57 protein-coding genes, 1 tRNA gene and 1 pseudogene (2 of these 59 cut by a window edge) are annotated in these 54,997 nt (G+C 72.3%); 26 read left to right on the top strand and 33 right to left on the bottom strand.

Features of this window, described 5'->3' with window-relative positions:
• The 3 genes from ACIOJE_RS16925 to ACIOJE_RS16915 all read right to left on the bottom strand — a co-directional run.
• Positions 1-578, bottom strand: the 5' portion of a protein-coding gene (locus ACIOJE_RS16925; protein WP_400776939.1) for an ABC transporter ATP-binding protein. 268 nt of this gene lie to the left of the window's left edge; 578 of the gene's 846 nt are visible here — the first part of the coding sequence; its start codon is at positions 576-578; its stop codon lies beyond the left edge, outside the window.
• Positions 575-1,351, bottom strand: coding sequence for an ABC transporter ATP-binding protein (locus tag ACIOJE_RS16920; RefSeq protein ID WP_400776937.1), 777 nt, complete (start codon positions 1,349-1,351; stop codon positions 575-577). The genes ACIOJE_RS16925 and ACIOJE_RS16920 overlap by 4 nt, the downstream gene beginning before the upstream one ends.
• Positions 1,352-1,485: 134 nt before the next feature.
• Positions 1,486-2,760 (bottom strand): substrate-binding domain-containing protein, encoded by a 1,275-nt coding sequence (locus ACIOJE_RS16915; protein WP_400776936.1) that lies wholly within the window; start codon positions 2,758-2,760, stop codon positions 1,486-1,488.
• Positions 2,761-3,080: 320 nt separating this feature from the next.
• On the opposite strand from ACIOJE_RS16915, the gene ACIOJE_RS16910 reads away from it, so the two are divergent.
• The 4 genes from ACIOJE_RS16910 (at position 3,081) to ACIOJE_RS16895 (ending at position 9,441) form a co-directional block, all read left to right on the top strand.
• Complete coding sequence (locus ACIOJE_RS16910; protein WP_280679920.1) at positions 3,081-3,842, top strand: CoA transferase subunit A; 762 nt, start codon at positions 3,081-3,083, stop codon at positions 3,840-3,842.
• A 4-nt stretch (positions 3,843-3,846) separates the two neighbouring features.
• Positions 3,847-4,608 (top strand): 3-oxoacid CoA-transferase subunit B, encoded by a 762-nt coding sequence (locus ACIOJE_RS16905; protein ID WP_400776934.1) that lies wholly within the window; start codon positions 3,847-3,849, stop codon positions 4,606-4,608.
• A 580-nt stretch (positions 4,609-5,188) separates the two neighbouring features.
• Positions 5,189-7,354: a glycosyltransferase family 2 protein gene (locus tag ACIOJE_RS16900; protein ID WP_400776932.1), complete on the top strand. Its 2,166-nt coding sequence runs from the start codon at positions 5,189-5,191 to the stop codon at positions 7,352-7,354.
• A gap of 155 nt (positions 7,355-7,509) precedes the next feature.
• On the top strand, positions 7,510-9,441 hold the full coding sequence (locus tag ACIOJE_RS16895; protein ID WP_400776930.1) for a galactose oxidase-like domain-containing protein: 1,932 nt from the start codon (positions 7,510-7,512) through the stop codon (positions 9,439-9,441).
• 57 nt (positions 9,442-9,498) lie between these two features.
• Here ACIOJE_RS16895 and ACIOJE_RS16890 read toward each other — a convergent pair whose 3' ends face one another.
• The 4 genes from ACIOJE_RS16890 to ACIOJE_RS16875 form a co-directional block, all read right to left on the bottom strand.
• Positions 9,499-10,572, bottom strand: coding sequence for a glycoside hydrolase family 6 protein (locus ACIOJE_RS16890; protein ID WP_400776929.1), 1,074 nt, complete (start codon positions 10,570-10,572; stop codon positions 9,499-9,501).
• 256 nt (positions 10,573-10,828) lie between these two features.
• A complete protein-coding gene (locus ACIOJE_RS16885; protein ID WP_280679929.1) occupies positions 10,829-11,557 on the bottom strand; it encodes a uracil-DNA glycosylase in 729 nt (242 codons plus the stop codon).
• 78 nt (positions 11,558-11,635) lie between these two features.
• Positions 11,636-12,877 (bottom strand): low temperature requirement protein A, encoded by a 1,242-nt coding sequence (locus ACIOJE_RS16880; RefSeq protein WP_280679931.1) that lies wholly within the window; start codon positions 12,875-12,877, stop codon positions 11,636-11,638.
• A gap of 100 nt (positions 12,878-12,977) precedes the next feature.
• On the bottom strand, positions 12,978-13,757 hold the full coding sequence (locus tag ACIOJE_RS16875) for an HAD-IIA family hydrolase (RefSeq protein WP_280679933.1): 780 nt from the start codon (positions 13,755-13,757) through the stop codon (positions 12,978-12,980).
• 205 nt (positions 13,758-13,962) lie between these two features.
• Here ACIOJE_RS16875 and ACIOJE_RS16870 point away from each other — a divergent pair, with 205 nt between their 5' ends.
• On the top strand, positions 13,963-15,036 hold the full coding sequence (locus ACIOJE_RS16870) for a Gfo/Idh/MocA family oxidoreductase (RefSeq protein WP_400776927.1): 1,074 nt from the start codon (positions 13,963-13,965) through the stop codon (positions 15,034-15,036).
• A 79-nt stretch (positions 15,037-15,115) separates the two neighbouring features.
• On the opposite strand, the gene ACIOJE_RS16865 is transcribed toward ACIOJE_RS16870, so the two are convergent.
• The gene (locus ACIOJE_RS16865) at positions 15,116-15,538 is read right to left on the bottom strand and encodes a type II toxin-antitoxin system VapC family toxin (protein WP_400776925.1); all 423 of its coding nucleotides are present in this window, start codon (positions 15,536-15,538) and stop codon (positions 15,116-15,118) included.
• A complete protein-coding gene (locus ACIOJE_RS16860) occupies positions 15,531-15,815 on the bottom strand; it encodes a type II toxin-antitoxin system prevent-host-death family antitoxin (RefSeq protein WP_280679938.1) in 285 nt (94 codons plus the stop codon). The genes ACIOJE_RS16865 and ACIOJE_RS16860 overlap by 8 nt, the downstream gene beginning before the upstream one ends.
• A 252-nt stretch (positions 15,816-16,067) precedes the next feature.
• On the opposite strand from ACIOJE_RS16860, the gene ACIOJE_RS16855 reads away from it, so the two are divergent.
• The 4 genes from ACIOJE_RS16855 (at position 16,068) to ACIOJE_RS16840 (ending at position 18,339) form a co-directional block, all read left to right on the top strand.
• Positions 16,068-16,541, top strand: a complete 474-nt coding sequence (locus ACIOJE_RS16855) for a hypothetical protein (protein WP_400776923.1) — start codon at positions 16,068-16,070, stop codon at positions 16,539-16,541.
• Between the two features lie 3 nt (positions 16,542-16,544).
• On the top strand, positions 16,545-17,234 hold the full coding sequence (locus ACIOJE_RS16850; RefSeq protein WP_400776921.1) for a hypothetical protein: 690 nt from the start codon (positions 16,545-16,547) through the stop codon (positions 17,232-17,234).
• A 37-nt stretch (positions 17,235-17,271) separates the two neighbouring features.
• The gene (locus tag ACIOJE_RS16845) at positions 17,272-17,565 is read left to right on the top strand and encodes a DUF6412 domain-containing protein (RefSeq protein WP_280679943.1); all 294 of its coding nucleotides are present in this window, start codon (positions 17,272-17,274) and stop codon (positions 17,563-17,565) included.
• Between the two features lie 81 nt (positions 17,566-17,646).
• Positions 17,647-18,339 carry a YidC/Oxa1 family membrane protein insertase gene (locus tag ACIOJE_RS16840; RefSeq protein ID WP_400776920.1) on the top strand — a complete coding sequence of 231 codons (693 nt, stop codon included), beginning with the start codon at positions 17,647-17,649 and terminating at the stop codon, positions 18,337-18,339.
• A 40-nt stretch (positions 18,340-18,379) separates the two neighbouring features.
• On the opposite strand, the gene ACIOJE_RS16835 is transcribed toward ACIOJE_RS16840, so the two are convergent.
• Positions 18,380-19,090, bottom strand: coding sequence for an HAD family hydrolase (locus tag ACIOJE_RS16835; RefSeq protein WP_400776919.1), 711 nt, complete (start codon positions 19,088-19,090; stop codon positions 18,380-18,382).
• 3 nt (positions 19,091-19,093) lie between these two features.
• A complete protein-coding gene (locus ACIOJE_RS16830) occupies positions 19,094-19,720 on the bottom strand; it encodes an NUDIX hydrolase (RefSeq protein ID WP_400776918.1) in 627 nt (208 codons plus the stop codon).
• A gap of 248 nt (positions 19,721-19,968) precedes the next feature.
• Here ACIOJE_RS16830 and ACIOJE_RS16825 point away from each other — a divergent pair, with 248 nt between their 5' ends.
• On the top strand, positions 19,969-20,736 hold the full coding sequence (locus tag ACIOJE_RS16825; protein WP_400776917.1) for a CDP-alcohol phosphatidyltransferase family protein: 768 nt from the start codon (positions 19,969-19,971) through the stop codon (positions 20,734-20,736).
• Between the two features lie 76 nt (positions 20,737-20,812).
• Here the strand turns inward: ACIOJE_RS16825 and ACIOJE_RS16820 are convergent, their stop codons facing one another.
• Entirely contained in the window at positions 20,813-21,172 is a 360-nt protein-coding gene (locus tag ACIOJE_RS16820) for a helix-turn-helix transcriptional regulator (RefSeq protein ID WP_280679951.1), read from the bottom strand.
• 110 nt (positions 21,173-21,282) lie between these two features.
• Here ACIOJE_RS16820 and ACIOJE_RS16815 point away from each other — a divergent pair, with 110 nt between their 5' ends.
• From ACIOJE_RS16815 to ACIOJE_RS16800, 4 genes are all read left to right on the top strand, one after another.
• On the top strand, positions 21,283-22,269 hold the full coding sequence (locus ACIOJE_RS16815; protein ID WP_400776916.1) for a zinc-binding alcohol dehydrogenase family protein: 987 nt from the start codon (positions 21,283-21,285) through the stop codon (positions 22,267-22,269).
• Between the two features lie 206 nt (positions 22,270-22,475).
• Complete coding sequence (locus ACIOJE_RS16810; RefSeq protein WP_280679955.1) at positions 22,476-23,129, top strand: DUF6461 domain-containing protein; 654 nt, start codon at positions 22,476-22,478, stop codon at positions 23,127-23,129.
• A 263-nt stretch (positions 23,130-23,392) separates the two neighbouring features.
• Positions 23,393-24,226 (top strand): NmrA family NAD(P)-binding protein, encoded by an 834-nt coding sequence (locus ACIOJE_RS16805; protein ID WP_400776914.1) that lies wholly within the window; start codon positions 23,393-23,395, stop codon positions 24,224-24,226.
• 210 nt (positions 24,227-24,436) lie between these two features.
• The gene (locus ACIOJE_RS16800) at positions 24,437-24,871 is read left to right on the top strand and encodes an ester cyclase (protein ID WP_280679959.1); all 435 of its coding nucleotides are present in this window, start codon (positions 24,437-24,439) and stop codon (positions 24,869-24,871) included.
• Between the two features lie 30 nt (positions 24,872-24,901).
• Here ACIOJE_RS16800 and ACIOJE_RS16795 read toward each other — a convergent pair.
• From ACIOJE_RS16795 to ACIOJE_RS16785, 3 genes and pseudogenes are all read right to left on the bottom strand, one after another.
• Positions 24,902-25,093: pseudogene (locus ACIOJE_RS16795) on the bottom strand (response regulator transcription factor); the annotation flags it as partial.
• Positions 25,094-25,351 carry a hypothetical protein gene (locus ACIOJE_RS16790; RefSeq protein WP_280679961.1) on the bottom strand — a complete coding sequence of 86 codons (258 nt, stop codon included), beginning with the start codon at positions 25,349-25,351 and terminating at the stop codon, positions 25,094-25,096.
• On the bottom strand, positions 25,348-25,728 hold the full coding sequence (locus ACIOJE_RS16785; RefSeq protein ID WP_280679963.1) for an ATP-binding protein: 381 nt from the start codon (positions 25,726-25,728) through the stop codon (positions 25,348-25,350). Before ACIOJE_RS16785 ends, ACIOJE_RS16790 begins: the two co-directional genes overlap by 4 nt.
• 197 nt (positions 25,729-25,925) lie before the next feature.
• On the opposite strand from ACIOJE_RS16785, the gene ACIOJE_RS16780 reads away from it, so the two are divergent.
• Together ACIOJE_RS16780 and ACIOJE_RS16775 are read left to right on the top strand one after the other, a co-directional pair.
• Positions 25,926-26,777 carry a helix-turn-helix domain-containing protein gene (locus tag ACIOJE_RS16780; protein WP_400776912.1) on the top strand — a complete coding sequence of 284 codons (852 nt, stop codon included), beginning with the start codon at positions 25,926-25,928 and terminating at the stop codon, positions 26,775-26,777.
• Between the two features lie 3 nt (positions 26,778-26,780).
• On the top strand, positions 26,781-26,966 hold the full coding sequence (locus ACIOJE_RS16775) for a DUF397 domain-containing protein (protein WP_400776910.1): 186 nt from the start codon (positions 26,781-26,783) through the stop codon (positions 26,964-26,966).
• Between the two features lie 53 nt (positions 26,967-27,019).
• On the opposite strand, the gene ACIOJE_RS16770 is transcribed toward ACIOJE_RS16775, so the two are convergent.
• Entirely contained in the window at positions 27,020-28,528 is a 1,509-nt protein-coding gene (locus tag ACIOJE_RS16770) for a serine hydrolase domain-containing protein (RefSeq protein ID WP_400776908.1), read from the bottom strand.
• Between the two features lie 388 nt (positions 28,529-28,916).
• Between ACIOJE_RS16770 and ACIOJE_RS16765 the strand changes: the two genes are divergently transcribed.
• The 6 genes from ACIOJE_RS16765 (at position 28,917) to ACIOJE_RS16740 (ending at position 33,728) form a co-directional block, all read left to right on the top strand.
• On the top strand, positions 28,917-29,420 hold the full coding sequence (locus ACIOJE_RS16765) for an RNA polymerase sigma factor (RefSeq protein ID WP_280680180.1): 504 nt from the start codon (positions 28,917-28,919) through the stop codon (positions 29,418-29,420).
• Positions 29,417-30,241 carry a zf-HC2 domain-containing protein gene (locus ACIOJE_RS16760; RefSeq protein WP_280679971.1) on the top strand — a complete coding sequence of 275 codons (825 nt, stop codon included), beginning with the start codon at positions 29,417-29,419 and terminating at the stop codon, positions 30,239-30,241. Before ACIOJE_RS16765 ends, ACIOJE_RS16760 begins: the two co-directional genes overlap by 4 nt.
• A 56-nt stretch (positions 30,242-30,297) precedes the next feature.
• Positions 30,298-31,107: an ABC transporter ATP-binding protein gene (locus ACIOJE_RS16755; protein WP_280679973.1), complete on the top strand. Its 810-nt coding sequence runs from the start codon at positions 30,298-30,300 to the stop codon at positions 31,105-31,107.
• On the top strand, positions 31,104-32,486 hold the full coding sequence (locus tag ACIOJE_RS16750) for a hypothetical protein (RefSeq protein WP_400776907.1): 1,383 nt from the start codon (positions 31,104-31,106) through the stop codon (positions 32,484-32,486). The genes ACIOJE_RS16755 and ACIOJE_RS16750 overlap by 4 nt, the downstream gene beginning before the upstream one ends.
• Positions 32,483-33,058, top strand: a complete 576-nt coding sequence (locus tag ACIOJE_RS16745; RefSeq protein WP_280679977.1) for a hypothetical protein — start codon at positions 32,483-32,485, stop codon at positions 33,056-33,058. The genes ACIOJE_RS16750 and ACIOJE_RS16745 overlap by 4 nt, the downstream gene beginning before the upstream one ends.
• A 271-nt stretch (positions 33,059-33,329) precedes the next feature.
• Entirely contained in the window at positions 33,330-33,728 is a 399-nt protein-coding gene (locus ACIOJE_RS16740) for a hypothetical protein (protein WP_400776905.1), read from the top strand.
• Positions 33,729-33,829: 101 nt separating this feature from the next.
• On the opposite strand, the gene ACIOJE_RS16735 is transcribed toward ACIOJE_RS16740, so the two are convergent.
• The 10 genes from ACIOJE_RS16735 to ACIOJE_RS16690 all read right to left on the bottom strand — a co-directional run bounded on the left by ACIOJE_RS16735 (position 33,830) and on the right by ACIOJE_RS16690 (position 43,851).
• Entirely contained in the window at positions 33,830-34,597 is a 768-nt protein-coding gene (locus tag ACIOJE_RS16735; protein WP_280679981.1) for an ABC transporter permease, read from the bottom strand.
• Positions 34,594-35,520 (bottom strand): ATP-binding cassette domain-containing protein, encoded by a 927-nt coding sequence (locus ACIOJE_RS16730; RefSeq protein WP_400776903.1) that lies wholly within the window; start codon positions 35,518-35,520, stop codon positions 34,594-34,596. The genes ACIOJE_RS16735 and ACIOJE_RS16730 overlap by 4 nt, the downstream gene beginning before the upstream one ends.
• The gene (locus tag ACIOJE_RS16725; protein ID WP_280679985.1) at positions 35,520-36,359 is read right to left on the bottom strand and encodes a DUF4097 family beta strand repeat-containing protein; all 840 of its coding nucleotides are present in this window, start codon (positions 36,357-36,359) and stop codon (positions 35,520-35,522) included. The genes ACIOJE_RS16730 and ACIOJE_RS16725 overlap by 1 nt, the downstream gene beginning before the upstream one ends.
• 93 nt (positions 36,360-36,452) lie before the next feature.
• Positions 36,453-37,013: a toxin-antitoxin system HicB family antitoxin gene (locus ACIOJE_RS16720; protein ID WP_400776901.1), complete on the bottom strand. Its 561-nt coding sequence runs from the start codon at positions 37,011-37,013 to the stop codon at positions 36,453-36,455.
• 137 nt (positions 37,014-37,150) lie between these two features.
• Positions 37,151-38,218 (bottom strand): adenosine deaminase, encoded by a 1,068-nt coding sequence (locus tag ACIOJE_RS16715; RefSeq protein ID WP_280679989.1) that lies wholly within the window; start codon positions 38,216-38,218, stop codon positions 37,151-37,153.
• Positions 38,219-38,283: 65 nt separating this feature from the next.
• Positions 38,284-39,579, bottom strand: a complete 1,296-nt coding sequence (locus ACIOJE_RS16710) for a DUF445 domain-containing protein (RefSeq protein WP_400776899.1) — start codon at positions 39,577-39,579, stop codon at positions 38,284-38,286.
• Positions 39,580-39,759: 180 nt separating this feature from the next.
• A complete protein-coding gene (locus ACIOJE_RS16705; protein WP_400776898.1) occupies positions 39,760-40,995 on the bottom strand; it encodes a glycosyltransferase family 2 protein in 1,236 nt (411 codons plus the stop codon).
• A 162-nt stretch (positions 40,996-41,157) separates the two neighbouring features.
• Entirely contained in the window at positions 41,158-42,117 is a 960-nt protein-coding gene (locus tag ACIOJE_RS16700) for an ATP-binding cassette domain-containing protein (protein WP_280679995.1), read from the bottom strand.
• 26 nt (positions 42,118-42,143) lie between these two features.
• Positions 42,144-42,908, bottom strand: a complete 765-nt coding sequence (locus tag ACIOJE_RS16695) for an ABC transporter permease (protein ID WP_400777030.1) — start codon at positions 42,906-42,908, stop codon at positions 42,144-42,146.
• Positions 42,909-42,963: 55 nt separating this feature from the next.
• A complete protein-coding gene (locus tag ACIOJE_RS16690) occupies positions 42,964-43,851 on the bottom strand; it encodes an ABC-2 family transporter protein (protein ID WP_280679997.1) in 888 nt (295 codons plus the stop codon).
• A gap of 246 nt (positions 43,852-44,097) precedes the next feature.
• Here ACIOJE_RS16690 and ACIOJE_RS16685 point away from each other — a divergent pair, with 246 nt between their 5' ends.
• Positions 44,098-46,476 carry a transglycosylase domain-containing protein gene (locus tag ACIOJE_RS16685; protein WP_400776895.1) on the top strand — a complete coding sequence of 793 codons (2,379 nt, stop codon included), beginning with the start codon at positions 44,098-44,100 and terminating at the stop codon, positions 46,474-46,476.
• Positions 46,477-46,493: 17 nt separating this feature from the next.
• On the opposite strand, the gene ACIOJE_RS16680 is transcribed toward ACIOJE_RS16685, so the two are convergent.
• From ACIOJE_RS16680 to ACIOJE_RS16670, 3 genes are all read right to left on the bottom strand, one after another.
• On the bottom strand, positions 46,494-47,672 hold the full coding sequence (locus tag ACIOJE_RS16680) for a winged helix DNA-binding domain-containing protein (RefSeq protein WP_400776893.1): 1,179 nt from the start codon (positions 47,670-47,672) through the stop codon (positions 46,494-46,496).
• Between the two features lie 65 nt (positions 47,673-47,737).
• Positions 47,738-48,040: a co-chaperone GroES gene (locus ACIOJE_RS16675; protein WP_049655715.1), complete on the bottom strand. Its 303-nt coding sequence runs from the start codon at positions 48,038-48,040 to the stop codon at positions 47,738-47,740.
• A 216-nt stretch (positions 48,041-48,256) separates the two neighbouring features.
• A complete protein-coding gene (locus ACIOJE_RS16670; RefSeq protein ID WP_280680002.1) occupies positions 48,257-48,598 on the bottom strand; it encodes a DUF3618 domain-containing protein in 342 nt (113 codons plus the stop codon).
• 150 nt (positions 48,599-48,748) lie between these two features.
• Here ACIOJE_RS16670 and bcp point away from each other — a divergent pair, with 150 nt between their 5' ends.
• Positions 48,749-49,225 carry a thioredoxin-dependent thiol peroxidase gene (gene bcp / locus ACIOJE_RS16665; protein ID WP_400776892.1) on the top strand — a complete coding sequence of 159 codons (477 nt, stop codon included), beginning with the start codon at positions 48,749-48,751 and terminating at the stop codon, positions 49,223-49,225.
• Between the two features lie 92 nt (positions 49,226-49,317).
• Here the strand turns inward: bcp and ACIOJE_RS16660 are convergent, their stop codons facing one another.
• Positions 49,318-51,795 carry a chitinase C-terminal domain-containing protein gene (locus ACIOJE_RS16660; RefSeq protein WP_400776890.1) on the bottom strand — a complete coding sequence of 826 codons (2,478 nt, stop codon included), beginning with the start codon at positions 51,793-51,795 and terminating at the stop codon, positions 49,318-49,320.
• A 266-nt stretch (positions 51,796-52,061) separates the two neighbouring features.
• On the opposite strand from ACIOJE_RS16660, the gene ACIOJE_RS16655 reads away from it, so the two are divergent.
• Both ACIOJE_RS16655 and ACIOJE_RS16650 read left to right on the top strand, forming a co-directional pair.
• Positions 52,062-52,922: an HNH endonuclease gene (locus ACIOJE_RS16655; protein WP_400776888.1), complete on the top strand. Its 861-nt coding sequence runs from the start codon at positions 52,062-52,064 to the stop codon at positions 52,920-52,922.
• Between the two features lie 64 nt (positions 52,923-52,986).
• A tRNA-Leu gene (locus ACIOJE_RS16650) sits at positions 52,987-53,061 on the top strand.
• A gap of 66 nt (positions 53,062-53,127) precedes the next feature.
• Here the strand turns inward: ACIOJE_RS16650 and rdgB are convergent.
• The 3 genes from rdgB to rph form a co-directional block, all read right to left on the bottom strand.
• On the bottom strand, positions 53,128-53,733 hold the full coding sequence (gene rdgB / locus ACIOJE_RS16645) for an RdgB/HAM1 family non-canonical purine NTP pyrophosphatase (protein ID WP_400674371.1): 606 nt from the start codon (positions 53,731-53,733) through the stop codon (positions 53,128-53,130).
• 31 nt (positions 53,734-53,764) lie between these two features.
• Positions 53,765-54,154, bottom strand: coding sequence for a hypothetical protein (locus tag ACIOJE_RS16640; protein WP_280680010.1), 390 nt, complete (start codon positions 54,152-54,154; stop codon positions 53,765-53,767).
• Positions 54,155-54,314: 160 nt separating this feature from the next.
• Positions 54,315-54,997 carry the 3' portion of a ribonuclease PH gene (gene rph, locus ACIOJE_RS16635; protein WP_280680012.1) on the bottom strand. It continues 43 nt past the right edge of the window, so only the last 683 of its 726 coding nucleotides appear in the window; the start codon falls outside the window, past its right edge; the stop codon is at positions 54,315-54,317.

Below are 54,997 nucleotides of genomic sequence, written 5' to 3'. Positions count from 1 at the left end.
TCGGCGACGATCTTCGGTGCCAGGCCCTTGGTGGGCTCGTCGGCGATGATCAACCGGTTGCGGTTGAGCAGCGTCCGTCCGATCGCCACCATCTGCTGCTGGCCGCCGGAGAGCGTCCCGGCCAGCTGCCCGGCCCGCTGCTTGAGTTCGGGGAAGAGCTCGTGGACGAGCGGATAGTTCGGCTCGTCCGCCCCGGCCTCGCCCCGGGCGCCGCGCTCGGCGAGGCGGAGGTTCTCGGCGACCGTCAGGCCGGCGAAGATCCCCCGGTCCTCGGGCGCATAGCCGATGCCGTGACGAACCACCAGATGCGTGGGAAGGGAGGAGAGTTCGACACCGGAGAAACGGACGCTTCCGGTGCGCGGCACCAGGCCCATCACGGCCTTGACGGCGGTGGTCTTACCGGCGCCGTTGCGGCCGAGGAGTGCGGTCACCCCGGCAGGGGCCACATCGAGGTCAACACCGTGCAGGATGTGCAGCCCGTCGATGACCACCCGCAGATCACGGACGGAGAGGAGGGGGTCGGCAGGAGACGTGGGCGTGGCAGAGGAGGAAGGCGAGGAGAACGGAGAGGAGATCACAGCGCCTCACCCAGGTAGGCCTGTTGCACGGTCGGGTTGGCCATCACGGCCTCGGGGGTGTCCAGCGCGAGCAGCGTGCCGTGGTGCATCACCGCGAGTCGGTCGGCCAGGCCGAGCAGAACGTCCATGTGGTGCTCGACCATCAGGACGGTCCGGCCGAGGTCACGGTGCACGGACCGGATCAGCGCGGTGAGGGCGGGGACCTCCTCCGCACTCACCCCGGCCATCGGCTCGTCCAGCAGGATCAGCCGCGGATCGGAGACGAGGAGGACGGCCAGTTCCAGCTTGCGCTTCTCGCCGTGCGAGAGCGCGCCCGCCAAGGTGTCCGCGCGGTGGGTGAGTTCGGTGCGGTGGAGGGTCTCGGCCAGTTGCTCCTGGTATCGGTCGGCGCGGCGCCAGAGCCGGTACGAGGCACGCGGCCCCGCCGCCGCCTGGGCGGCCAGGCGGACGTGGTCGGCGACCGTCATCCCCGGCCAGAGAGAGGAGGTCTGGAAGGTACGCCCAAGCCCCCGGCGCGCCCTGGCGTGCACGGCCTCGGCGGTGATGTCCACGCCGTCGAGCTGAAGGCTGCCGTGACTCGCCGGATAGATGCCGGATATCAGGTTGAAGAGGGAGGTCTTCCCGGCACCGTTGGGCCCGATGAAGGCGACGAACTCGCCCTCGCCGACCGAGAAGGAGACGTCCTCGACGATCGGCACACCGCGGACGGACCAGCCGAGTCCGTCCAACCGCAGCACCGGGGCGGCCCGGCCGCCGCCCACGGTGGGCGACACCGACGCGGACGGGCGGGGGCCGGACGAGGCAACAGACGAGGCAGCGGACGATTCAGTGGACGAGGGGCCGCGCGGGGAACCGGACGAGGAGCCGAGCGGGGAAGGAGTGGAGGCAGTGGGAGCGGGCATCGGGATCAGCCCGCCATCGGGGTGACCGGGGGCGCCACCTCGTCTGCCGTCAGGGCCTTCTCCACCGAGGGCTTGGCGGCGCCCCCGGTGCCGGTCAGCCGGGCCTGGAACATCGGCTGGAGGAGGGCGTGGTCCTCGGCGCGCACCGTGGTGCGTCCCTTCACCCCGTCGAAGCTCCAGCCCTCCAGCGCCTTGACCAGGGCCGAAGTGTCGTCGGCGGAGCCGTGGTTGGCCTCGACGGCGTGCACGATCAGCTGGGCGGCGGTGAAGCCGTCGGGCGTGAAGATGTCGGTCTTCCCGCCGGCGGCGGTGACGGCCTCGTCCATGGCCTTCTCCACCGGGGTGCCGGCGGCGCCGCCGAAGTAGTGGTTCAGAAAGGAGATCTTCTCGGCCGCCGGGCCGAACAGCGGGTAGGAGGCGGCCAGGTCCAGCCCGGTGACGACCTTGGTGTCGGCGAACACGTCCTGCTGGTTGAGCGCCGTCCACAGGGCCGAGGCGGTGTCACCGGCCCAGGCGACGAACAGCAGGTCGGGCTTGGCGGTCTTGGCCTGGGTGGCGAACGGGGTGAGGTCGGTGGCGCTGGGCGGGGCGAGCACCTGGTCGACCGTCGCGCCCTGGGCGCCGAGCACGGCCTTGACGGCGGCCACGTTGGCCTGCCCGAAGGCGTTGTCCTGAGCGAGCACGGTGACCTTCTTGCCCTTGGCGTCACCGATGAACGAGGCCGCGGTGCGGATGTCCTGGTAGGACTGGCGGCCGGAACGGAAGGTGTACTTGTTCAAGCCGGTGACCTTGTCGGCGGCGGCCGGGCCGCTGATGAAGAGCACCTTGTTCTGGGCGGCGATCGGGCCGACCTGGAGGGCGACACCCGAGGCGGTGGAGCCGGCCAGGACCTTGTAGCCCTTGCCGATCAGGTCCTTGGCGGCGGACACCGCCTTGGCCGGGTCGCCCGCGTCGTCCTGCTCCTCGAACTCGATCTTGTGGCCGTCGACCGCGCCGGTGCCCTTGGTCGCGTAGCTCAGACCCGCCTTGAACCCCTCCAGGTACTGCTTGCCGTAGGCCGCCAGCGGCCCGGTCTTGGAGTACACCAGGCCGACCTTGACCGGGCTCTTCGCACCACCGCCGCCCGCCGAGGCCGTCCCGGCGGTACCGGCCTTGGCGCAGCCTGCGGCGAGCAGGACGCACGCCGCGACGGCGGCGAGCTTCCGGGCCGGGCCGCCGGTCAGGGCCTCGCCCGGGCGGGCGCCGGAGGCGGTCCGAGTGGGGGCTGTCGAGCTGCGCATGGTGACCGACTCCTGGGGGTGCGGCGGGTGGATGCCGGAACCGTAGGTGTGCGGTGGGACTGGCGACATGTGCCCGAGCGACGCATCAGCCCGCCCTGATGTGGCCCCAGCCGACATACCACCCGGTCGGCGCCGCTCCCCGGGCACCCGGGTGTGGTCTGCCGACACGGGCCGGCATCCGTGCATGGCGGCGGCCGCCATGGCTACGGCGGCCCGCACCCGGTGACGGTGGAGGGGCGCGGCAGCCGTCCGGCGGCGGCTGCCGCGCCCGCCCGGATCGTGCGCCCTCTCCCGTATCCCACTCCTCACGAGGTGATCCCTTGGACAAGGTCCTGGACTCCCCCGCCGACGCGGTCGCGGACATCCCCGACCACGCGGTGCTGGCTGTCGGAGGCTTCGGCCTCTGCGGCATCCCGAGCACGCTGATCGGCGCCCTGGCGGACACCGGCACCACCGGCCTGCGCGTGGTGTCGAACAACTGCGGGGTGGACGACTGGGGGCTCGGCCTGCTGCTGCGGGCGGGCCGGATCGCCCGGATGACGTCCTCGTACGTCGGCGAGAACAAGGAGTTCGCCCGGCAGTACCTCTCCGGCGAGTTGGAGGTGGAGCTGACCCCGCAGGGCACGCTGGCCGAGCGGCTGCGGGCCGGCGGCGCGGGCATCCCCGCGTTCTACACCCCGGCCGGGGTCGGCACCCAGGTCGAGGAGGGCGGGCTGCCCTGGCGCTACGCGGCGGACGGCTCGGTGGCACTGGCCTCGCCGGCCAAGGAGGTCCGGGAGTTCGGCGGCCGCCGGTACCTGCTGGAGGAGGCGATCACGGCGGACTTCGCGCTGGTCCGGGCCGAGGTGGCGGACCGGCACGGGAACTGCGTGTTCCACGCCGCCGCCCGTAACTTCAACCCGCTCTGCGCGACGGCGGGCCGGATCACCCTGGTCGAGGCGGACCGGATCGTCGAACCGGGCGAGCTCGCCCCGGACGCCGTGCACCTGCCCGGGGTGTACGTGGACCGGGTGGTGGCCGCCGATCCCGCGGACCGCCGCATCGAGCGCCGGACCGTCCGGCCCGCACTCCAGGAGGCCTGAGCCGATGTCCAGCCCGACCAGCACCACGCCCCGGACCAGCACTACACCCCGGACCAGCACCACGCCCCGGACCCGCATCGCGACCCCGAACAGCACCCCCGCCCCCGGGGGTGTCCGCCACCCACAGCCCGGCCTCGACCCGCGCAACGCCCTGGCCGCCCGAGCGGCCCGTGAACTGCGCGACGGGCAGTACGTGAACCTGGGCATCGGCCTGCCCACGCTGATCCCCAATCACCTGCCGCCGGGGGTCGAGGTGGTCCTGCACTCGGAGAACGGCATCCTGGGCGTGGGCCCCTACCCGGTCGAGGGCGCGGAGCACGCCGATCTGATCAACGCCGGGAAGGAGACGGTGACGGTCGCCCCCGGCGCCTCGTACTTCGACTCCGCCTTCTCCTTCGGCATGATCCGGGCCGGCCGGATCGACGTCTCGGTGCTCGGCGCGATGCAGGTGTCGGCCGCCGGCGACCTCGCCAACTGGATGATCCCCGGCAAGATGGTCAAGGGCATGGGCGGCGCGATGGACCTCGTGCACGGGGCCCGCCGACTGATCGTGGTCATGGAGCACACCGCCCGGGACGGTTCCCCGAAGATCGTCGAGGAGCTCTCGCTTCCCGCTACCGGTCGGGGAGTCGTGAACCGGATCGTGACCGACCTGGCCGTGGTCGACGTGACGCCGGAGGGGTTGCGCGTGGTGGAGACGGCCCCGGGCGTGGCGTTCTCGGACGTCCAGGCCGCCACGGGCGCAGCCCTCCTCCCTCCGCGCTGACCGGGATCAGCCCAGACGGACCGAACTAGACAGGACCAGTCAGGACCGGACCGAACGCGCCGGGCCGGCTCCGCTTGAACGGCCGGACCACCAGCCGGGGTGGTCCGGCCGTTCCGGCGTTCCCTCGAATTCGCCGCATTAGCACCACCGCGACCCGGATTGGCTTGGAACCGTAGGATCTTCATGCTTGCGCGGTGATCATTTCCCAGATCGGTTGCGATCACGGTTGCCCTCCGGGAGAGTTGGGGACGCCGTGGTTCCCGCGTGCCCGGAGGGGAAGCCGGGAAGCACACCTTGATCCGCATTCGAAGTCCCATGTCAACACGCAATGGATTCCGCTCGCAGACGCATGACGCGAATGACGGACCGGAAGACCGCCTGGAGAGACGGCGGTCCACCGGGCGGTGTTCCACCGGAACGGCTTTCGAGGCACGGCGAAGCAAGGCTCCGGGGGGAACGGACCGGCCCCGCCGGACGCGGCCGGCCGGGCGCGCCACGGGACGGCGGGTCGCATACCCCCGGTCTGAACACGCACCAATGGGCCCACCGGCACGGTCGGCCCCGGCGGGGGGAGCAGACGATGACCATGCCGTTCGCGCGACGGAAGGACGCCGCGACGGCCCGCGGACGAGGCGCCGGACGGCGGCTCGACGACGACCTGGCCACCGTTCCGGTGCCCGAAGCCCCGTACGACTACGGCCACTTCAGTCGGCTCGCCGGTCCGGCCCGGGACCCGGACGAGGACGACGACCTCGGCGGCGGCGTCTACCGGCCCGAGCCCACCCACCCCGGCACCCCTCCGACGCAGTGGCCCGCACCGCAGGCCGAGCACTGGCCCGCACCGCAGCCCGCGCGACCTCCGACCGGCACCCCGACCGGCACCCCGACCGGCACTCCGGCCCCCGCCCCCTACCGCGTCCAGTACCGCAGCCTGTTACGCCGCGAGCCGCACCGGATCCGCGCCGCGCTGCTGCTGGTGGCCGCCCCGCTGGTGGAGGCGGTGCTGCTGGTCTGGCTGCTGCTGCCGGAGCACTGGCCGGAGCGCCCCGGCGAGACGCAGACCCTGGTGTTGCTGGGCGACAAGGTGATGATCGGGATCATCGCCGTGGTCGAGGTGTTCCGGCTGGTCAACGTCGTGTCCAACGCCCACGCCACGCTCGTCGCCCGCGATCCGATACCGGTGACACCGGAGTCCGGCACCCGGGTCGCGTTCCTCACCACCTGCGTGCCGGGCAAGGAGCCGCCGGAGATGGTGCGGTCCACGCTGGTCGCGGCACGCGGCGTCCGGCACGAAGGCCCGTACGACGTCTGGCTGTTGGACGAGGGAAACGATCCTGCAATGCAGGCGCTCTGCACCGAACTGGGCGTCCGCCACTTCAGCCGGTTCGGCCGCCCGCACTGGAACCGGCCCAAGGGACGGTTCCGCGCCAGGACCAAGCACGGCAACTACAACGCCTGGCTGCAGGCGCACGGGGACGACTACGACTTCTGGGTCTCGGTCGACACCGACCACGCCCCGCTGCCGGACTTCTGCGAGCGGATGCTGGGCTACTTCCGCGACCCGGACGTGGCATTCGTGGTCGGCCCCCAGGTGTACGGGAACTACCGGAGCTCGGGTTCCGCCGTCACCAAATTCTCCGAGAGCCAGCAGTACCTCTTCCACGCGCTCATCCAGCGCGCCGGAAACCGTTACGGCGCGCCCATGTTCGTCGGCACCAACAACGCCGTCAGAATTCGTGCGCTCCAGTCGATCGGCGGGTTGTACGACTCCATCACGGAGGATATGGCGACCGGTCTGGAGTTCCACCGGAGCCGAAACCCCGAAACCGGTGAACGCTGGAAGTCCGTGTACACCCCGGACGTGCTCGCGGTCGGCGAGGGCCCGTCCTCCTGGACCGACTTCTTCTCCCAGCAACTGCGCTGGAGCCGCGGCACCTACGAGACCCTGCTCACCCAGTACTGGCGGGTGCTCTGGCAGCTGTCGCCCGGCCGGCTGCTCAACTACTCGCTGATGGTGGGCTTCTACCCGATGGCGGCGATCACCTGGCTGCTCGGCGGCCTCTCCAGCGTGCTCTATCTGGGGTTCGGCGCCTCGGGCGTCCACGTGTCCTCCGAGATCTGGATGATGCTGTACAGCGACGCCGCCGCGCTCCAACTGCTGCTCTACACCTGGAACCGGAAGCACAACGTGAGCCCGCACGAGCCGGCCGGCTCCTCCGGGGTCGCGGGCATGCTGATGTCGGCGCTCTGCGGACCGGTCTACGCGGCCGCGCTGGTGCAGGCGCTGCTGCGGCGGCGCAGCCGCTTCGTGGTGACGCCGAAGGGCCGTTCGGCCAGCGCGGACCGGGTGAGCACCTTCCGGTTCCACCTGTTCTGGGCACTGGTGTTCGGCGGCGCGATCACGGCCTCCTTCTTCACCGGTTACGACCACGTCGCGATGCGCACCTGGGCCTGGATCGCCCTGGTCCTGACCGTGCTGCCACTCCTGGTGCTGGTCGGCGACGCCGTCCGCCGCCGGCGCACCCGGCCCACGGCCACCCTCACGGTCACCGGCGGTCCGGCGGCGACCCCGAGGGTCGTCCTGGAGAAGCGCCGACCCCGACACGCCCGCGACCCGCGCCGAGCCCCGGCCACCGCTCGGGCCACCGCCCAGGCCGCAGCGCCCACGCCTCCGGTCACCACACCGGTCACCACACCGGTCACCGCGGCGACGCCCGGCCGGGCGGAGAGCACCACCGCCCGCTGAGCCCACCCCGCCCACCTCGCCGCCAGACCCGCCACCGACCGCCCGACCGCCCGCCCGCCCACCACCCGCTGCGCCCGCCCCGACCGCCCGCCCGCCGCCCGCCGACCGCCCGACCACCTCAAGAGCCTCCGAACCTCACGAGGGGACCACCCACCATGAAGATCCACAAGACCGGCCGGACCAAGCGCTTCGCCCTCGGCAGCACCGTCGCGCTGACCGTCGCCGGGATGAACGCACCCGCCGTCCTCGGCTTCGCCAGCGAGCAGTACCACCAGTACGTGATCAACCGCCCCGAGTACAAGGCGGAGTACGGCCACTGGCAGACCCTCAGCCTGCCCGCGGAGTTCCGGGTCAACGCCGTCCACGCCACGCTGCTGCGCACCGGAAAGATCCTCATCGTGGCCGGCTCCGGCAACGACGAGAAGCACTTCGACGCGGGCAGCTTCCGCAGCCTGCTCTGGGACCCGGCCAGGAACACCTACCAGCTGATCCCCACCCCGGCCGACATGTTCTGCGGCGGCCACTCCTCGCTGCCGGACGGCCGCGTCCTGGTGGCCGGCGGCACCCAGCGGTACGAGAAGCTGGCGGGCGTGGTGAAGAAGGCGGCCGGCGTCATGCGGGTGCGCAACGAGAGCCCCGACCGCGCCAGGACGTTCCCCCAGGGCACCGTCTTCGTCGCCCCGAACGGGCGCGAGTACGCCTCGACCGTGCCGGTGACCGTCCCGGCCGCGGTGAAGACGGGCTCCGGCCCGCAGACCGTCGTCACCGCCGGCGAGCAGCACGTGTTCGTCGAGGCGGTCGGGGAGGGCGCCGACTACGTCGCCGGCTCCCCCGCCCAGTACCGGATCAAGGGCCTGACCGGCACCGACGCCCACAACCTGTACGGGCAGAGCACGAAGCTGACCCTGGACAAGCAGGAGTACCAGGGCATCCGCTCCGCGTTCGAGTTCAACCCGGACACCGAGCTGTACGAGCAGGTCACCGACATGGCGTACGCCCGCTGGTACCCGACGCTCACCGGGCTCGGCGACGGGCGGGTGGTCACCGTCTCGGGCCTGGACGACACCGGGGAGATCCTCAACGGCAACGACAACGAGATCTACGACCCGAAGAACAAGACCTGGTCCAAGGGCCCGGACCGCTACTTCCCGACCTACCCGTCGATCTTCCTGACCGCCTCCGGCAAGCTCTTCTACTCCGGTTCCAACGCCGGCTACGGCCCCGCCGACAAGGGCCGCGATCCCGGGGTGTGGGACCTGTCGAACAACGCTTTCCAGCCCGTCCCCGGCCTGCGCGACCCGGCGCTCACCGAGACCTCGTCCTCCGTCCTGCTGCCGCCCGCGCAGGCGCAGAAGGTGATGGTGCTCGGCGGCGGGGGCGTCGGCGAGTCGCCGCTGTCCACCGCCCGGACCGACATCGTCGACCTCTCCGCCCCCGAACCCGCCTTCACCCCGGGCCCGGACCTGCCGGCCGGCGGCACCCGCTACCTCAACAGCGTGATCCTCCCGAACGACACCGTGTTCACCACCGGCGGCTCCAGCGGCTACCGGGGCCGGGGAGCCAGCGACCTGCTCAAGGCGCAGGTGTACCACCCGGACACCAACACCTTCAGCACCGCCGCCGAACCCACCGTCGGCCGCGACTACCACTCCGAGGCGCTGCTGCTGCCGGACGGCCGGGTGGCCGTGCTCGGCTCCAACCCGCTGTTCGCGGACAAGGCGGAGACCACGCCGGGCGGGTTCGAGCAGCGCATCGAGATCTACACCCCGCCGTACCTGTTCCACGGCGACCGCCCGCAGGTGGACGCCGCACCGGAGGCGGCGAAGCTCGGCGGCACCGTGCGGATCAGCACGGCCCGGCCGGACGCGGTCGCCACCGCCAAGCTGATCCGGCCCAGTTCCGTCACCCACGTGACCGACGTCGAACAGCGCTCGGTGGCCCTGGACATCAGCGGGCGCTCGGCGGACGGGGTCTCGCTCACCCTCCCCGGCAACCCGAACCTGCTGCCGCCCGGCTGGTACATGCTGTTCCTGACCGACGCCGCCGGAACCCCGTCGGTCGCGCGCTGGATCCAGGTGACCGGCTGAGCGGCACGGAACGGACGGAGTCCGCAGCGGGCCCGAACCCCGACCCGACCGGCGCCCTCAGCGGGCGGCCTGCGCCAGGCCGAGCGCGTACGGCAGCCAGAACTCGCCGGCCCGGGGCTCGCCGCGCCCGCACTCGCCGTCCGACTCCCCCGGGTTCTTGATCCACAGGTAGGCGTCGACCCCCGGCCGGCCGGTGTCGGCGGTCGGTCGCTCGCCGAGCGCACGCCCGGGCGGGTTGCACCAGGCGTCGCCGCCCAGCGAGCCGTTGCCGTTGCGGCTGGTGTCGATGACGAAGTGCTTCCCGCCCAGGGCGGCCGAGAGCCGGCCCCCGTAGGCCGCGTTCCGGTCGGTGTCGTAGAAGTTGGCGACGTTCACCGCGAAGCCGTCCGCCGCCGCGATCCCGGACTTGCGCAGCGCGGTGGACAGTTCGGCCGGGTCCTGTGCCCAGCCGGGGTTGCCCGCGTCCAGGTAGACCCGCACCTGCGGACGCTTCTTCAACTCCTGGACGGCGAAGGCCAGCAGGCCGTAGCGCTCGGCGGCCAGGTCGCCCTTGATCCCGCAGGTGTCCAGGGTGTGGGCGACGGCGTCCGGTTCCAGCACCACCCAGGCCTTGCGGTCGCCGAGAGCCTCCGCGACGCCGCTGATCCAGGCCCGGTAGGACGCGGCGTCGGCGGCGCCGCCGGCCGAGTAGAGGCCGCAGTCGCGGTGCGGGATGTTGTAGGCGACGAAGACCGCCGTCCGGTCCGCCTCGGCGGCCCGGCGGCTGACCTGCTCGGCGATCTCCTTGGCGCCCTGCTCGCCGAGCCACTGCGAGGAGGGCTGGGCGGCGATCCGCAGCAGCGTGTCGGCCTCCGCCGGCCGGCCCTGGCCGCGCAGCGCGGCCACCTGCCGGGCGGCGTTGGTCTGGTCGGAGACGTAGAAGGCCTGGCCGGAAAGCTGGGCGAGGCCTGCGGGGCCGGTGGCCCGGCCAGGGGTGGCGACGTCGGGCGCAGCGGCCGGTGCGGTGCCACCACGGCCGCCGGAAGATCCGCCGGAGGATCCCCCGTTCGAGCCGCCGGTCGAGCCGCTGCAGCCGGTGGCCCCCGCCAACAGCACGACCAGGGCCGCCCCCACGGCCCGTCGGATTGCCACGATCCGTCCCACCCGGCGCACGTACCGCCCCTCCCCCAGAACCGGTCCGGCGACCGGTCGGCACCAGCTAAGCACACCGGGAACCGGCCGGCCGCGACGGGCGGTGAACGGAAGGCGGCCGTGAGCGGGCGGTCCGGGCGGCCCCGCCCGCCCGGACCGCCCGTCACTCGACCACCCCCCAGGCGCTCAACCCACGTCGCTCAGCCCCCGGCGTTCAACCCACGTCGTTCAACCCAGGTCACTCAGCCCCCGGCGCTCAGCCCTGCTTCAGGTTCGGCACCTGCCAGTCGATCGACTCGCCGCCGAAGCCGTCCAGCGCCGTGTTGATCTGCGAGAACGGACGGCTGCCGAAGAACAGCTTGGCGGACAGCGGCGACGGGTGCGCCCCCTGCACGACCACGTGCTTGGACGTGTCGATCAGCGGCAGCTTCTTCTTCGCGTAGTTGCCCCACAGTACGAAGACCACCGGCTCCTCGCGCTCGCTCACCGCCTTGATCACCGCGTCGGTGAACTTCTCCCAGCCCTTCGCCTTGTGCGAGTTGGCCTCGTGCGCGCGCACCGTGAGCACCGCGTTGAGCAGCAGGACGCCCTGCTCGGCCCAGTGCATCAGGTAGCCGTTGTCCGGGGCGGGGATGCCGAGGTCGGCGTCCAGCTCCTTGAAGATGTTGCGCAGCGAGGGCGGCGTCCTGGTGCCGGGCAGCACCGAGAAGCTCATGCCGTGGGCCTGGCCGTCGTCGTGGTACGGGTCCTGGCCGAGGACGAGCACCCGGACCTTCTCGTACGGCGTGGCCTCCAGTGCGGCGAACTCCTGGCCGCTCGGCGGGAACACCTGGTGCTGCGCGCGCTCGGCCGCCACGAAGGCCGCCAGCTCGGCGAAGTACGGCTTCTCCGTCTCGGCGCCCAGCACGGCGCGCCAGGACTCGGGCAGCTCCAGCCCGCCGCCCTCGCCAGCCTCGACCGCGCCAGCCTCGACCGTGTCCGTCACGACATCTACCTCCCACACCGCGGCTGTTGTGCCGCACGCCCTCTTCCACCCCGAACGCTACACAGCCCCACTGACACCTCACTCCGCCGGAGCGCGGGCAGGCCCGGAGGAAGCGGAAGAAGGGGACGGAGCGGAAGGGGAGTTCGCGGCGGTCGCCCGCTCCACCCGGAGGTGCTCCACCACGTTGAGGGCCACCAGCAGCACCGCCAGCGTCACGAGCACCGCCAGCGCCGGCAGCCGTACCATCGCCGGCGCCAGCCCCAGCACGACCACCGCCGCGCCGACCCGGGTCGTCGCGACCTTGCGGAACATCATCCAGCGGGTGTACCCGAAGGTCAGCAGGTACAGCCCGCACCCGCCGTACAGCAGCGCCACCGACCCCGGGCCGAGCGCCTGCCACGGGTCCGCGACCGTCTCCCCGAAGCCGACCGCCACCCCGATCACCCCGGCGGCCAGCGCCAGATGCCCGTACTGGAAGATCCGGCGGATGACGTCCCGCCGGGAGTCGGCGACCACCACGGCGTACCGCATCGCGTCCGCCGCGTACACGAAGTACTGCCACCACAGGCCCGCCGAAATGGTGAACGCGGCGGCCACGGCGGCGAGTTCGGCGGCGTCCAGCCGCGCACCGGCCGCCGTCCCGCCGATCCCGACGATCGACTCGCCGAGCGCCACCAGCAGGAACAGCGCGAACCGCTCCGGCATGTGCGAGGGGTGGTACGCCACCGCGGCCAGCCGCCGCCGGAACACCAGCGGCGCGGCCAGGTCGCAGAGCGCGGCCGCCGCCCACAGCGCCAGCCGCGGCCCGTCCGGCAGCAGCCCGCCCGCGACCAGCAGCGGCCCGCTGACCAGCACGCCGGCGCCGTACGGACCGCGCCAGACGCCCGGGACGCGGATCAGCAGGAGCAGCAGCACCAGCCGGGCCAGCCAGTACGCGGCGCCGAGCAGCACGCCCCGCCCGCCGTACGCGCCCGGGACGGCGAGCGCCATGAACAGGCCGGCCAGCCCGACCGCCAGGATGCCGAGGCGGTCCCGCAGGTTGTCCACGTCCCGGATGTTGGCCTGCACGGTGGTGCCCACCCAGCACCAGTACACCGGCACGAACACCACCAGCGCCCGGACGAGCCCGGTGGCGTCGTGGTGGTGGTGCAGCAGGCCCGAGACCTGGGTGATCGCGAAGACGAAGACCAGGTCGAAGTAGAGCTCGGCCCAGGTGACCCGCTTCTCCTCGGCGCCCTCGGCGCCCGCCCCCGCCGTGTCCTCGACGGCCCACCCCTCGTCGATGCCCGAGGCGCCCTCGGTGTCCCCCGTCGCACGCATGGCGCCGTTGCCCCCCACAGTCCCCACAGTCCCCACCGGTACGAAACGGGCCCCGCCCCGGCGACCGGCCGGAACGGGGCCCACGACAGCACCGCAGAGGCTAGACCAGCTCGACCAGGTCCGCGATCGACTTGACCACCCGGGTCGGCCGGTACGGGAAGCGCTCGACGTCGTCGGCGGCGGTCAGGCCGGTGAGGACCAGGATGGTCTCCATGCCGGCCTCCATGCCCGCGACGATGTCGGTGTCCATCCGGTCGCCGATCATCACGGCGGTCTCGGAGTGGGCCCCGGCGGTGTTCAGCGCCTCCCGCATCATCAGCGGGTTGGGCTTGCCGACGAAGTACGGCTCGACGCCGGTCGCCTTGGTGATCAGGGCCGCGACCGAGCCGGTGGCCGGCAGCACGCCCTCGGTGGACGGGCCGGTCTCGTCCGGGTTGGTGCAGATGAACCGGGCGCCCTGGTTGATCAGGCGGATCGCCTTGGTGAGCGCCTCGAAGCTGTAGGTACGGGTCTCGCCGAGGACGACGTAGTCCGGGTTGTTGTCGGTCAGCACGTAACCGGCCTGGTACAGCGCGGTGGTGAGCCCCGCCTCGCCGATCACGTACGCGGTGCCGCCCGGGCGCTGGCCCTGGAGGAACTTGGCGGTGGCCAGGGCGGAGGTCCAGATGCAGTCCTCGGGCACCTCCAGCCCCATGCCGGCCAGGCGGGCGCTGAGGTCGCGCGGGGTGTAGATGGAGTTGTTGGTGAGAACCAGGAACGGCTTGCCGGACTCCCGCAGCCTGCGCAGGAACTCCTTCGCGCCGGGGATCGGCGTGCCCTCGTGGATGAGGACACCGTCCATGTCGGTCAGCCAGGACTCGATGGGCTTGCGGTCTGCCACGTGCGTGTCTCCCGAAGTGTTGCAACGTCTTGCGATGGCCCTGACGCGGCACAGCCTAATCCGCACGTCTGCCCGACGGCAGCGCGTCCCGCCCACCGGAACACCACCACGGGACCACCGCGGCACCACCGCCCGCTGGGCCGTCCCCCCAGGCCCTGCCCCCCGATACCGGGAGCAACCGGGCGCCGCGTGATTGAGTGAGCGCATGAGCCCCGAGACCTCCCGCCCGTTCCGCGTCGGCCTGATCGGCTACGGCCTGGCCGGCTCCGCATTCCACGCCCCGCTCATCGCCACCACGCCCGGGCTGCGCCTGGACGCCGTGGTCACCGCCAATCCCGAGCGCCGCGAGCAGCTGAGCCGCGAACACCCTGGCGCCCGCGCCGTCGACACCCCGGAGCAGCTACTCGCCGACCCGGACGCGCTCGACCTGGTCGTCATTGCCTCGCCCAACCGCACCCACGCCCCGCTCGCCCACGCCGCCCTGCGCGCCGGGCTGGCCACCGTCGTCGACAAGCCGCTGGCCGGCACCGCCGCCGAGGCGCTGGAGCTGTGCCGGCTCGCCGAGGCCCGGGGCACCCTGCTCTCTGTCTTCCAGAACCGGCGCTGGGACGGGGACTTCCTGACCGCCGCCCGGCTGGTCCGGGGCGGCGCGCTCGGCCGGGTGCACCGCTTCGAGTCCCGCTTCGAGCGGTTCCGCCCCAAGCCCAAGCCCGGCTGGCGCGAGCTCGCCGACCCCGCCGAGGTCGGCGGGACGCTGTACGACCTGGGCAGCCACCTGGTCGACCAGGCGCTGACCCTGTTCGGCCCGGTGGAGACGGTCTACGCGGAGATCGACGTGCGCCGGGACGGTGCGGTCGTCGACGACGACGCGTTCCTCGCCCTCACCCACGCCTCCGGCACCCGCTCGCACCTGTGGACCAGCGCCATCACCCCGCTGATCGGCCCCCGACTGCGGGTGCTCGGCGACACCGCCGGGTACGTCAAGCCCGGCATGGACCCGCAGGAGGCGGACCTGCGCGCCGGACGCCGCCCGGACGGCACCCACCCGTGGGGCGCCGACCAGCCCTCGTACTACGGCACCCTGGGCACCGACGAGTCCGCGATCGAACTCCCCACCGACCCGGGCGACTACCCCGCCTACTACGCCGGCATCGCCGCCGCCCTGGCCTCCCCCGGCACCCCGCCCCCGGTCGACCCGCGCGACGCGGTGGCCACCCTCACCGTGCTGGAGGCCGCCCGCGCCTCCGCCGCCACGGGCACGACGGTCCGCCTGGACTGAGCGGGGCCCGAAGCGCCCGACGGGCCCGCCGTCCCCTCGACCTCGGCTTCTCGGACCGGGCGTCGAGGGGCGGCGGCCGTCAGAGTCCGATGATCTCCACCGCCGAGCCCAGGCCCCGGAAGTCCGCGACGTTGCGGGTGTACAGCGGCAGGCCGTGGGCCGAGGCGACGGCGGCGATCATCAGGTCGATCCGGCGCGGGCGCGGCTGCCGGCCCGCGGCGATGGTGAGGGTGACCAGCGTCCCGTAGCGGGCGGCGGCGGCCGCGTCGAACGGCAGCGGGTCGAAGTCGGCCATCGCCGCGCCCAGCACCTCCAGCCGGGCCGCCCGGCTGACCGCGTCGCGGGCCATCGACACGCCCTGCTGCAGTTCCGCGAAGGTGATCGCGGTCAGCTCCGGGACGGCCGGCAGGTCCGCCGGGGAGAGCAGCGCCAAGTCGATGTAGACACAGGTGTCGAGCACCCCGGCCGGCCGCCGCCGGGGCGCCCGTCTGCGCTCAGCCACGCCGCCGCTCGAACGGGTCGTCGTCCTCGTCGCCCACCAGTTCCTCGGGGCCGAAGTACTCCTCGGCCTCCTTGCGCATCTCCTGGTAGTCCACCCGCGGCAGCTTCACGTGCCGCGCCACCAGTTCCTCCGCCGTGAGTCGCCGCCGCCCGGACACCGGGCGCAGCTCCGCGACCTCGACCCCGTTCCTGGTGATGTGGAAGGTCTCGCCGGCCTCCACCGCGTCCATCACCGCGGCGGAGTTGTTCCGGAACTCCCGCTGGGTAATCGTCTTCACGCTTCCACGGTAGCCCCGCGTAGCACCCGTGGCTACACCTCCCGCAGCCGCCCGGGCATCGCCTCGCGCCCGCCCCCGCGTCCCCCTCGCACCGGTCCCCGCGTCCCCCTCGCGCCCGCCCCCGCGTCCCCCTCGCACCGGCCTCCGTGTCCCCCTCGCGTCCCCCCGGTCGTAACCCTGTGAAAACGCCTCCGCGCCCCGGCGGGTCCGCTAGGTTCGGGGGCCATCGTTCGTACAGAGGGGGGCTCTGTCGTGACCGACACGAGCGAGCAGAAGCAGAACCCCTGGCTCTACGGCCAGGACGACCCGCCGACGGCCGGACCGCTCTCCCCGGCCCCGACCGCAGGTCCCTGGGCGGGCGGGGCCACCACGGGCAGCCCCGTCCACGTGGAACCGGTCGCACTCCAGCGGGCTGCCGGGGCATCCCGCCGCCTGCGCGGCGACCTGAAGCACTTAGTCGGCCGGGCCGGGCCGGACACGGACGCGGCGGTCCACGCCCTGGACGACGGGTGGAGCAGTGGGCCCGCCCTGGCGCAGGCGCTCACCTGGTGGAAGGCCCGCTGGACGAGCTTCGACCACCGGCTGGGCCTGGCCGCCGACCGCCTGGACGCCACCGCTCGCGCCCACGGCACCCCCGAGGTCCCCGACGTCCCCGCCGACTCCGACATCCCCGCCGACTCCACCGCCTGCACCGCCTGTGCCGCCGATCCCGGCAAGGCACCGTGAGCCATGGTGACCTTCGCCCAGCTCCGCCGCTCCTCCTTCGAAGCCCTCGACCGGGCCGGCGACACCTGGAACGGCGTGTCCGGCCACATGGAACACGTCAGCGCCCGGATGCGGGCCGACGTCATCCGGACACTGACCGGCGACCCCGACTCCGCCCCGCCGGGCGGCAGCCGACCGTGGAGCGGCGCGGCCGCCGACGAGGCGGTGCGGGAGATCGGTCTCCTCGCCGACGAACTGCGCGCCTTCCACTACGAGGCGCTGGCCGTCTCCGCGGCCCTGCACCGGGCCGGGTCGGCCTTCACCGAGGCCGGCCGGCGGCTCCTGCGGGCGATCGGCGACGCCGAGGCCCTGGGCGCGACCGTGGCCGAGGACGGCACGGTCACCCTCCCCGGCCTGCCGCCCGCTGCGCGCCACGACCCGGCGGCCGTCGCCCGCCACCGGCGGACGCGGGACGAACTCCGGCGGCACGTCGCGATCATGGAGGACGCCGTGTCCGCCGCCACCGAGGCCGACACCGCCGCAGCCGCCGCCCTGCACGCGCTCAACCCCGCGAAGGTCGCGGGCGCCGAGGTCGCCCCCGATGAAGGCGGACCCGGCGCCCCGGACCGGACGGAGAGCCGCGGAGCGCAGGCCCGGAGGAATTCCCGTCCGGGCGGGAACTCGACGGGCACGGCGATCGTCCTCAACGTCTGAAGTCCGTGGGTCCGTGGCACCGAAGGGGGAGCAGCGTATGGCCGTCGTCACGATGCTGCTCGGCCTGCTCCGGGTGCTGACCGGCGAGTTGATGACCGAGGGCGGGACGTTCGCCTCGGTGGCGGCAGTCGCCGCCGTGGCGCTGGTGGCCGGTGCCGTCGCGGGCACGCTGGCCGGGGCGCGGCTGCCGGGGGCGCGGGCGCCCGCGGCGGTGCGCAGCGGGGTGTTGCGGCGGCGTGCGTTCGGTACGGCGTTCCTGCCGCAGCGTGATCCGGACGCCCGGGGCCGGCGACGCCCGAGGGCACCGGGTGCGGCCCTGGCGGCCGCGTAGTTTCGTCCTCTTCCGCCGTTTCCCGCGGCCGTCCTCCGCCGATCACTCATGTTCTGAGACCCCCGGAGGGCTCGCTTCACCATGTCTGTTCTCGCTGTTCTCGACCCTGCCGTCGCCGTTGCCCATACCGCCGTCACCGCGCTGGCCCAGGTGCTGCCGACGGCGCTGGCGATCGTCCTGTTCACCGTCGCCGTCCGACTGGCGCTGCATCCGCTGGCGCGGGCGGCGGCGCGCGGGGAGAAGGCGCGGGCCCGGCTGGCGCCGAGGGTCGCCGAGTTGAACAAGAAGTACAAGAACCGCCCGGAGAAGCTGCGGGAGGCGCTGGCCGAGTTGTACCGGGAGGAGCAGGCCTCACCGTTCGCGGGGTGTCTGCCGATGCTGCTGCAGCTTCCGTTCTTCTCGGTGATGTACCGCCTGTTCACCACCCCGAACGACCTGCAGGACCACACCCTGTTCGGCGTGCCGCTCGGCCTGCACGTGGGGAGCGCGCACGGCGCGGGCCAGCTGGCGGTGTTCGGCCTGCTGTACGCCGCGCTGGCGGCGGTCGGGTACGTCAACTTCCGTCGGGCCAGGCGGGCGACGGCCGCGCAGGCGACCCCTCAGCCGGGGGCGGGGCTGCTGCCGTACCTGTCGTTCGGGTCGGTACTGTTCGCGGCGCTGGTGCCGGTGGCCGCCGCGCTCTACGTGGTGACGACGAGCGTGTGGTCGACCACGGAGCGGGCGTGGCTGCACCGGGGTGGCACCCCGGCGCCGGCGGCGGCGCTCGTGCTGTGAGCGCCGCCGTCGACATCGCGGCCGACGCCGCCGCCGTCCGTCAGAAGTGCCGCAGCAGTTCGGGGAAGGTCGCCAGCCGCAGGGTCGCCTCGTCGGGGCCGAGGTCCGCGTGCTCCAGGACCCAGGTGTGCTCGTGCGGGATGAAGACCGTGCGCAGGCCGGCCTGGCGGGCAGGGGCGATGTCGGACTTGGGCGAGTTGCCGATCATCCAGGTGCGGTCGGGGTCGAGGCGGAGGTCGGCGGTGAGCCGCCGGTAGGTCTCCGCCGACTTCTCGGCCACGATGTGGACGCCCTGGAAGTGGTGGTCGATCGTGGAGGCCGTCACCTTCCGCTGCTGCTCGTCGAGGTCGCCCTTGGTGAGCAGCAGCAGGTGGTGGCGCCCGGCGAGCGTGGCGAGGGTGTCGGCGACGCCGGGGATCAGCTCGATCCCGCGGCCGGTGAGCGGGGCGAGGAGTTCCTCGATCCGGGCCTCCTCGGCCGGGGTGGGGGTGCGGTCGTCGTTCAGCCGCCGCAGGCAGTCGGCGAGGCTCTGCCGGAAGACGGCGGCGCCGTAGCCGAGGGCGGCGGAGTTGGCGGCTTCGATCCCGTCGAGGAGGGTCCTGGTGCGGTCCCGCTCGGCCGGGGTGGAGACCCAGTCCAGGAAGCCGTCGATGACGCGCTCGAAGAGGACGTTGTTCTCCCAGAGCGTGTCGTCGGCGTCGAAGATGAGGGTCTGGTCGGTGTGCATCCGGGTGTTCTCCAGGGGGTCCACTGGTCAGACGGGAAGGGCGTCGAGCAGGCGGCCGGCCCGGTCGAGGGTCTCGCGGAGGTTGTCCTCGGTGGTCCGCTGCCGGGCCTCGGCGATGGTGAGCCACTCCAGCGGGGCGGCGGGGTTCTCCGGCCGGGCCTGCTCCGGGGTGTCGGTGGCGAGCAGGAAGCGCAGGTCGGCGTGTTCGTGGGCCGGTTCGGCGGGCGAGGCCGGGACGGGGACGACGACGAGGTGGACGAGGGCGGCGTCGGGCCACGAGGTGAGGTCGGTGATCCCGGTCTCCTCCAGGCCTTCGCGCAGCGCGATGTCCAGCGGCCGGGTCTCCCCCGGGTCGCCGTGTCCGCCGACCTGGAGCCAGGCCTGTTGGCGGACGTGCCAGCGCAGCAGCACGCGCCGGGTCGGCGGGTGGACGATCAGCGCGGAGGCGGTGAAGTGCAGCGGGGTCGTCCGGTCCCAGACATCGGCGGCTCCGGCTCCGGCTCCGACGACGGCTCCGGCGGCGACCCCGGCGGCGGCCTCGGCGAGGTGGCGGGCGCGCTCGTGGTCGGCGGTCTCCGTCGGGCCCTGCGGTCGGTGCCGGGCCAGTAGTTCGGTCAGGCCCGGACTCTGTGCCGCGCCGCCCGTGGTCACCATGATCAGCACTCCTCGTTCCGCTCCGGACCACGTCAACCGGCTTGCGGGGGCGGGTGATCGGGGCCGGGGCCTCGGGTTCCGGCGAACCCGCGCAGCCTAGCCCGGGGGCGGTTCGGCGGCCCACCGGTTTTCGACCCGGTGGGCCGTGGTCCTCACCCCTGCGGGCGGTGGCAACCGGCCGGTCGGGGCGGGGTCCGGGAGGCCGTAGCCTGAGGTGATCGTTTCGGGACAGGTGGAGGGATGTCGTCATGGTGGCTGCTCCGGCACTCGCGGAGCTGCGCGAGGTGTGCCAGCCGCAGGCCAAGCTGCAGAGCCGCAACGGTGAGCACTGGGCGGGGCGGCTGTACATGCGCCGCATCTCGCTGCGCACGACCCGGCAGTTGGTGCGGACGTCGGTCTCGCCGAACACCCTCACCTGGGTCATGGTGGTGTGCGGGGTCGGCGGCGGGGCGGCCCTGCTGATCCCGGGCCTGACGGGTGCGGTACTGGCGGCGGTGCTGTTCCAGCTGTTCCTGCTCTTCGACTGTGTCGACGGTGAAGTGGCGCGCTGGAAACGGCAGTTCAGCATGGCCGGGGTGTATGTGGACCGGCTCGGCGCCTATCTGGCGGACGCGGCGCTGATGATCGGCGCGGGCGTGCGGGCGGCCCGGGGCGGGTCGGAGCTGTGGGTGTCGGTGGGCCTGGCGGCCGCGCTGGGCGTGGTGCTGCTCAAGGCCTCGACGGACCTGGTGGACGTGGCCCGGGCCCGCAGCGGGCAGCCGCCGGCGGACGAGGAGTCCACCCAGCCGCGCTCGCAGGGCATCGCGACCGCGCGACGGTTCGCCTCCGTGTTCAAGATCCACCGGGTGACGAACGGCATCGAGGCCTCCCTGGTGCTGCTGGCGGCGGCCGCGGTGGACGCGGCGCTCGGCAACCTTGACGCGACGCGGGCGGCGGTCGCGGGGATCGCGGTGATCACCTGGGGCATGGTGGTGGCGCACCTGGCGTCGATCCTGTCCTCCTCGCGCCTGCGCTGACGGCGCCTGCGCCGGCTGCGCCCGCCCATCCGTCGCGCGGCCGCCCGCCGTTCGGCCCGCTAGGGCCTGTCCGGCCCTAGAGCCCCTGCCCGTCCTCGGCGACGGCAGGGGCTTGCGCGTGGGCGGCCAGGACGGTGTCGAGCAGGCCGGGGAAGCGCTGCTCCAGGTCGACGGTGCGCAGCGCGGTGAGCCGGCGGTTGGCCTCCTCGCGCTGGCGGATCAGGCCGGACTCGCGCAGCACCTTGAAGTGGTGGCTGAGGGTGGAGGGGGCGACGTCCACGGGGAAGGTGCCACAGGCCCGTTCGGGTTCGGCGCGCAGGGTCCGCACGATGGTCATCCGGGTGGGGTCGGAGAGCGCGTGCAGGACGTCGAACAGGTCGATCTCCTCGGTCGCGGGGTGGGCGAGCGCCGGTCGGCGCCGGGTGCTGCGGGGCATGGTCCGACCTCCCTGGTCTGCGATGTTCGACAATCATCGAAACTGCGTGGTACCACTTGCCCCACGTCAATTTCGTTGTTCGTCGAACATCGTAGCCGAGGGGGCCCGACATGCGCGCACTGGTGATGACCGCACCCGGTGGAGCCGAGAACACGGAGATCCGGGAGGTCGAGGCGCCGCGCCCCGGCCCCGGCCAGGTGGCGGTCGACGTCGCCTACGCCGGACTGAACTTCGTCGATGTGATGGGCCGCCGGGGCGACGCCGGGTACGTCACCGCCTGGCCGTACCGGCCGGGCAAGGAGGTGGCCGGCACCGTCCGGGCGGTCGGCGAGGGCGTCACCGGGCTGGCGCCGGGCGACCGGGTGGTCGCCGCACCCACCGGCGGCGGCCTGGCCGAGGTGGTGCTCGCCGAGGCCGCGCTCACCGTGCCCGTCCCGGACGGACTGGCGCTGCGCGAGGCCGCCGCCGCCCCGCTCGGGCTGGCCACCGCGATCCTGCTGCTCACCGACGCGGGCCGCTTCACCGCCGGGGACACCGTCCTGGTGCACTCGGCCGGCGGCGGGATCGGCAACGCGGTCGCCCAACTGGTCCCGCTGCTCGGCGGCGGCCGGCTGATCGGCACGGTGGGCCGCCCGGAGAAGGCCGCGGCCGCCGTCGCCACCGGCTACGACCATGCCTTCGCCCGCGACGAGGGCCTGCGCGACGCCGTCCGGGCCGCCACCGACGGCCGGGGCGTCGACCTCGTCCTCGACCCGCTCGGCACCGACGCGCTGGAACTCGACCTGGACCTGGCCGCGCCCGGCGGCCGGATCGTCCTGTTCGGCAACGCGGGCGGCGGCGCCGTCACCGACCTGCCCCCGCTCGGCCGGCTGATGGCGGGCAACCTCACCGTCACCGGCTTCAGCCACCGGGCCCTGGCCGCCACGGCCCCCGCCCGGCTGGGGCGGGCGATCGGCCGCGTCCTCGACCTGATGGCCGGCGGCGGGCTCGCCCTGCCGGTCACCGAACTGCCCGACCTGGCCGCCGTCCCCGCCGCCCACGACGCCATGGCGGAGGGCCGCGCCACCGGCAAGTACGTGGCACGCGTGGCGGGTTGATCCGGGTCGGGCCGCCGGACGAATCGGACCTGATCAATTCCTGCCTCACCCCCGACGGCGTGACCATCGCCCCGCTCTGAGCGGCGGCCCCCTGCGCTGGAAGTCGGCCAGGCCGACTTCCAGCGCAGGGGGCCGCACGGGATTGAACCGTTCCGGCGATCGGCACCGTTCCCGTGGGTGACTCAGAACCTGCGCAAGGAGGGCACATGCCAACGCCCGGCTTCGGACCCGGCACCCTCGATGAGGACGGAGGCCCCGTCTGGATCACGGACCTGGCGGCGGACGATCCGAACCACACCGTGCATGTGGTCCGCGATCTGAGCCCGACGGACGCCCTGCTGGCGCTGGGCGCCACACCACAGCTCATCAACCCCTGTGAGCTGCCGGCGCAGCGCCCTGACGCATGGACCTCGCTCGCGCGTGCGGCGATCGACCCGACGGACAGCGGCGCCGCGCTCCTGTCCGGCCGGGTGGGTGACTGGACGTTCGTCTACGACGATGGCGGCCTGACCTCCTTCGGGGAGGACGGCGAATCTCCGGCGAAGCTGCTGTCGACCACGGGCAAGCAGGCTGCCACCTGCACCTTCTCCATCAATGCCGACACGAACCTCGACTATGCGGTCGACGGCGAGCTGCTGTTCTCGATCTTCGAGGAACTCGACCCGGCTCATGATGCCGAGGAGATCCCCGCTGGGCTGCGCGACGCCGTCGCGGCCGCCGGGATCTTCGAGCGGGACCACCTCGACGATGACGAACCCGACGCTGCGATCAACATGCGCGTGCTCTGCGCACTGGCAGGACTGCAGTGCACACTGGACGATCTCCGCCGTATCCCGCTGTGGGCCGCTCCCTTCGCCTGATGCCCTCGGCTTGATCTTCACGCGCGTCCGCCGGTCCGCGCGGTCCTGGGCAAGCCATGGAAGTGCAGGTGCGGTTGCCCGATCACAGGGCTCTCCACGCACGCCGGCGCGCTCGGACATTCGGGTGATCCGCGGTGCCGGGCCTGGGAGGCTTCCTGCCCAGCGCGCGGAGTGGCTGGCCGGGAAGGCGCGGCTGAGGGCCATCGGACCGGTGCAGCACGGCTGGTAGGCATAGTTCGGGGCCGGCGGGTGTTGGGCGGGGCGTGACCAAGGTTCTGGTGATCGGTGCGACCGGCAATGTGGGCCGGCATGTGGTGTCCTCGCTGGCCGAAGGCGGGTTCGGGGTAAGGGCGTTGGTGCGGGACCCGGACCGGGCCTCGCTGCCCGAGGGGGTGGAGGCCGTCCGGGGTGATCTGGCGTCGCCGGAGAGCCTGGAGGCGGCGCTGCCCGGGGTGGAGAGCGTCTATCTGATGTGGCCGGGGATCCCGGTGCAGCCGCGCGCGGTGGAGCTGATCGCCGCGCACGCCAAGCGCGTTGTGTACCTGTCGGCGGACGTGGCCGACCTCGCCGACGGCGAGCCGGCCACGATCTTCCACCAGGAGATCGAGCGGCTGATCAGGGCGTCCGGCCTGGGCTGGACGTTCGTGCGGGCGATCGACTTCGCGACGAACATGCTCGGGTGGGCCGACCAGGTCCGGCAGGGGGTGGTCCGCTGGCCGTACGGGCAGGCCCGCCGGTCGCTGATCCACGAGCGCGACATCGCGGACGTGGTGGTGCGGGCGCTGACGACGGAGGGGCATGACGGGGCGAAGTACGTGATCACCGGGCCCGAGTCGATCGCCCACGCCGAGCTGGCCGGGATCATCGGCGAGGAGATCGGCTCCGAGGTGCGGTGGGAGGACCTGCCGCCGGAGACCGCCCGCGAGCAGTTGACGGCGGCCTGGGGGAACGCGGCGTTCGTCGAATCCAGGCTGCGGGCCTGGGAGTCGTTCACGCACGAGCCGGAGCGGGTGACGGACACCGTGGAGCAGGTGCTCGGACGCCCGGCACGAAGCTTCCGCTCGTGGGCCCGGGAGCACGCGGACGACTTCCGGTAGCGGTCCCAGAAGTCCCCCGGTGCGCGAGTCGCGCTCGGTCTGGGCCTGCGGAGAGGCTGACGAGCCGAGTCGAGCGGAGCCGCGCTCGCCGTCGACAGCGGCCCGACCTCGGTAGTCTGACGCTGGATCAGCAGGCGACCACCCGGGCCCGGGCAGCACAGCCCCGGCCAACGCCAGGCAGACAGAACAGTCCGTACAGAAGGGCCTCCCGTGAACCAGAACGATGTGAGCGAAGCCGCCAAGGCCGTTGTTCGGCGCAACACCGAGGAGGTCCAGGGCGGCGGTGACTGGGCCCTGTTCGACGAGCTCTGGGCCGACGACTTCGTCGATCACACTCCCCAGCCGGGCCGCACCCCCGACAAGGCCGGCGCGCTGGAGCTCTACCGGGTACTGCGGGCGGCGTTCCCCGACTTCCACGCCGAGATCCACTGGCAGGCCGCCGACGGCAACCTCATCACCACTTTCAAGACCTACCACGGCACCCACAGCGGCGAGTTCCTCGGAGTCGCACCCACCGGCCGGAGGATCCACTTCGAGACCGTGGACGCCATGCGAGTGGTCGACGGAAAGATCAGCGAGCACTGGGGGGTGGCGAACCTCTTCTCCCTCATGGAGCAGCTCGGCGCCGGACTCGGTACGGCATGAACACCCGTCAGGTCGCGGCGTGTCCGGTGCTCACGGTTGGAGCACGGTCGTAGGCCGGTTCCGGAGCTCGCGCCGTGAGGAGACGCCGAGTGTGCGGAAGACGTTGCGCGGGTGGGCGCCGACGGTGCGGGGGCTGAGGAACAGCGCGGCGGCGACCTCCCTGGAGGTGTCGCCACGCGCGACCGGGCGTGCGGTCCACAGCTCTTGCGGGGTCAGCCCGGTCTAGCATCGCCGGCGGTCCCGCTCGCGCTTGTACTCGCGCAGGAGCGCGAGGAGGTTGATCAGGGTGCTGGCCGGAATGTTGCCGAGCTCGACGAGGACGCGGCCGTTGAGGACGGTCTCACCGGGCCTGGCGGAGGGCCAGAGGAGACCGAACTCGCGCCCTTCGATGCGGAGTTCGACGATGAGTTGGGTGATCTCCCGGCCGGTGAGATAACGCAGGGCCGGGTCCGCCGGGTGGATGGGCTGGTGCGCGCTCACGCGACACCGTCCAGCTCGAAGTCCAGCTCGAACCAGACGCTCTTGCCGAGTTTCTGGGGGTCGACGCCCCAGCGGTCGGTGAGGCCGTCGACGAGCTGGAGGCCTCGTCCGGTCTCGGCGAGGGCGGAGGGCGTTCGCTGTTCGGGGAAGGCGGAGGAGCGGTCGGCGACGGTGACGCGGAGGGTGTTGTCGAGGATGAGGATGAGGACGACGGGGGAGGTCGTCTCGCCGTGACGCCAGGCGTTGACGATGAGTTCGGCGAGGGCGAGTTCGGCGTCGACGATGACGGAGGACGGCCAGCCGGCGCGGGTCATGGCGTCGCGCAGGGTCTCGCGGGAGAGGGTGAGGGAGGGGGAGTTGAGGTTGGGGTTACACACGGGAATCTCCCTGAGGGGTAAGGGGATACGCCGAGCGGGCTGCGATGCGGGGCAGCGTTACTGACGCCCGTTCGGTGATCGGTGCATCACAGACTGTAGGGCATCGGTGGTACATGTTGGGGTACTTCTACCCCCACACTTCACTCGATCGATGGATTGCTGGACCCTTCAAGGGGTCGCGATGGATGCTTGGGGGCATGCCACCACGAACCACCCCGTCAGCCAGGCAGGAACGAGTAGGCACCGAGCTGCGGAAGATGCGCGACTGCGCAGGCCGCACGACCGCCGAAGCTGCCGCGCTGTTCGGGTTTGCGCGAACGAAGATCACCCAGATCGAGAAGGGGAACTACCCGGTCACCGCTGAGCGGGTGCGGATGCTCGCCTCCGAGTTCCAGGAGAGCGACACCGCCTTCATCGAGGCGCTCGGGGCCATGGCCGAGGAACGCCACAAGGGTTGGTGGGAGGACTACCGAGGTTCCGTGCCGGTCGGCTTCCTCGACATTGCCGAGATGGAGTACTTCGCCAACGGAATGCGCACGTACCAGGTTTCGCATGTTCCTGGCGCTATGCAGACGGAAGGGTACGGGAGAGCCATATTCAACGATCTCTACCCGCCACTCCCACCGCGCCTCCTCGAAGCCCGCCTTGAGCATCGGCTCCAGCGCTCGACGCTACTGATGCGCGAAGGAGGCCGACCGTACTCGGCGTTGGTCCACGAAGCCGCCCTGCGCATGTTGTTCGGTGGTCGCGATGCCGCAAAGCACCAGTTGGACAAGCTGCTTGAGTTCTCGGAGCTGCCGCACGTCACGCTCCGAGTAGTCAGCTTCAGCTCCAATGGGTTCATCGGCGCAGGCCAAGGAGTCTTCTACGCGAAAGGGCCAGTTCCCCGCCTTGACACTGTCCAACTCGACGCAGTTGGCGGACCGGCGTTCCTGCATGAGCAGAAGCACTTGGAGAACTACCGCCACATCATCGACACGATGACCACACGCTCTCTCACCGAGAGCCAGTCTCGTGACGTCATCAGGCTTATCAAGAAAGAGATCTAAGCCATGAAAACCATACGCTGGAAGCGCCCTGATGCTTGCGCGGACGCCAACGCCTGCCCCGAGGTGGCCATCACTTCCGACACCGTTTACATCCGCAGCAGTCTCCTGCCCGACGCCGTCGCCCACCTCACCACCGACGAATGGCGCGACCTCCTCACCGCCATCCGCGCCGGGGAGTTCGACCTCTGACCCCCGCTGCTGGGCGGGCCGTTCAAGCAACGGCCCGCCCAGCCGACGGCCGCCTACACCGCCTTGGCCGTCGCCCGGACGCCGAAGTGCACGTACCTGGTTCCGTCCTCCAGCGCGTAGAACACCACCGGTATCCACGCGTCCTTCTCGTTCCGCCGCCCCGCGAACACCGTCTTCTCCGGCGTGTGCGACACCGGCGTCAGCTCCCACACCAGCGGATCGAACGTCCCCTTCAGCCCGTCCGCCCCCTCGTACGTCAGACGCAGCGTCCCCTCGCCCTCACCCCCGGCGATGGTCATCAGGAACCCCTCGCGCTTGTACCTCCCGAGGAACGCCCCGGTCTCCACCGCCACCGGCTCCACAGGCGGCGCGAACCCGGGCATCGTCACCCCGGCCAGTTCAGCCGACAACTCCCGGCACAGCGCCTCGAACACCTTGGGCGCAGCCCCGCCGCCGTTCGTCAGCAGCACCACCGCGAGGCCCTTCTCCGGCATCGCCCGCAGGTACGCCAGCTGCCCGAACGTGCTGCCGTCGTGCCCGAACCCCCGCACGCCGTCCCACTCGAACAGGCCCCAGCCCAGCCCCCAGTGACCCCCGAGGAACCACTGGTCGGGCATCTCGACCTCGCGGTTGAGCATCGCCTCGACCACCGCACCCGGAAGCACCCGGGTACCGTCCGGCGCGACGCCACCGTCCACGAAGAGCCGGGCGAACCGCGCCACATCGGCAGCGGTCGCGCAGATCCCGCCGTACGGGCCGGCCGAACGCGGCAGCATGTTCCACAGCGGCGTGGGCACCGGCTCCTCCCCCGGGTCCCCCATGTGCCCCATCGCCGCCCGGAAGCGCAGCACCTCCTCGGGCAGGGTCATGGTGTGCTCCAGCCCGAGCGGCGCCACCAGCAGTTCCTTGAGCGCCTCGTCCCACGTCCCGCCCGTCACCACCTCGACGATCCGGCCGAGCACGTTGTACGCGGTGCTGGAGTACGACACCGTGGCGCCGGGCGGGTTGGTCAGGCCGACGTCCCGCGCTCCCTCGATGTAGCGGGCCAGGCAGTCGTCGCCGCGGCCGGTGTCGTTGACGTAGTCGCCCTCGATGCCGCTGGTGTGGTTGAGCAGTTGACGCGGCGTGATGGTCCGGCCGGCCTCGGCGTCGGCCACCGCGAACCCGGGCAGGACGTCGACGACCGGCGCGTCGAGGTCCAGCTTCCCGGCCTCGGCGAGCAGCACCACCATCGCGGCGGTGTAGCCCTTGCTGACGGAACCGATCTGGAACACGGAGTCCGTACTCACCGCGACGCCGGTGCCCGTGTGCAGGATGCCGGAGGCCACGTCGTGGATCTCGCCGTCGGCGAGCACGGCCAGGACGGCGCCGGGGATGCGGTGGGCGGTGAGGAGTTCGTCGAGCCGGCCCTGCCAGCGGGCGGCGTCGAACGTCGCGGCGTCCTCGGCCACGCCCAGCGCGCGGTTGACGGTGCGGGTGACGTCCCGGTCGGTCTGTTCCAGGATCCTCGCCACCTCCTGGTCGACGACCTTGGACACTTCACGGCGCAGGTTTTCCGACATGTGCTCTCTTTCGCGATCACAGTGGGCGGATGCGACGGGGGTGGGCGCGGCCATCGAGTGTGGAAGCGTCCCCGGGCGACCGGCGACCGGCGACCGCTGGCCTGCGGGCCCGGTCGGCTCGCGGCGTACCGCGTGTCCGGCCCCCCTCGACCCCGGTTCCGAGCCACGCCCCCCCGGCGCGGTCCGATGTTGCCGATCATGACACTAGCGCTCCTCCGCCCATTTTCAAACGTCGTTTGAAATTCGCCCCGACCGCAGCACCACCCCCCGTGTGACCCAGGTCACCCCGCACGGAAAACCCTCCGCTCCGGCCGGGCGTCTAGCAGGTGTGAAACGGGTTGGGGCGGCACCGCCGCAGGAACTGGACGAGGAGCGCCTCCTACGACGGGTGGCCCGGGGCGACCGGGCCGCCTTCGAGGAGCTGTACCGCCGCACGTCGCCGTGGCTGGCGGTGCGGCTGCAGCGCCGCTGCGCCGACCAGCAGATCGTCGCCGAGGTCATGCAGGAGACGTACCTGGCGGTGTGGCGGGCGGCGGGCTCCTTCGCCGGGAGCCGGACCGGGGGAACGGCCGTCGGCTGGCTGTGGACGATCGCGGCCCGCCGCCTCGTCGACGCGTTCCGGCGCCGGGCCCACCACGCGGAGCCGCCGCCCGCCGCCGCTCCGCACCCCGTGGCGCCCGCCGCCGAGGAGGAGGCGCTGGTGGCCACCGTCGGCGGCGACGTCGGGGACGCGCTGCGGCGCCTCGCCCCGGAGCTCAGGGAGGTACTGCAGGCCATGGTGCTCGACGGACTGTCCGTCCGGGAGACCGCCGTTGTGCTCGGACTGCCCGAGGGAACGGTCAAGACCCGCGCCCGCCGGGCCCGGATCGCGATGCGGGAGGCGCTCGCATGAACGTGGAACACGCGTCGGCACGGCTCATCGACGGGTACGCGCGCGGCGACACGAACCTCGTCGCGGACGAGGTGTGGGCCCTGGAGGCCCACCTGGAGGGGTGCCGGGTCTGCCGTGACCGGCTGTCGGCCGCCGTCATGACCGAGGCGCCCGCCGTGGCGGCGCTGACCGAGGCCGTCTGGTCCGAGCTCGAACCCGAACTGGCCGCGGCCACCCCGGCGGCGGCGCGGCGGCGCCGGTCGCCGCTGTCGCGGCTGTCCGCGTGGGCGACGCCCGCCATGGCGCCGTGGCTGGCCATGGTCCTGGCCGTGACGCTGCTCGCCCTGCTGCTGGACCTGACGGAACTCGGCTCCGGCCGGGTGTCCCTGATGCTGCTGCTCGCCCCCGTCCTGCCCGTGGGCGGCGTGGCGGCCTCGTGGTCGCGCGACCTGGACCCGGCGTACGAACTGACGGCCTCCACGCCGAGGGCGGGGCTGCAGCTGGTGCTGCGGCGCACCGCCGCCGTGCTCGCCGTGGTGATCCCCACGCTGCTGGCGGGGGGCTGGGCGACGGGGGTGACGGCCGCGCAGTGGCTGCTGCCCTGCCTGGCCTTCACCTCGATGACCCTGGCGCTCGGCGGGGTGATCGGCGTGACCCGCGCCGCCGTCGCCCTGCTGGTCGCGTGGACCGCGCTGGTGGTGGTGCCGACCCTGGCCACCAGCCGTACGGCCGTCGCCCTGCAGACCGACGGCCTGCCGGTGTGGGGGCTGATCCTCGCGCTCGGCGTCGCCGTCGTGATCGCCCGCCGGGGCGCCTACACCGTGCTGGGAGCCCACCGGTGAACCCCCCGGACCCCGGCCCCCCGAACTCCCCGAACCCCCGAGAGAAGAGGACGCGCATGACGCCCGCAGTGAGCAGGGCCGACATCGCCCCCACGGCCTACGCCTGGGAGATCCAGGCGACCGGGCTGAAGGTCAGGGTCGGCAGGAACCGGATGGCCGTCGACGGGCTCGACCTGTCGCTGGGCACCGGCGTCCACGGTCTGCTCGGTCCCAACGGGGCGGGCAAGACCAGCCTCATCCGGGCCCTGGCCACCGTGCTGCGCCCCGCCGGCGGCGAGCTGGAGCTGCTCGGGGAGTCCACGGGCGGACTGGGCGAGCACCGCGCGCTGCGCCGCCGGATCGGCTACCTGCCGCAGGAGTTCGGCTACTACAAGCGCTTCACCGTGCGCGAGTTCGTCGAGTACATGGCCTGGCTGAAGGAGGTGCCCGCGTCGGACATCCCCGCGGCGGTGCAGCGCGCCGTGGACCGGGTCGGCTTGGCCGACCGCGCCGACGACCGGATGAAGACCCTGTCGGGCGGGATGGTGCGACGGGTCGGCATCGCCCAGGCGATCGTCAACGACCCGGCGATCCTGCTGCTGGACGAGCCGACGGTCGGCCTGGATCCGGCGCAGCGGCTGCGCTTCCGGGAACTGCTCCAGGAGTTGGGGACGGACACCTGCGTGGTCGTCTCGACCCACCTGGTGGAGGACGTGGCCGCCGCCTGCACCGACGTGGTGCTCTTCGCCGAGGGGCGGCTGGTCTTCCAGGGCACCCCGGACGAGCTGGCCGCGGCCGGCGGCCCGGAGCACGTGGGCGACAGCCCGCTGGAACGCGGCTACTCGGCGCTGCTGATCGACCCCGCACGGACGAGGGGCGCCTGGTGAACCTCCGCATCCTGCGCATCGAGCTGAAACGCTCCGTCGCCCCGTGGGCCGGCGCCGTCGTCCTGGTGACCGCGCTCGCCTACCTGTACCTCGTGTCCGGACCGTGGTGGCGGGGCACCGCGCTGTGGACGGCCCAGTGGACCTCCATGGCGCTGTGGACCCGGTACCTGCTGGCCTTCGTCTGGCCGCTCGCCGTGGGACTCGGGGCGCTCCAGGGGCTGCGCGACCCCCGCTCGAAGATGTCCGAGCTGCTCTCCAGCACCCCGCGGCCCGCACGGCACCGCGCAGCCGTCCTGGCGGGCGCGACGGCGTTGACCCTGGTCTCGGCCTTCGCGCTGCTCGTCCTCCAGGGCGCGGTGCAGGTGCTCGCCGGCGACGCCTCGTACGCCTCGCTCGGCTGGCTGCCCATCTCGCTGGTGGGGGCGCTCGCGCTGGCCGCGGGGGCAGTCCTGGGCATGGGGGTCGCGCGGGCCCTGCCCTCCGCCCTCACCCCGCCCGCCCTGGCCGTGGGCGCCTTCGTGTTCAGCAGCCTCCTGCGGCAGAGCGCGGACGACACGGTGCCGACCTCGTTCGCGGTGCCGAACCGTTACTCGCTGCTGGCTCCGGCGACGGCGGAGGTGCGCCAGACGCTCCTCACGCTCTCCGCCCCCGTACACGTCGGGCAGGCGCTCTGGCTGCTCGGCATGGTCGCGACGGGCCTCGCGCTGCTGGCCGCCGCCACCCCGCGGGCCCGACTGCTCGCCCTCACCCCCCTGTTGGTCGGCGGGGCCGTCGCCGTGCTCGTGTTCCCGGTGAGCCCCCGCGGTGCGTACATCGTCGACCGGGCCGCGGCGGCACAGGTGTGCGACGGCGCGGTGTGCGTGACGGCGGCTCAGCGGGCGCGGCTCACCGAGCTGGCCGGTCCCGGCAAGGAGGCGCTGCGCCTGCTGCACGACGCCCTGGGCGACCAGGCGCCCGCCGCCATCCACGGGACCACCGCCCCGCGGGCACGGGACGCCGAGACGGAGCGGTCGCGCGACTTCGTGCTCGTCGACCCCGACGACGTGGTGATCGGCGCCGCCGGGGGCGAGCAGCTGACCCGGGCCCTGGTCGGCCAGGGCATGGCCCCGGTGTGCCACCCCCGCAGCGACACCGACCTCGGCTCGGCGGAGGAGGAGGCCGCCCGGAGCATCGGGGCCGCCTGGGTCCTCGGCGGGGACCTCCGGCCGCTCGACGGGAGCAGGTTCGCCGCCAACGACCTGACCGTGGCCCGCCCGGCGTGGGAGACGTTCATCGCGCTGCCGCAGCCGGAGCAGCGCCGGCGGATCGGTGCCATGCACGCCGCCGCGCTCTCCTGCGCGGACCCGCTCACCGCGCTGGTCGGCGGTGCGTCCCGGTGAGGTGGCTGACGCTGTACGCGCGTTCGCGGCAGGCGCCCTCCTCGCTCGCCGTGGTGGTGATCAGCGCGGTGGCGGTGTGGGCACTCGCCCGGATCAGCGGCGGCGACCCGGGAGATCCGTGGCTGTCCACGCTCGTCCTCTTCGCGGGGGCGACGGCGGTCTCGGTCGGACTCGGTGGGCAGGACCTCGCGTTGGACCGGACGGCCGCGATCCGCTGGACGCTCCGCAGGGCGGCGCACGTGCTGCTCGGCGGCGTGCTCATCGGCGCGGTGCTGCTGGCGGTGCAGACGATGGGCGAGCAGTCGGCCCCCGCCTCCTTCGTCGTGCGCAACAGCGCGGGGCTGATGGGACTCGCCGCCATCGGGGCGGCCTGGTTCGGGGCGCAGTACGCGTGGATCCTGCCGTTCGCGTGGCTGTCGTTCTCCTTCTTCGTCCCGGCCACGACCAACACGGCGACGCAGGTGCTGGCCTGGATGATGCTGCCGCCCGGCACGGCGGCCGGCACCTGGACGGCCCTCGCCCTGGCCGTCCTGGGCACGGTGGTCTACAGCGTCGGGGGCCCGAGGCGTTAGCGACGGCCGTGCTGTCCCGGTCCCGTGATCGTGGCGTGATCGTGGCGTGATCTCAGCCCTAGACGTATCCGACAATCACACTTCGGCCATTCCGATAACGGCTTGATCCGATCGCTTTCAGGGATTCCGGACGCGGACCGGTTTCCCGCCGTCGACGGCGGGGGTAGTGGCGAGGTGTTCGTGCTCCGCCCGCCTCCAAGTCCTGGGCGGAGGCGGATCGTTGAATTCCGAAAATCATTTCTTCTCCATCATTGTGAAGGGCAGGATTCGCATGAAGAGGATCGTCCGGAACGCACTCGTGACCGTCGCCGCCGCCGGAGCGCTCGGCGTCGCCGTCGCCCCGGCCGCGATGGCCGCCGAACAGGCCCAGCCGCTGGCCGGCGTGCAGGCGCAGCTCCGCAACCCGAAGACGGTCAAGGCCGACGCGTACAACCAGGCCCGCAGCATCCTGGCCAAGGCCGGCAGCCAGTCGGCCGCCAAGTCCCACCCGATCCACGGCAAGAACGACGTCCCGGTCTCCTACGGGACGAGCCTCCTCGCCGGCTCCCGGGACGAGTTCCGGGCCGCGGACAAGAATCTCCCCGAGAAGGAGAAGAAGTCCGGCATGTCCCACGACCACTACAACGCCATCCACAACGCGGCCAAGACCATGGGCATCGACACGTGGTGACGCACGGCACCAGCGCCGCCTGACAACGGCGGGCCCGGACAGCCCAGTGGCCCGGGCGGACATCGCTGTCCGCCCGGGCCCTGCTACCGGCCGTACCCCCGTCACCGCCGGTAGAAGACGCTCCTCGACCAGAAGAAGCCGAGCAGCGTCAGCCCGGTGCACCACGCCAGCGCGCTCCACGCGCTGTTGCCGATCGGAGTGCCCATCATCAGCCCGCGCAGGGTCTCGATGATCGGCGTGAACGGCTGGTACTCGGCGAACCAGCGCAGGGCGGTCGGCATCGAGTCGGTCGGGACGATGGCGCTGCCGATGAAGGGCAGGAACTGCAGCGGCATCGGCATGTTGCTGGCGCTCTCGACGGTCTTGGCCACCAGACCGATGCCGGCCGAGATCCAGGTCAGCGCCAGGGCGACGAACACCAGCAGTCCGGCGGCGGCCAGCCACTCCACCGGCCCGGCGGTGGGCCGGAAGCCCATGGCGAGGGCCGCGCCGATCACCAGGACCAGCCCGATCACGGTCTGTATCAGGCTGCCGACCACGTGCCCCGCGAGGAACGCCGAGCGCGAGATCGCCATCGTGCGGAAGCGGTTGACGATCCCTTCCGTCATGTCGGTGCAGACCCCGATCGCCGTGACCAGCGATCCCGAGATGGCCGCCATCAGCACGATGCCGGGCGCCACGTAGTCGATGTAGCTGCCGCCTCCGATGCCCGCACCGAGTGTGCTGCCGTAGGCGTAGTTGAACAGCAGCAGCATCATCACGGGCATCACCACGACCGCGAAGGTCAGGGACGGGTACCGCAGCGCGTGCTTGAGGTTCCGGCGCAGCATGGTCAGCGAATCGCCGACCACGTAGGTCGTCGCACTCATCGGGCTCCCTCTCCGGTCAGTGTGAGGAACACGTCGTCCAGATCGGCCGTCTCCACGACCAGCGACTCGGCCCGCACGGAGGCGTTGTCCAGCGCGTCCAGCACGGCCTTGACGGTGAGGACGGAGTTGTCCCCCGGGATGTCGAGCCGCAGCGCCTCCGGGTCGACCGTCGCGTAGTCGAACAGCCCGGCGGCGACGCCCAGGTGCGCCGCGTCCGCGAACTGGAGCCGGATCCGCCCGCCGGGGACGATCCGCTTCAACTCCTCCGCCGTGCCCTCGGCGACGATCCGCCCGCCGTCCAGGACGGCGATCCGGTCGGCGAGTTCGTCGGCCTCCTCCAGGTACTGGGTGGTGAGGAAGATCGTCACCCCGTGGTCGGCGACCAGCCCCCGGATGATCTCCCACATCGTCCGTCGGCTGCGCGGGTCCAGCCCGGTGGTCGGCTCGTCGAGGAAGATCACCCGCGGATCACCGACCAGCGTCATCGCCAGGTCGAGCTTGCGCCGCATGCCGCCCGAGAAGGTGACGACCGGCTTGCGCGCCGCCTCCGTGAGGTCGAAGCGCCGCAGCAGCTCCTCCGCCCGCCTCCGCCCCTCCCGACGGCGGAGGTGATTGAGGTCCGCCATGAGCATCAGGTTCTCCTCGGCGGTGAGCAGGTTGTCCACCGCCGAGAACTGCCCGGTGACACCGATCGCCGCCCGTACCTGGTCGGCCTGGTGGACCACGTCGTGCCCGGCCACCCGGGCCACCCCGCCGTCGGCCGGGATCAGGGTGGAGAGGATCTGCACGGTGGTGGTCTTGCCGGCGCCGTTCGGCCCGAGCAGGGCGAACACGCTACCCGCCGGGATCTCCAGGTCGATGCCGTTCAGCACGGCCTTGTCGCCGTAGGACTTGGTCAGTCCGACCGCCGAGATCGCCGCCATCACGCCCTCCGGATGACGACGTTGCCGACCTGGGTCTGGCCGCGGACCTCGACCGTCTCCCGGGCGTCGCCCGGGCCCTCCGACGCGCCGAGGGAGTTGCGGACGCCGCCGAACTTGCTGTGCACGTCGAGCCAGGCCGCCGTGCCCTCCGCGATGCCGACCTCCAGGTCCCCCACGGCGGTCTGCAGGGTGACCTTGCCGCGGACCACCCGGCCGAGCCGGATGTGGCCGTTCGCCGACTTGGCGTCCACGCCCGCCCCGGCGAGGCCGACGTGGATCCGTCCGTTGGAGGCGTTGGCCTTCAGCTCGCCCTGCACCTCGTCGATCTCGGTGTCGCCGTTGCTGTTCTTGACCGTCAGCTCGCCCGCGACGGTGCCGATCTCGATCCGGCCGCAGCCGGACACCTCGGCGTCCCCGGCGATCGTGCCGACCCGGATGTCCCCCTGGTCGGTCTTGAGTCGCACGCTCTCGGCCCGGTCGAGCTGGATCCGGCCGAGGGAGGTCTTCAGCCGGCAGTCTCCCAGCGGGCCCTCGGTGACGAAGTCCGCCATCGGGGAGTCGGCGTGCACCTCGGAGCCGGACGGCAGCTCGATCAGGATCTCGATCGAGCCCTTCTTGCTGGAGAACACCGTGCGCTGCTTGGGACCCTTGAGGGTGAGCCGACCTCCGGAGTAGTCGACCTCGGTCAGCTCGGCGGCCTTGACGTCCGCCTCCCTGGCCGCGTTGGCGGGCCGGACCTCGATCACGGCGTCGGCGCGCTTGCTCGCCTTGATCCACACCGAGCCGATTTCGAACTCCAGGGCGGCGGAGATCGGTCCGCCGGTCTCGTACGTAGGCATGGCTGTCCCGTCCTCTTGACTCTCGTGAGTGTTCCCGCTGGTCGGAGCGGGGGTGACGTTGAAGGTGCAGAAGGTTCAGATGGTGCGGAAGCGCTAGTGGACCCAGCCGGTGAAGCCCTGGCCACCGACGCCGCGCGAGGTGCGGGTGCCGAGGTCGGCGGCCGAGCGGACGACCGGCTGACCGCCCTCCAGTGCGCCGGCGACGGCCCGGACCAGCCAGGTGTTGAGGGAGAGGCCCTCCTGTCCGGCGGCCTCCTCGGCCCGGGCCTTGAGGTTCGCGGGCAGGCGCAGGTTGATCCGGGCGGTGCCCGTCTCGTCCGACTCCGGCACCACGGGCGGTGCCACCGGCGCCATCGGTGGTGCCATCGGCGGCACCACGGGCGACACCTCGCCGTGGAAGGCGTCGGAGCCGGGCGGTACGGTCACCACGAACTCCGGGTCGAGCCCGCGCAGGCGCACGTCCACCGAGCCCGGGGCGAGGTCACGGGTGACTTCGCCCATGGCGGCCGAGAGCGCGTTGAGCAGGGTGAGCCGCACGGCCGACTCCAGCGGGAGCGTGAGCCGCTCGGCCAGCGCGCGGGCTTCGTCCCCGCCCGTGCCTGCGGCCACCGCGAGCTCGTTCCGAAGGTTTTCGACGTACGGCGTGAGGTCCATGGCTTAAGCATGGCACAGCCGTGGTGCCATGTCGAGCCATAAGTGGCACCACTTTGGCGTCACGGCTCGGAGTGCCGTGGCGCCAACGCGAAACCGCCCCGCCGGCCGAGGCCGACGGGGCGGTTCGCCAGGAGGGGTCAGGCCTGCCAGCCCGCCAGGTACGTGTCGATCTCGCCCACCAGCCGGGCCTTGCCGGCCACGTCCAGGAAGGACGCCTCGACCGCGTTGCGCGCCAGCGCCGCCACCCCGGCCTCGTCCAGGTCCAGCAGCCGCGCGGCGACCGCGTACTCGGTGTTGAGGTCGGTGCCGAACATCGGCGGGTCGTCGCTGTTGATCGTGACCAGCAGCCCGGCGTCCACCATCCGCTTGATCGGGTGCTCCTCGATCCGCTCCACCGCCCGGGTGGCGATGTTGGAGGTCGGGCAGACCTCCAGCGGGATCCGGTGCTCGCCCAGGTACTCCAGCAGCGCCGGGTCCTGCACCGACTGCGTGCCGTGCCCGATGCGCTCGGCGCCGAGCACCCGGATCGCGTCCCAGACCGTCTCCGGCCCGGTGGTCTCGCCCGCGTGCGGGACGCTGCGCAGGCCGGCCGCCCGCGCCCGGTCGAAGTACGGCTTGAACTGCGGGCGCGGCACGCCGATCTCCGGACCGCCCAGGCCGAAGCTGACCAGGCCCTCGGGGGCCAGGTCGACGGCGAGCCGGGCGGTCTCCTCGGCGGCCTCCAGACCGGCCTCGCCGGGGATGTCGAAGCACCAGCGCAGGACGACCCCGAGCTCCTTCTCGGCCCGCAGCCGGGCGTCCTCGATCGCCTCCATGAAGGCGACGTCCGGGATGCCCCGCTTGACCGAGGAGTACGGGGTGAGGGTCAGCTCGGCGTACCGGATGTTCTGGCGCGCCATGTCCTCGGCCACGCCGTAGGTGAGCGCGCGGACGTCCTCGGCGTCGCGGATCAGGTCCACGACGCTCAGGTAGACCTCGATGAAGTGGGCGAAGTCGGTGAAGGTGAAGTACTCGGCGAGCGCCGCCGGGTCGGTCGGCACCTTCGACTGGCCGCGGTGGCGGGCGGCCAGCTCGGCGACGATGCGCGGCGAGGCCGAGCCCACGTGGTGGACGTGCAGCTCCGCCTTGGGCATCCCGGCGATGAACGCCTCGATGCCCCCGGTACCAGTGGGGTTTCCGATCCGACTTCCGTCCGGCTGGACCACGGTGGTTCCCTCTTCCTTCTACGCGCGTCTCGACGATGTCGGCCAAGAATAGGCCGAAGCGGGGATCACCCGCCGAGGGCGACCGCGACGGTGTGGATGAGCAGCCCGGCCAGGGCGCCGACCACGGTGCCGTTGATCCGGATGAACTGCAGGTCACGGCCCACGTTGGCCTCGATCTTCCGGGAGGCGTCGTCGGCGTCCCAGCCCGCCACCGTCTCGGAGATCAGCGAGGTGATCTCGGTGCGGTAGGTGTCCACCAGGTACTGCGCGGCGTCCTGGAGCCAGCCGTCCACCTTGGCCTGGAGCTTGGCGTCGGTCGCCAGGCGCGCGCCGAAGCCGCCCACGCCGTCGCGGATGCGCCGGCGCAGTTCGCTGTCCTCGTCCTCGGCCGCGTTGAGCACCAGGGTGCGGACGGCCGCCCAGGTGGAGGCGATCAGGTCCTGCACCTCGGGCCGGGCCAGCAGCTCCACCTTGGCCCGCTCGACCCGGGCGATGGTCTCCGGGTCGGTCTGCAGCTCGGTCGCGAAGTCGGCGAGGAAGTTGTCGATGGCGCCGCGGGCCGGGTGGTCCGGATCGTCCCGGATGTCGGTGACGAACCGCATCAGTTCCTTGTAGACCCGCTCGCCGACCTGGTGGTCGATGAACTTGGGCGTCCAGCCGGGGGTCTTCTGGCTGACCCGTCGGACCACCTCCTCGTGGTTGGTGGTCAGCCAGCCGTGCGCCCGGACGGCCACCAGGTCCACCATGCCGTGGTGCCCGCCGTCGGCGACCACCTTGCCCAGCATCCGGCCCATCGGCTCGGCTACCGAGGTCGCCGCCGCCCGCCTGGTCACCGCCTCGGCGACGACCGCCTGCACGTCGTCGTCCCGGAGCACCGCGAGCACCCCGCGCAGCGCCGCCGAGGCCTCCTTGGTGACCCGCTCGGCGCTGCCCGGCGCGGCCAGCCACTCCCCCAGCCGCCGGGCGATGCCGAGCGAGGCGAGGCGGCCGCGCACCACGTGGCCGGAGAGGAAGTTCTCGCCGACGAACTCGCCGAGCGAGCGCCCGAAGGCGTCCTTCTTGGTCGGGATGATCGCGGTGTGCGGGATCGGCAGGCCGAACGGGCGGCGGAACAGCGCGGTCACCGCGAACCAGTCGGCCAGCGCGCCGACCATGCCCGCCTCGGCGGCCGCCGCCACGTACCCGGCCCAGGCGCCGGCGCCGGCCGCCTTGGCCCAGGTGGCGAGGGCGAAGACCAGGGACGCGAAGGCCAGCAGGCCGGTCGCGATGGTCTTCATCCGGCGGACGCCACGTCTCTTCTGCTCGTCGGCGGCGGTGAACCGGACCCCGGGGCCCGTACCGCTGAAGGCTTCGTCACTCACCCCGCCAGTCTGCCCGTTGCCCGGCGCGGGCGAGGGCGCGCCCCGCGATCACGCGCCGGGAGCGCGCCCGGTCACGCCCCGTTCCACCCGGCGCGCCGCCCTCTCAAGCCCCCTTGCGCTCCCCTCACGCCCCGCCCAGCACGATCCGCCGCACCCCCGCGACCACACAGACGTCCAGGCTCATCCCCGGCCTCCGTTCACCGTGTTGGCCAGCCGGCGCCAGGCCGGATAGCGCCGCCGCAGCCCGCGCCGCAGCTGCGCCGGCACGGCGCCGCGCCACAGCTGCTGGGCCAGGTTGAGCGGCGGGACCCCCGCCGGCAGCGGCTCCGGCTCCTCGTGCAGCAGGAAGACCTCGTCCGCCAGCCCCAGCCGGGCGTCCCGGAACGCCGGGTAGCCCGCGTAGTGCCGCCGCCCGTCCACGACCACCGGCGGGTCGCCGTGCGCGGCCTCGTACCGGATCAGGTCGCGCAGCGCCTCCGGCCGCACGGCGGCGGCGAGTTCGAGCCGCAGCCGCTCGGCGACCGGCAGCCGCGGGTAGACCGCGCGGGCGCCGAAGCGCTCGACCAGGCGGCCGACCTCGGCGCACACCTGATGCTGGACGGCGTCGTCCAGCAGCAGGAAGTCGTCCTGGAGCAGCCGCGGCACGTCCCGGGCGAAGCTGCGGGCCCGGATCGCGTCCAACTCCTCGCCGGGCTCGGCCAGATCGGCGGCGACCTGCTGCAGCGCCGCGATCCCGCGCAGCCGGTCCAGCACCCCGGCCCGCTGGGTGACGTTGCCCCGGTCCTCGCGCAGCACCAGGAAGTAGCAGTCGTAGTCGGCGAGGACGGACACCCGGGCCGCCCGCAGGCAGGCCTCCAGGGTGAACGGCTGATCCGAGAAGACCTTCAACTCCTCGTCGCGGCGCAGCCCGTGGCACCGGATGAGGTCCAGCCGGAACAGCTTGGTGTCGGCCAGCGCCCAGGCCAGCGCCGAGTCGGTGAAGCCGACGGACTCCGCGTCGGCGTGGAAGATCCCCTGCGGCACCAGCCGCCCGTTCACCCCCACCTGCTTGGGCACCAACACGTCCGACCCCCAGGCGTCGGCCGCCGCGACCAGCCGCTCCAGCGCCTCGGCGCCGAGCCAGTCGTCCGCGCCGAGGAAGAGCACGTAGCGGCCGCGGGCCAGCGCCACGCCCCGGTTGGTGGGGGCCGCCGGGCCGCCCGAGTTGGGCTGGTGCACCACCCGGAACAGACCGGGGTGGCGGGCGGCGTAGTCGTCCAGTACGGCCTCGCCGCCGTCCGTGGAGCCGTCGTCGACGACCACCACCTCAAGGCGCCCGGGCGCCAGGGTCTGCCCGACCAGCGAGTCCAGGCAGGCGGTGAGGTAGGGCAGGGTGTTGTAGACCGCGACCACCACGGTCACATCGGGTCCGGCCATCGAGAAACGCTGCCCTCCGGTGTGCGGTTCGCCGAGCGATGCACCATCAACTCGGCCACCCGCCGGGGAGTCACGTGCCCTCCCCGGACGGGTGGCCGCGGCCGACCGGAGGTACGGCGGTCGAACGTTCGGATGAGTCAGGCGGGAGGTACCCGCCAGGCGTCAGCCGATCGCCACCTCCGCGTACATCCGCGCGATCACGTCCTCGATCGCCGGCTCGCGTACCGACAGGTCCACCAGCGGGTAGCGCGCGGCCACCGCCGCCACGATCGGCGCCGCGCTCTGCTGCGCCGGGAAGGCCAGCCACTGGCGCGGCCCCTCGACCTTCACCACCCGGGCGCCGGCCACCTCGATCGCGGGCCGGGCCTCGGCCAGGTCGACCACCAGGGTGCGCTCGCTGCGCCCGGTGGCGTGCAGCCCGTCCAGCCCACCGTCGTAGACGACCCGGCCGTGGTCGATCACCATGACCCGGCCGCAGAGCTGCTCGATGTCGGTCAGGTCGTGGGTGGTGAGCAGCACGGTGGTGCCCCGGTCCTGGTTCACCTCGCGCAGGAACTCCCGCACCTTCCCCTTGCTGACCACGTCCAGGCCGATGGTCGGCTCGTCCAGGTAGAGCACCTGCGGGTCGTGCAGCAGCGCCGCCGCGAGGTCGCCGCGCATCCGCTGGCCGAGCGAGAGCTGCCGGACGGGGGTGTCCAGCAGTCCTTCCAGGTCGAGCAGTTCGACGCAGCGGCCGAGGTTCTCGCGATATCGCCGGTCGGGGATGCGGTAGATCCGGCGGGCGAGCTCGAAGGAGTCGCGCAGCGGCAGGTCCCACCAGAGGGTGGTGCGCTGGCCGAAGACGACGCCGATCCGGCGGGCCAGCGCGACGCGTTCGCGGGCCGGGTCCACCCCGGCGACGCGCAGCCGCCCGCCGCTGGGCACGAGGATGCCGGTGAGCATCTTGACGGTGGTCGACTTGCCGGCGCCGTTGGGGCCGATGTAGCCGACGCACTCGCCGGCCTCGACGGTGAAGCTCAGCCCGTCCACCGCGCGCACCTCGCGCTTCTCCCGGCTGAACCGGCCGGTGCGGGCCCGCACGGTGAAGGTGCGGCGGACGTCCTCGAGTTCGATCAGTGCCATGGAAGTTCCTTGTGTGGAGGGCGGGTTCAGCTGCCGGTGCCGCGGTAGGCGCGCAGTCCGGCCCGCCAGGCGAGCCCGGCGGCGGCGACGCAGAGCGCGGCGGCGAGCGGGGAGGCGAACTGGAAGGCGGTGGGCAGGCCGAGCGGGTCAGGCCGGCCGAGGATGTGCAGGGCGGGCAGCCAGTTGACGAAGGCCAGCGGGACGCCGAAGACCACGCCGGCCACCAGCTCCTTGGCGAAGATGGTCGGCGGGTAGTGCAGCAGGGTCGCGCCGCCGTAGGTGAAGGAGTTCTGGATCTCCTTGGACTCCCCCCACCAGAACTGCACGGTCGCGCCGCCGACGTAGATCGCGCCGAAGATGACGCTGCCGCAGACCAGCAGGGCGGGCACCAGCAGCACGCGGTCCCAGGTCCAGTGCACGTCCAGGGTGGCCAGCGACCAGGCGAGCACCGCCAGGGCCTGGAGCGGGCGGCCGATCCGGCGCAGCGAGAAGCGTTCGGCGCACAGTTGGGCGAGCGCGGGCGCGGGCCGGATCAGCATGGTGTCCAGCGACCCGTTGACGATCCGCACGCCGAGGCCGTCGACCGAGCCGACCAGCATGTTGGCCACCCCGAGGGCGAAGGTCGCGGTGGCGTAGAGGAAGGCGATCTCCGGCAGGCGCCAGCCGCCGAGCTGGTCGGTGTGCCGGAACATCAGCACCAGCACCACGAAGTCCAGCGAGTGGGTGACCAGGCTGGCCAGCAGGTTCAGCGCGAACGAGGCCCGGTAGGCCATCATCGAGCGCATCCACATCCGGGCGCACAGCCACCAGGAGCGGACCGCCCAGCCGGTCCGGGCGAGCAGGGGCTCAGCCACCCTGCACCACCACCTTGCGGGTCGCCAGCCACTGGGCGCCCCGGCCCGCGGCGAGCAGGGCGACGGCCCAGGCGAGCTGGAAGCCGAGCGCGCCGACCAGGCCGGTGCCGGTCGCGCGCTCCAGGAACACGTCGGTCGGCACCTTCACCAGCGCCGCCCAGGGCAGCACCGGGGCGAGCTCACCGAGCAGGCCGGGGAAGAGCGCGATCGGCAGCAGCATCCCGGAGAAGAACATCGAGACCACCAGCATCACCGAGCGCACCCCCTCCGAGTCGTGCAGCCAGAAGCCGGTGATCGAGACCAGGAAGCGCAGCCCGAAGCTGACCACCACCGCGAGCAGCACCGAGAGCAGGAAGACCGCCCAGGTCACCGGCTGCTCGGGCATCCGGGTGCGGAACACCAGCGCGCCGACCAGCAGCGGCACGGTGCCGCGGACCAGCAGCTGGAAGGCGGCCCGGCCGAGGTCGGTGGCCAGCCACCAGCCCTGGAAGTCGACCGGGCGGTAGAGGTCGACGGCGATGTCCCCGCTGCGGAAGCGGTCCTGGACGTCGTCCTGGAAGCCGCCGCCCCACACCGCGACGGTGACCAGCAGGGCCTGGCTGACCCAGATGTAGGTGACGGCCTGGCTCTGGTCGTAGCCGCCGAGGTTGGGGCGGGCCTGCCAGAGGGCGAGGAAGGAGGAGGCCAGGATGATGCCGAAGACGGTGTTGGTGAAGGTGCCGGCCAGGGTGGCGGCCCGGTAGGTGGAGTAGCGGCGGAAGGCGCCACGGGCGACGGCGGCGTAGAGCCCGAGCGCGGAGGCGAGCCCGGTGGGACCGGGGCCGGGGTCGGGGTCGGGAGGGCGTCCGACCTGCGCCTCCACGGGTGCGGCGTTCAGCATATTGTCTCCTTGTCGACAAATACGGGCAGGCGGATGCCCACAGACGTCCGCGCACGCCGCAGTGGCCCCGACCGGCCGAACCCGGGGGTACCGGGCCGAACGGGCGGAGCTGCCAGAACTGGGTGCGCTATGCGGTTTGCATCTTTCACCGTACCGCCGACGATCAGCCGCCGCACCCCGTTTTTCCCACGCACGCCAACCCCGGACCAACCCCTGAGTGCCCGTCAAATAGCACATAATCGCGGCATGACCCTGAGCACCCGGCGCCAGGCCAAACGAGCCGCCCGCCGCGCGGCCCGCCGCGCCCTCCCCCGCTGGCGCCGGATCCTGCCCACCTGGCGGATCACCCTCGGCACCCTCGCCGCCGTGCTGCTCCTCGCCGTCGGCGCCTTCGCCGCGCTCTACGTCATCGTCCCGGTCCCCGACCCCAACGCCCACGCCGTCGCCCAGAACAACATCTACCTCTACGCCGACGGCACCACCGAGATCGCCCGCACCGGCGCCGTCAACCGCACCGACGTCACCATCGACCAGATCCCGCTGCAGACCCAGCACGCCGTCGTCTCCGCCGAGGACCGCACCTTCTACCGCAACCGCGGCATCGACCTGAAGGGCATGCTCCGGGCCGGCTGGAACACCCTCACCGGCAAGGGCATGCAGGGCGGCTCCACCATCACCCAGCAGTACGTCAAGAACTACTACCTGACGCAGGACAAGACCATCGAGCGCAAGGGCCGCGAACTCTTCATCGCCCTCAAGGTCGACCAGCAGCGCGACAAGCCGGACATCCTCGCCGGCTACCTCAACAGCAGCTACTTCGGCCGCGGCGCCTACGGCATCCAGAGCGCAGCCCACGCCTACTACGGCGTCGACGTCTCCGCCCTCACCCTCGCCCAGGGCGCCTACCTCGCCTCCCTCCTCCAGGCCCCCAGCAGCTACGACGTCAAGACCGCCACCCCCGCCAACCGCGAGAAAGCCATCGCCCGCTGGCACTACACCCTCGACGGCATGGTCCAACTCGGCTTCCTCACCAACGCCGAACGCGCCGCCACCACCTTCCCCGAACCGAACGACCCCCAGCCCGCCACCGGCCTCTCCGGCCAGGCCGGCTACCTCGTCGGCGTCGCCGACGACTACCTCGTCTCCGCCGGCATCATCGACACCGCCACCCTCAAGGCCGGCGGCTGGCGCATCACCACCACCTTCGACAAGCCCAAGCAGGACGCCTTCAGCAAGGCCGTCCAGGACGAGCTCACCGACGAACTCGACCCCCGGACCCGCCCCACCACCGACACCGACGTCCGGGTCGCCGGCGCCTCCGTCGAACCCGCCACCGGCCGCGTCGTCGCCGTCTACGGCGGCCCCGACTACGCCAAGCAGCCCTACAACGACGCCCTGCGCCAGGACAACCAGATCGGCTCCACCTTCAAACCCATCGACCTCGCCGCCGGCCTCATCGCCCAACACACCCTCGACGGAACGCGGATCACCCCCGACACCCGCTACGACGGCACCAGCGAACGCCCCGTCACCGGTGGCCCCACCCCCTACGCGCCGCCCAACGAGGACGACATCGACTACGGCGACATCACCCTGCGCTACGCCATGGTGAAGTCCGTCAACTCCGTGTACGCCCAGGAAGGCGTCGACGCCGGCCTCACCCGCGTCCGCGACACCGCCGTCAAACTCGGCATCCCCGACAACGTCCGCGGCATGGACCCGGCCAACACCTCGATGACCCTCGGCACCGCCACCCCCAGCGCCATCGACCTGGCCGGCGCCTACGCCACCCTCGCCAACCACGGCCAGGCGAACGCCCCGTGGTCCGTCCTCAAACTCGAACGCGTCCACACCGGCGGCGCCGTCGACGTCCCCAAGATGCCCGACCACACCCCCGTCGACGCCATCGACCGCTCCTACGCCGACGCCGTCACCGACGTCCTGCGCGACGTCGTCAGCCCCCGCGGCACCGGCGCCGCCGCCCTCGACCTCGGCCGCCCCGCCGCCGGCAAGACCGGCACCACCGACTCCAACCTCTCCGCCTGGTTCGCCGGCTACACCCCCGAACTCACCACCACCGTCGGCCTGTTCCGCGAGAACCCGAAGACCCACGCCAAGGAACCGCTGACCGGCACCGCCGGACTCACCCGGATCAACGGCGGCGCCTTCCCCACGCAGATCTGGACCGCCTACATGGCCGCCGCCCTCAACGGCACCGCCACCCAGCAGTTCGACCTGCAGACCGACCGCGACACCCCCGCCCCCAGCTACAGCCCGAGCAGCAGCGCCACCAGCACCCCCAGGCCAACCGCCACCACGCCCACCACCACCGCCGCCGAGGAACCCCCCACCAGCGCACCCGCACCCGCGCCCGACACCCCCACCCGCGCCCCCAGCGCGCCGGCCCCCACCGGCGACCCCGTCCCCGGCCCGACCGCCCCCAGCCCGCCGGCACCCCAGCCCACCCCCACCCAGGAGCAGCCCAGCCCCACCGCCCGGCCCACCCACACCCGGCCCACCCACCCGACCGGCACACCCACCACCCCCGCCGCCACCAACCCCCCGGCGGCGTCCACGACACCACCGGCCCATGAGGTACCGGCCCATGAGGTACCGGCCCGGTGAGGTACCGGCCCGGTGAGCTACCGCGCCACCAACTCCCGCTCCAGCGGCGTCCGGAACCGCGGCGTCACCCGCACCTCCCCCAACCAGCCCGCCAACCGCGCCGCCTCCCCCGCGATCGCCGCCTCGGCCTCCGCCCCGACATCACCGAACAGCCGCCACACCACCTCGCCGTCCGGACGCTGCGCCCAGCCGCCCACCACCCGGCCGCACCACCACACCGTCGGCCCGGCATTGCCCGCCCGGTCGAACAGCGCCGGCACGTCCTCCGGCCGCAGGTACCAGTCCCGCCCCCGCCAGCCCATCACCACCGGATCCAGCGCCGGCAGCAGCGCCGCCCACGGCTCCGGCTCCGCCACCGGCCCGGCGTCCCCCGGCAGCACCAGGGCCGCCACCCCGCCCGCCAGCTCCACGTCCTCGGCGCCCACGTCCGACACCGCCCTGCGGGTGTCCCCGAGCGTCCAGCCCGTCCACCACTTCACGTCCTCGACGGTCGCCGGGCCGTACGCGGCCAGCCAGCGCCGCACCACCTCCGCCTTCGCCTCCCGCACCGGCACCTCCGGCCACTGCGGCACCGGCGCCCACGGATAGACGCTGCTCAGCCACGACCCGCGCGGACGGCCCCGCCGCACGTGCCCGTCCGCGGCCAGCAGCCGCAGCAGCCGACTGCCCACGCTCTGCCTGTTCTCGTACGACTTGCCCGCCGACCTCAGCATCGTCTCGCGCAACTCCGGTACGTCGTCGCCGAGTTCCTTCGTCGTCGCCTCGCCGCGCCGGGCCAGGGCGGCCAGCACGGCGCGCTCCGCCCCGGCCAGCCGCGGCTCGTCCCAGCCCTCCGCGTGGTCCCGCAGGTGCTTGAGCAGCGTCGCCCGCTCCTTCGCGGCGATCGCGCGCGCCGTCGACGAGCTCACGTACGGCGCGAAGCCCTCCGTCACCGCGAAGATCGTCCGCCGCATCGACAGCAGCTTCACCAGCGTGACGTCCTCGTAGAGCGCCCGCTCCACCTCCGCCGCCGACGGCTCGGCCAGCCGCGCGCACGCCGACAGGTACACCGTCGCGGCGTCCGAGGCGTGCAGCCCCACCACCGCGTCCGCCACCTGCTCCACCCGCGCCACCCGCGCCGAGGGCGCCAGCAACTGCCGCCGCCCCACCCGGGCCCGCCGCTCACCCTCGCCGATCACCGGCACCCGCCTCGTCATGCCCGGACCCTAGCGCCCGCCACCGACAGTTCAGAGGTCCAAAGGTTCGGAGGTGTTCGGAGGTTTCAGAGATAGAGGCCGGTCGAGCCCTCCGTGTCGCCGAAGCGGGTCGCCGCCACCGCGTGCAGGTCGCGCTCGCGCAGCAGCACGTAGGTCGCGCCGCGGACCTCGACCTCCAGCTTGTCCTCCGGGTCGTAGAGCACCCGGTCACCCGGCTCCACCGAGCGCACGCTCTGGCCCACGGCCACAGCTTCCGCCCACGTGCACCTTTTACTGAGCTCCGCGGTCGCGGGAATGAGGATGCCGCCGGTCGAGCGGCGCTCGCCCTCGCCGCCCTCGATCCGCACCAGCACGCGGTCGTGCAGCATCCTGATCGGCAGCTTCTCGCCCAGCCGGTCGTGCCGCGACGCCTCGTACTCGGGTGCGGCGGAGGCGGGCTGCGGGGTCGGTTCGTCGTTCGTACTCACGATCCCGAAGGTACCGCCCCCGGGCGCGGAGCGTGACGCTGGGCCGGTGTGCGGAGGGCCGCCGGGCACACCGAAGGCCGGGCGCCTCCCGCGCCCGGCCCCTCGCATCGCACCCGCTCAGCCCTTGCGACGCCTCCGGACGGAGGCCACCAGCAGCACCACGCCCACGCCGACCAGCGCGGCCGGGACGATCCGCTCCCTGCGCGGCTGCCCCTTCTCGTCCACGAACTGCGCCCGCACCTTCTCCACCACGCCGTTGGCCGCCACGTACGCCCGGCCGGCCTTCTCCTCGACGGCCGCCACCGCCTTCGCCTTCACCTGGGCGCTGATCGTGCTCGGGTGGACGCGCACGGCCAGCTCGTCCAGGGTGTCCGCCAGCTGGGTGCGGGTCCGGGCGATGTCCGCCTCGATCTGGGCGGTCGTCCGCGCCGACTTGTCCTTCGTGCTCGCCTCGCCCACTCGGGCCACCCCATTCACTTACTGATGTTGTCCTGTGCGACTGACCCAGTCTGTCAGCTGCCGAGCACGGCCGCGCGGCCCCACCCACCATCGGGGGTAAGTTTGCCGTGGTACGACCGCCCGCCCCGCACGCACCAGGAGAGTCAACCCGTGAGTGAGCGTCTCCAGCCCGGCGACACCGCGCCCGCCTTCAGCCTGCCCGACGCCGACGGCAAGCCGGTGTCCCTCGCCGACCACCTGGGCCGCAAGGTCATCGTCTACTTCTACCCGGCCGCGCTCACGCCCGGCTGCACCAAGCAGGCCTGCGACTTCACCGACAACCTGGAGGTGTTCGCGGGCGCCGGCTACGACGTCATCGGCGTCTCGCCGGACAAGCCGGAGAAGCTCGGCAAGTTCCGCGAGGCCGAGGACCTCAAGGTCACCCTGGTGTCCGACCCCGACCACAAGGTGCTGGAGGCCTACGGCGCCTTCGGGGAGAAGCAGAACTACGGCCGCACCTACGTCGGCGTGATCCGCTCCACCGTGATCGTCGACGAGCAGGGCAAGGTCGAGCGCGCCCTCTACAACGTCAAGGCCACCGGGCACGTCGCCAAGCTGCTGCGCGACCTCAAGGTCGAGACCGCCTGAGACTCCGGCCCTGAGACCCTGACCACGCAGCGGTGGCGGCACACCCCCCGACCGGGTGCACCGCCACCGCCGTCTCTCACCTCAGGGCGGCGTCAGCACGCCCCGAGGTCGCTCCAGACACCCCACGCGCCGCTGGCCGCGGGGTCGTCGCCCTTGGTCCACCACTTGTTCTGGTAGTAGTGGCCCTTCCACGACACCTTGGTGGTGGTCGCGTAGGCGGTGCCCGCGTCCCAGCTCGGGGCGGCCGTGCAGGCGCCCGAGGTCGGGGTGGCGGTCGCGGTGGCCGTGGCCGTGGCGGTCGGTGAGGCCGTCGCGGTCGCGGTCGGTGAGGCCGTCGGAGAAGCCGTCGCGGTAGCGGTAGGCGTGGGGGTCGGCGTCGGGGTCGGTGTGCCGCCGTCCACCGCGCCCCGGGTCAGGTCGCCCTTGAGCCCGTACAGCGTCCCGTTCACGTTGACCGTCCAGTTCGACGGGGTCGAGACCGGCAGGTAGTAGACGAAGTCCAGGTCCACCGAGGCGCCCGGCGCCAGCGACTGCCAGCCCGGCAGCTTGACCGACACCCGGTTGTAGGTGCCCTTCAGACCGCCCACGTTGCCCGGACCGGGGTTGTCCTGCCGGATGACCTGGAGGCCGAAGCCGGACTGGTCCTTGGCGTTGCCCGGAGCCGAGTTGCCGTAGTCGAACTGGAACTCGGTGCCGCCCGGCAGGGTCGTCGTCGAGTTGTTGACGATGTGGATCTTCGGGTTGATCGGGTAGTTCGAGTCGCCCAGCGCGAAGTTGGTGAACGACACGTCGATCGGCAGGGTCTGCTGCGGCAACGTGATCGTCGAACGGGTCGCGCCGTACGGCGTGGCCGCCTTGAACTTGTCGTACATCAGCGAGGTCAGCGTCGAGCCCGGCACGTACTCGCCCTTGCCGCCGTTGGCGGCCGCGTCCCACGTGTAGTCGCCCGCGAGCTCCCAGATCATCGCGCCGCCGGCGCCCTGGTCGACGATGTAGTCCGCCTTGGCGCCCACCGACTGCTCGTCCTCGGTGGAGAGGAACACCTTCTTGGCGTCGTTCCACAGCCACGGCGCCACCAGGGCGCTGCTGTAGTTGCGGGCGTAGGTGCCCTGCAGCGCGGTGTCACTCACGCCGTACTTGGCCAGGTAGTCGGGCAGGATGCCCTTCTCCAGGTTCTTCGCGTGCCACATCGGGTTCGACCCGGCCGGGGACTCCTTGCCCGCGTCGTCCTTGTCGTTCCAGATGTTGTCGATGCCGACCGCGCCGTCACCGCAGGAGGTCAGGCCGGAGCCGACCGGGCAGGCGGTCGCCGCGGCCGTGCCCCAGAGGCCGTTGGTGCCGCCGGTGACGTTCTTGAAGCCGCGGGTGTAGTACGGCAGGCCGACGTTGATCCGGCCGCCCGGCATCGCGCCGCGGAAGTAGTGGTACGACCAGTCGGCGTTCAGGTAGCCGATGCCGCCGTACTGGCCGGTGCCGTACACGTTGGCCGCCGCCAGCTCGCCGTCCTTGCCGTCGTCGAACAGCGAGGCGTTCGGGCCGACGTACTTGTTCCAGGCGCCGTGCAGGTCGTACGACATGATGTTGACGTAGTCCAGGTACTGCGCCACCTGGAAGGTCTCCATGCCGCGCAGCAGGTAGCCGGACGACGGGGCCGCGACCGACAGCAGGTAGTGCCTGCCGTCGGCGGCGCCGGCCCGGTCCAGGTTCTCGCGCAGCGTCTTCATCAGCGCCGCGTAACCCTTCGCCAGCGAACCGCGCTTGGAGTTGGCGAGCTGCCAGTCCAGCGGGTTGCCGGCGTCCTTCATCGAGGTCGGGTACTCGTAGTCGATGTCGACGCCGTTGAAACCGTACTTGCGGATGAAGTCGACGGACGAGGCCGCGAAGGTGTCGATGCCGGCCTGGTTGACGCTGCCGTCCGGGTTGACGGTCATCGAGTAGAAGCCGCCGGTGTTGACGCGCTTGCCGTCGTCCCCGAAGTAGCCGCCGGTCTCGGTCCAACCGCCCACCGAGATCAGGGTCTTGACGTTCGGGTACTGCTTCTTGAACTTCGTCAGCAGGTTGAAGTGGCCCTTGTAGGGCAGCGTCGGGTCCAACTCGGCGCCGGGCACGCCCGGGAAGGAGATGCCGGTGGCCTCGTTGGTCGGGCCGTCGGTGCCGACCAAGAGCTTGTTGTCGCCGCCGACGTGGCCGAACGCGTAGTTCAGATGGGTGACCTTGTCCCAGGGGATGTCGTTCACCAGGTAGGGCTGGTCGCCGTTCTTGCCGGTGCGCCAGCCGGTGAAGTAGCCGATGATGCGGCGCTGGTGGTCCGCGCCCATCTTCTCGCGGCCGCCGGTGTCGTAGACGGAGCAGTACGGGACGTCCACCCCGGGCGTCTGGTACAGGCCGTCGGGGCGACAGGCCCCGTTGTCGACGGTCGCGGACGCCTGCGAGGGCGCCGCGCCCAGCGTCGCCAGCAGCAGGCCGGCCAGGCCGGCCGCCGCCAGCGAGGCCACGCCCGCCCGGGCGGCCGGGCTCTTGCGGCGGTGGGCGGCGGTGGGACGCCGCGGCGCCGTGCTTCGGATCAACACTCGGTCCTCCGGGAGAGAGTGTCGGCGCGTGCCTGTGGGGGAGCACGCACGTGGGGGATTGCAATTGGCGCCGAAGCTATGTGGTCTGAACCACACAGGTCAATAGGTCTGTACCAATTGGCTATCAAACCCAAAACCCCGCCGGTCACCCCGCCGACGACAACAAGTCACCCCCTGGCCGAAACCCCGCCACCCGTCACCGAATCCCCCGCCGATCGTTGCCCCATCCGGGAGAGGGGCGAACGACTGCCCCAAGGGGAACACCCATGCCGATCAAGTACACCCGCGACCTGCTCGCCTCGCTCGCGGCCGAATCCAGCAGCGTGAACGACATGATGCGCAAGCTCGGCGTGCCGATGGCCGGCGGCACGCACAGCTACCTCAGCAAGCGCCTCAGGCACTACGGGATCGACACCTCGCACTTCAACGAGGGCAGGCCCGACTACGGGCGCCGCCGGTACCCGCGCGAGATCCTCGCCGAGGCCGCGGCGAACAGCGACAGCATCAACGGGATGATGACCTACCTGGGCGTCACCCCGTACGACAGCCTCTACTCGTACCTGAAGAGGCGCCTGGCCGAATTCGGCATCGACACCGCGCACTTCACCTTCAGGGGCGACGGCCGCAACCGGGCCGAAGCCGTCCCCCGGGACACCTTGGCGCAGGCCGTGGCCACCCACCGCAGCATCCGCGGCGTGATCCTCGCCCTCGGCATGACCGACTGTGGCAGCTCGCGAACGCTGGTGCGGGAGGCCATCGCCGTCCACCGACTCGACACCAACCACTTCACGGGAAGGGCCCACAACAAGGGGCTCAAGACCGGGCCACGACGCACTGCGGAGGAGCTACTGGTGCGACGCTCGCCAGGCAGCCAACGTGTCCCGGGCGAACGGCTTCGCGCCATGCTCGTCCACATCGGACATCCCGACGTCTGCGAGCTGTGCAGCACACCCCCGACCTGGCTCGGACGGCCCATGACCCTGGAGGTCGACCACATCAACGGTGACTGGCTGGACAACAGGCGGGAGAACCTCCGGCTGCTCTGCCCCAACTGTCACTCCATCACGCCGACCTACTGCGGCCGGAACAGGAACCGCGAAGCACCCACCAGGAGTACCGCCGCCTGAGAGGACGGCCAGCCGGAAAGGTGGCCCCACCCGGAGCCACCAACCGGTAGGCTTGCCAGGGCATGCGCCCGTACTCCAGCTGGCTAGAGAGGTACGGTTTAGGTCCGTATTGTCGTGGGTTCGAGTCCCACCGGGCGTACTCGGCAAAACGGCCCGCTGACCTTCGAATCGAAGGGCAGCGGGCCATCGCCGCTCCTGCGGTCCCTCAGCCCAGGAGGTCCTTCACCACCGGGGCCAGGGCGCGGAAGGCGTGGCCGCGGTGGCTGATGGCGTTCTTCTCGGCGGGGGTGAGTTCGGCGCAGGTGCGGGTCTCGCCGAGGGGCTGGAGGATCGGGTCGTAGCCGAAGCCGCCGTCGCCGGAGGGGGCGGTGCGCAGGGTGCCGAGGAGACGGCCCTCGACGACGCGCTCGGTGCCGTCGGGGAGGGCGAGGGCGGCGGCGCAGAAGAAGTGGGCGCCGCGGTGCGGGTCGGCGATGTCGGAGAGCTGGGCGAGCAGCAGGTCGAGGTTGGCGCGGTCGTCACCGTGCTTGCCGGCCCAGCGGGCGGAGAAGATGCCGGGGGCGCCGTTGAGGACGTCGACGCAGAGGCCGGAGTCGTCGGCGACGGCGGGCAGGCCGGTGGCGCGGGCGAGGGCGTGGGCCTTGAGGAGGGCGTTCTCGGCGAAGGTGACGCCGGTCTCGGGGACGTCCGGGATCTCGGGGTAGGCGTCGGCGCCGACGAGTTCGACGTCCAGGCCGGCCTCGCCGAGGATGGCGCGGAGTTCGGCGACCTTGTGCTGGTTACGGGTGGCGAGGATCAATCGGGTGGACATATCGCCCACCCTATCCGGAGCCGTCCGGGCGTCAGCCGGTGCAGACCGAGGTGAGGTTGCCGGCCGCGTCGCCGAGCGGCTTGAGGTCGGGGACCTCCTTCTTGTCGACGGCCTGCTGGACCTTGTCGGCCTGCTTCTGCAGGTCGGCGACGGCCTTGGCGACGTCGGTGTTCTTGGAGTTCCTGCCGACCTGGTCGAGGTCGTTCTTCAGCTTCTGCAGCGCCTTCCCGGCGGCCGCCGAGTCGTTGCTCGCGTTGCCGTAGGCGCTGGTGACGTCGGCGAGGTCGCCGGTGATCTTGACCGCCGTGTTCCCGCAGTCGATCGCCTTCTGCGCCGCGGAGCAACTGACCATGCTGAGTGGGAGGATCGCGATCAGGCCGGCCACGGCGAGAGCGGCGGGACGGGCGATGCTCGACGGCATCCGGACCTCCTGTGGGGCGCGCGGGTTCCGTGGGACGGGACGCGCGCCGGGGGGTGCGCGGTTCCCGCAGCAGGGGTGCTGCGGGAACCGTACGGGTTCGGGGCCCGGCCTGTACAGCAGCGCGTACACCCGGTTCCACGGCACCGTGGGCCGAACGGGTTCAGCCCTCCAGGGCCTTGCGCTGGATCTCGTCGAGCTCGGCGCAGCCGAGGGTGCCGAGGTCGAGCAGCCGGTCGAGCAGGGCGCGGTCGAAGGGGGCGCCTTCGGCGGTGCCCTGGACCTCGACGAAGCGGCCGTCGGAGGTGCAGACGATGTTCATGTCGGTCTCGGCGCGGACGTCCTCCTCGTACTGGAGGTCGAGCATCGGGGCGCCGTCGATGATGCCGACGCTGACCGCGCTGACGCCGCCGGTGATGGGCTGGCCCTTGGCGCGCAGGAGCTTCTTGTCGCGGGCCCAGGCGACGGCGTCGGCGAGGGCGACGTAGGCGCCGGTGATGGCGGCGGTGCGGGTGCCGCCGTCGGCCTGGAGGACGTCGCAGTCGAGGACGATGGTGTTCTCGGCGAGGGCGCGGTGGTCGACGACGGCGCGCAGCGAGCGGCCGATGAGCCGGCTGATCTCGTGGGTGCGGCCGCCGATGCGGCCCTTGACGGCCTCGCGGTCGCCGCGGGTGTTGGTGGCGCGCGGGAGCATGGAGTACTCGGCGGTGACCCAGCCTTCGCCGCTGCCCTTGCGCCAGCGGGGGACGCCCTCGGTGACGCTGGCGGTGCACAGCACCTTGGTGTCGCCGTAGGAGATGAGGACGGATCCTTCGGCGTGCTTGCTCCAGCCCCGTTCGATGGTGA

The sequence above is a fragment of the Kitasatospora sp. NPDC087861 genome (genome assembly GCF_044742585.1).
Classification (GTDB): Bacteria; Actinomycetota; Actinomycetes; order Streptomycetales; family Streptomycetaceae; genus Kitasatospora.
The sequence above is the reverse complement of the archived record's forward strand: the minus strand, read 5'-3'. Positions and strand labels throughout refer to the sequence as shown.

What these genes read in the sequence shown, in the direction of transcription:
- ACIOJE_RS16915 (WP_400776936.1), bottom strand. Translation starts at nt 2,760, where the DNA reads ATGCGCAGCTCGACAGCCCCCACTCGGACCGCCTCCGGCGCCCGCCCG.
- ACIOJE_RS16905 (WP_400776934.1), top strand. Translation starts at nt 3,847, where the DNA reads ATGTCCAGCCCGACCAGCACCACGCCCCGGACCAGCACTACACCCCGG.
- ACIOJE_RS16900 (WP_400776932.1), top strand. Translation starts at nt 5,189, where the DNA reads ATGACCATGCCGTTCGCGCGACGGAAGGACGCCGCGACGGCCCGCGGA.
- ACIOJE_RS16895 (WP_400776930.1), top strand. Translation starts at nt 7,510, where the DNA reads ATGAAGATCCACAAGACCGGCCGGACCAAGCGCTTCGCCCTCGGCAGC.
- ACIOJE_RS16880 (WP_280679931.1), bottom strand. Translation starts at nt 12,877, where the DNA reads ATGCGTGCGACGGGGGACACCGAGGGCGCCTCGGGCATCGACGAGGGG.
- ACIOJE_RS16870 (WP_400776927.1), top strand. Translation starts at nt 13,963, where the DNA reads ATGAGCCCCGAGACCTCCCGCCCGTTCCGCGTCGGCCTGATCGGCTAC.
- ACIOJE_RS16850 (WP_400776921.1), top strand. Translation starts at nt 16,545, where the DNA reads ATGGTGACCTTCGCCCAGCTCCGCCGCTCCTCCTTCGAAGCCCTCGAC.
- ACIOJE_RS16845 (WP_280679943.1), top strand. Translation starts at nt 17,272, where the DNA reads ATGGCCGTCGTCACGATGCTGCTCGGCCTGCTCCGGGTGCTGACCGGC.
- ACIOJE_RS16840 (WP_400776920.1), top strand. Translation starts at nt 17,647, where the DNA reads ATGTCTGTTCTCGCTGTTCTCGACCCTGCCGTCGCCGTTGCCCATACC.
- ACIOJE_RS16830 (WP_400776918.1), bottom strand. Translation starts at nt 19,720, where the DNA reads ATGGTGACCACGGGCGGCGCGGCACAGAGTCCGGGCCTGACCGAACTA.
- ACIOJE_RS16825 (WP_400776917.1), top strand. Translation starts at nt 19,969, where the DNA reads ATGGTGGCTGCTCCGGCACTCGCGGAGCTGCGCGAGGTGTGCCAGCCG.
- ACIOJE_RS16820 (WP_280679951.1), bottom strand. Translation starts at nt 21,172, where the DNA reads ATGCCCCGCAGCACCCGGCGCCGACCGGCGCTCGCCCACCCCGCGACC.
- ACIOJE_RS16815 (WP_400776916.1), top strand. Translation starts at nt 21,283, where the DNA reads ATGCGCGCACTGGTGATGACCGCACCCGGTGGAGCCGAGAACACGGAG.
- ACIOJE_RS16810 (WP_280679955.1), top strand. Translation starts at nt 22,476, where the DNA reads ATGCCAACGCCCGGCTTCGGACCCGGCACCCTCGATGAGGACGGAGGC.
- ACIOJE_RS16780 (WP_400776912.1), top strand. Translation starts at nt 25,926, where the DNA reads ATGCCACCACGAACCACCCCGTCAGCCAGGCAGGAACGAGTAGGCACC.
- ACIOJE_RS16775 (WP_400776910.1), top strand. Translation starts at nt 26,781, where the DNA reads ATGAAAACCATACGCTGGAAGCGCCCTGATGCTTGCGCGGACGCCAAC.
- ACIOJE_RS16770 (WP_400776908.1), bottom strand. Translation starts at nt 28,528, where the DNA reads ATGTCGGAAAACCTGCGCCGTGAAGTGTCCAAGGTCGTCGACCAGGAG.
- ACIOJE_RS16760 (WP_280679971.1), top strand. Translation starts at nt 29,417, where the DNA reads ATGAACGTGGAACACGCGTCGGCACGGCTCATCGACGGGTACGCGCGC.
- ACIOJE_RS16755 (WP_280679973.1), top strand. Translation starts at nt 30,298, where the DNA reads ATGACGCCCGCAGTGAGCAGGGCCGACATCGCCCCCACGGCCTACGCC.
- ACIOJE_RS16740 (WP_400776905.1), top strand. Translation starts at nt 33,330, where the DNA reads ATGAAGAGGATCGTCCGGAACGCACTCGTGACCGTCGCCGCCGCCGGA.
- ACIOJE_RS16735 (WP_280679981.1), bottom strand. Translation starts at nt 34,597, where the DNA reads ATGAGTGCGACGACCTACGTGGTCGGCGATTCGCTGACCATGCTGCGC.
- ACIOJE_RS16730 (WP_400776903.1), bottom strand. Translation starts at nt 35,520, where the DNA reads ATGGCGGCGATCTCGGCGGTCGGACTGACCAAGTCCTACGGCGACAAG.
- ACIOJE_RS16725 (WP_280679985.1), bottom strand. Translation starts at nt 36,359, where the DNA reads ATGCCTACGTACGAGACCGGCGGACCGATCTCCGCCGCCCTGGAGTTC.
- ACIOJE_RS16720 (WP_400776901.1), bottom strand. Translation starts at nt 37,013, where the DNA reads ATGGACCTCACGCCGTACGTCGAAAACCTTCGGAACGAGCTCGCGGTG.
- ACIOJE_RS16705 (WP_400776898.1), bottom strand. Translation starts at nt 40,995, where the DNA reads ATGGCCGGACCCGATGTGACCGTGGTGGTCGCGGTCTACAACACCCTG.
- ACIOJE_RS16700 (WP_280679995.1), bottom strand. Translation starts at nt 42,117, where the DNA reads ATGGCACTGATCGAACTCGAGGACGTCCGCCGCACCTTCACCGTGCGG.
- ACIOJE_RS16695 (WP_400777030.1), bottom strand. Translation starts at nt 42,908, where the DNA reads ATGTGGATGCGCTCGATGATGGCCTACCGGGCCTCGTTCGCGCTGAAC.
- ACIOJE_RS16690 (WP_280679997.1), bottom strand. Translation starts at nt 43,851, where the DNA reads ATGCTGAACGCCGCACCCGTGGAGGCGCAGGTCGGACGCCCTCCCGAC.
- ACIOJE_RS16685 (WP_400776895.1), top strand. Translation starts at nt 44,098, where the DNA reads ATGACCCTGAGCACCCGGCGCCAGGCCAAACGAGCCGCCCGCCGCGCG.
- ACIOJE_RS16680 (WP_400776893.1), bottom strand. Translation starts at nt 47,672, where the DNA reads ATGACGAGGCGGGTGCCGGTGATCGGCGAGGGTGAGCGGCGGGCCCGG.
- ACIOJE_RS16675 (WP_049655715.1), bottom strand. Translation starts at nt 48,040, where the DNA reads ATGCTGCACGACCGCGTGCTGGTGCGGATCGAGGGCGGCGAGGGCGAG.
- ACIOJE_RS16655 (WP_400776888.1), top strand. Translation starts at nt 52,062, where the DNA reads ATGCCGATCAAGTACACCCGCGACCTGCTCGCCTCGCTCGCGGCCGAA.
- rdgB (WP_400674371.1), bottom strand. Translation starts at nt 53,733, where the DNA reads ATGTCCACCCGATTGATCCTCGCCACCCGTAACCAGCACAAGGTCGCC.
- ACIOJE_RS16640 (WP_280680010.1), bottom strand. Translation starts at nt 54,154, where the DNA reads ATGCCGTCGAGCATCGCCCGTCCCGCCGCTCTCGCCGTGGCCGGCCTG.